The organism is Streptomyces roseolilacinus (genome assembly GCF_014649335.1).
Taxonomy (GTDB): Bacteria; Actinomycetota; Actinomycetes; order Streptomycetales; family Streptomycetaceae; genus Streptomyces; species Streptomyces roseolilacinus.
In genome coordinates, this window is the sequence record NZ_BMSV01000014.1 from 56,834 (window position 1) to 112,797 (window position 55,964).

At 73.3% G+C, this 55,964-nt stretch carries 55 protein-coding genes, 5 tRNA genes and 1 pseudogene (2 of these 61 running past the window's edge); 11 read left to right on the top strand and 50 right to left on the bottom strand.

Going from position 1 to position 55,964, the window contains the following annotated elements:
• The 14 genes and pseudogenes from IE106_RS27305 to IE106_RS27365 form a co-directional block, all read right to left on the bottom strand.
• On the bottom strand, positions 1–541 hold the 5' end (the start) of the coding sequence (locus IE106_RS27305; RefSeq protein WP_189537908.1) for a YifB family Mg chelatase-like AAA ATPase. It extends 1,067 nt beyond the left edge of the window; only the first 541 of its 1,608 coding nucleotides appear in the window; its start codon is at positions 539–541; the stop codon falls past the left edge of the window.
• Positions 541–903: a YraN family protein gene (locus IE106_RS27310; protein ID WP_189537909.1), complete on the bottom strand. Its 363-nt coding sequence runs from the start codon at positions 901–903 to the stop codon at positions 541–543. Before IE106_RS27310 ends, IE106_RS27305 begins: the two co-directional genes overlap by 1 nt.
• Before the next feature lie 106 nt (positions 904–1,009).
• Positions 1,010–1,318 carry a DUF2469 domain-containing protein gene (locus tag IE106_RS27315; RefSeq protein WP_149178923.1) on the bottom strand — a complete coding sequence of 103 codons (309 nt, stop codon included), beginning with the start codon at positions 1,316–1,318 and terminating at the stop codon, positions 1,010–1,012.
• 43 nt (positions 1,319–1,361) lie between these two features.
• Positions 1,362–1,880, bottom strand: coding sequence for an NUDIX hydrolase (locus IE106_RS27320; RefSeq protein WP_189537958.1), 519 nt, complete (start codon positions 1,878–1,880; stop codon positions 1,362–1,364).
• A 91-nt stretch (positions 1,881–1,971) separates the two neighbouring features.
• Positions 1,972–2,727, bottom strand: coding sequence for a signal peptidase I (lepB, locus tag IE106_RS27325; protein ID WP_189537910.1), 756 nt, complete (start codon positions 2,725–2,727; stop codon positions 1,972–1,974).
• An 89-nt stretch (positions 2,728–2,816) separates the two neighbouring features.
• Positions 2,817–3,821 carry a signal peptidase I gene (lepB, locus tag IE106_RS30540; protein ID WP_373295994.1) on the bottom strand — a complete coding sequence of 335 codons (1,005 nt, stop codon included), beginning with the start codon at positions 3,819–3,821 and terminating at the stop codon, positions 2,817–2,819.
• A pseudogene (gene lepB / locus IE106_RS30545) lies at positions 3,727–4,798 on the bottom strand (signal peptidase I); the annotation flags it as partial. The pseudogene lepB (IE106_RS30545) and the gene lepB (IE106_RS30540), both read right to left, overlap by 95 nt.
• Positions 4,791–5,543, bottom strand: coding sequence for a signal peptidase I (gene lepB / locus IE106_RS27335; protein WP_189537911.1), 753 nt, complete (start codon positions 5,541–5,543; stop codon positions 4,791–4,793). The gene lepB (IE106_RS27335) and the pseudogene lepB (IE106_RS30545), both read right to left, overlap by 8 nt.
• A 69-nt stretch (positions 5,544–5,612) precedes the next feature.
• Positions 5,613–5,963, bottom strand: coding sequence for a 50S ribosomal protein L19 (rplS, locus tag IE106_RS27340; RefSeq protein WP_189537912.1), 351 nt, complete (start codon positions 5,961–5,963; stop codon positions 5,613–5,615).
• 132 nt (positions 5,964–6,095) lie between these two features.
• Positions 6,096–6,917 (bottom strand): tRNA (guanosine(37)-N1)-methyltransferase TrmD, encoded by an 822-nt coding sequence (trmD, locus tag IE106_RS27345; protein WP_189537913.1) that lies wholly within the window; start codon positions 6,915–6,917, stop codon positions 6,096–6,098.
• On the bottom strand, positions 6,917–7,540 hold the full coding sequence (rimM, locus tag IE106_RS27350; protein ID WP_189537914.1) for a ribosome maturation factor RimM: 624 nt from the start codon (positions 7,538–7,540) through the stop codon (positions 6,917–6,919). The genes trmD and rimM overlap by 1 nt, the downstream gene beginning before the upstream one ends.
• Positions 7,541–7,622: 82 nt before the next feature.
• Positions 7,623–7,862, bottom strand: a complete 240-nt coding sequence (locus tag IE106_RS27355; RefSeq protein WP_010471025.1) for an RNA-binding protein — start codon at positions 7,860–7,862, stop codon at positions 7,623–7,625.
• A 2-nt stretch (positions 7,863–7,864) separates the two neighbouring features.
• Positions 7,865–8,308, bottom strand: coding sequence for a 30S ribosomal protein S16 (rpsP, locus tag IE106_RS27360; protein WP_023586330.1), 444 nt, complete (start codon positions 8,306–8,308; stop codon positions 7,865–7,867).
• 186 nt (positions 8,309–8,494) lie between these two features.
• A complete protein-coding gene (locus IE106_RS27365) occupies positions 8,495–9,088 on the bottom strand; it encodes a hypothetical protein (protein WP_189537915.1) in 594 nt (197 codons plus the stop codon).
• 523 nt (positions 9,089–9,611) lie between these two features.
• On the opposite strand from IE106_RS27365, the gene IE106_RS27370 reads away from it, so the two are divergent.
• A complete protein-coding gene (locus IE106_RS27370; RefSeq protein WP_189537916.1) occupies positions 9,612–10,484 on the top strand; it encodes a methyltransferase domain-containing protein in 873 nt (290 codons plus the stop codon).
• A 70-nt stretch (positions 10,485–10,554) separates the two neighbouring features.
• On the opposite strand, the gene ftsH is transcribed toward IE106_RS27370, so the two are convergent.
• The 6 genes from ftsH to nsdA all read right to left on the bottom strand — a co-directional run bounded on the left by ftsH (position 10,555) and on the right by nsdA (position 20,295).
• Positions 10,555–12,489, bottom strand: a complete 1,935-nt coding sequence (ftsH, locus tag IE106_RS27375; protein WP_189537917.1) for an ATP-dependent zinc metalloprotease FtsH — start codon at positions 12,487–12,489, stop codon at positions 10,555–10,557.
• 134 nt (positions 12,490–12,623) lie between these two features.
• Positions 12,624–14,174, bottom strand: a complete 1,551-nt coding sequence (gene ffh / locus IE106_RS27380) for a signal recognition particle protein (RefSeq protein ID WP_189537918.1) — start codon at positions 14,172–14,174, stop codon at positions 12,624–12,626.
• A 191-nt stretch (positions 14,175–14,365) separates the two neighbouring features.
• Positions 14,366–16,807: a [protein-PII] uridylyltransferase gene (locus tag IE106_RS27385; RefSeq protein WP_189537919.1), complete on the bottom strand. Its 2,442-nt coding sequence runs from the start codon at positions 16,805–16,807 to the stop codon at positions 14,366–14,368.
• A gap of 12 nt (positions 16,808–16,819) precedes the next feature.
• Positions 16,820–17,158, bottom strand: coding sequence for a P-II family nitrogen regulator (locus tag IE106_RS27390; protein WP_189537920.1), 339 nt, complete (start codon positions 17,156–17,158; stop codon positions 16,820–16,822).
• Complete coding sequence (locus IE106_RS27395; RefSeq protein ID WP_189537921.1) at positions 17,155–18,510, bottom strand: ammonium transporter; 1,356 nt, start codon at positions 18,508–18,510, stop codon at positions 17,155–17,157. Before IE106_RS27395 ends, IE106_RS27390 begins: the two co-directional genes overlap by 4 nt.
• A 315-nt stretch (positions 18,511–18,825) precedes the next feature.
• Positions 18,826–20,295: a transcriptional repressor NsdA gene (gene nsdA / locus IE106_RS27400; RefSeq protein ID WP_189537922.1), complete on the bottom strand. Its 1,470-nt coding sequence runs from the start codon at positions 20,293–20,295 to the stop codon at positions 18,826–18,828.
• Between the two features lie 430 nt (positions 20,296–20,725).
• Here nsdA and IE106_RS27405 point away from each other — a divergent pair, with 430 nt between their 5' ends.
• Complete coding sequence (locus IE106_RS27405; protein ID WP_189537923.1) at positions 20,726–21,430, top strand: bifunctional DNA primase/polymerase; 705 nt, start codon at positions 20,726–20,728, stop codon at positions 21,428–21,430.
• Between the two features lie 231 nt (positions 21,431–21,661).
• Here the strand turns inward: IE106_RS27405 and ftsY are convergent, their stop codons facing one another.
• From ftsY to IE106_RS27430, 5 genes are all read right to left on the bottom strand, one after another.
• On the bottom strand, positions 21,662–22,894 hold the full coding sequence (ftsY, locus tag IE106_RS27410) for a signal recognition particle-docking protein FtsY (protein WP_189537924.1): 1,233 nt from the start codon (positions 22,892–22,894) through the stop codon (positions 21,662–21,664).
• Between the two features lie 346 nt (positions 22,895–23,240).
• Positions 23,241–24,659 carry a sugar porter family MFS transporter gene (locus tag IE106_RS27415; protein WP_189537925.1) on the bottom strand — a complete coding sequence of 473 codons (1,419 nt, stop codon included), beginning with the start codon at positions 24,657–24,659 and terminating at the stop codon, positions 23,241–23,243.
• Between the two features lie 210 nt (positions 24,660–24,869).
• The gene (smc, locus tag IE106_RS27420) at positions 24,870–28,430 is read right to left on the bottom strand and encodes a chromosome segregation protein SMC (RefSeq protein ID WP_189537926.1); all 3,561 of its coding nucleotides are present in this window, start codon (positions 28,428–28,430) and stop codon (positions 24,870–24,872) included.
• Positions 28,431–28,642: 212 nt separating this feature from the next.
• Positions 28,643–28,855, bottom strand: coding sequence for a hypothetical protein (locus IE106_RS27425; protein ID WP_010472387.1), 213 nt, complete (start codon positions 28,853–28,855; stop codon positions 28,643–28,645).
• 403 nt (positions 28,856–29,258) lie between these two features.
• Positions 29,259–29,540: an acylphosphatase gene (locus tag IE106_RS27430; RefSeq protein WP_189537927.1), complete on the bottom strand. Its 282-nt coding sequence runs from the start codon at positions 29,538–29,540 to the stop codon at positions 29,259–29,261.
• A gap of 164 nt (positions 29,541–29,704) precedes the next feature.
• On the opposite strand from IE106_RS27430, the gene IE106_RS27435 reads away from it, so the two are divergent.
• The 3 genes from IE106_RS27435 (at position 29,705) to IE106_RS27445 (ending at position 32,344) form a co-directional block, all read left to right on the top strand.
• Positions 29,705–30,694, top strand: coding sequence for a CAP domain-containing protein (locus IE106_RS27435; protein ID WP_189537928.1), 990 nt, complete (start codon positions 29,705–29,707; stop codon positions 30,692–30,694).
• 419 nt (positions 30,695–31,113) lie between these two features.
• Entirely contained in the window at positions 31,114–31,581 is a 468-nt protein-coding gene (locus tag IE106_RS27440; RefSeq protein WP_189537929.1) for a hypothetical protein, read from the top strand.
• A gap of 349 nt (positions 31,582–31,930) precedes the next feature.
• Complete coding sequence (locus IE106_RS27445; protein WP_189537930.1) at positions 31,931–32,344, top strand: winged helix-turn-helix transcriptional regulator; 414 nt, start codon at positions 31,931–31,933, stop codon at positions 32,342–32,344.
• 87 nt (positions 32,345–32,431) lie between these two features.
• Here the strand turns inward: IE106_RS27445 and mutM are convergent, their stop codons facing one another.
• The 9 genes from mutM to fakA form a co-directional block, all read right to left on the bottom strand.
• Positions 32,432–33,301, bottom strand: a complete 870-nt coding sequence (gene mutM, locus IE106_RS27450; RefSeq protein ID WP_189537931.1) for a bifunctional DNA-formamidopyrimidine glycosylase/DNA-(apurinic or apyrimidinic site) lyase — start codon at positions 33,299–33,301, stop codon at positions 32,432–32,434.
• Between the two features lie 165 nt (positions 33,302–33,466).
• Complete coding sequence (rnc, locus tag IE106_RS27455) at positions 33,467–34,363, bottom strand: ribonuclease III (protein ID WP_229840844.1); 897 nt, start codon at positions 34,361–34,363, stop codon at positions 33,467–33,469.
• A gap of 7 nt (positions 34,364–34,370) precedes the next feature.
• Entirely contained in the window at positions 34,371–34,544 is a 174-nt protein-coding gene (rpmF, locus tag IE106_RS27460; RefSeq protein ID WP_003957604.1) for a 50S ribosomal protein L32, read from the bottom strand.
• 2 nt (positions 34,545–34,546) lie between these two features.
• Positions 34,547–35,149: a YceD family protein gene (locus IE106_RS27465; protein WP_229840846.1), complete on the bottom strand. Its 603-nt coding sequence runs from the start codon at positions 35,147–35,149 to the stop codon at positions 34,547–34,549.
• A 205-nt stretch (positions 35,150–35,354) separates the two neighbouring features.
• A complete protein-coding gene (locus IE106_RS27470; RefSeq protein ID WP_189537933.1) occupies positions 35,355–36,470 on the bottom strand; it encodes a F0F1 ATP synthase subunit B in 1,116 nt (371 codons plus the stop codon).
• A gap of 135 nt (positions 36,471–36,605) precedes the next feature.
• On the bottom strand, positions 36,606–37,115 hold the full coding sequence (gene coaD, locus IE106_RS27475; RefSeq protein WP_189537934.1) for a pantetheine-phosphate adenylyltransferase: 510 nt from the start codon (positions 37,113–37,115) through the stop codon (positions 36,606–36,608).
• Positions 37,112–37,696, bottom strand: a complete 585-nt coding sequence (gene rsmD / locus IE106_RS27480; RefSeq protein WP_189537935.1) for a 16S rRNA (guanine(966)-N(2))-methyltransferase RsmD — start codon at positions 37,694–37,696, stop codon at positions 37,112–37,114. The genes coaD and rsmD overlap by 4 nt, the downstream gene beginning before the upstream one ends.
• A 70-nt stretch (positions 37,697–37,766) precedes the next feature.
• Complete coding sequence (gene recG / locus IE106_RS27485; RefSeq protein WP_189537936.1) at positions 37,767–39,962, bottom strand: ATP-dependent DNA helicase RecG; 2,196 nt, start codon at positions 39,960–39,962, stop codon at positions 37,767–37,769.
• Positions 39,963–40,063: 101 nt separating this feature from the next.
• On the bottom strand, positions 40,064–41,722 hold the full coding sequence (fakA, locus tag IE106_RS27490) for a DAK2 domain-containing protein (RefSeq protein ID WP_373295995.1): 1,659 nt from the start codon (positions 41,720–41,722) through the stop codon (positions 40,064–40,066).
• A 252-nt stretch (positions 41,723–41,974) separates the two neighbouring features.
• Between fakA and rpmB the strand changes: the two genes are divergently transcribed.
• The gene (rpmB, locus tag IE106_RS27495; protein ID WP_003957616.1) at positions 41,975–42,160 is read left to right on the top strand and encodes a 50S ribosomal protein L28; all 186 of its coding nucleotides are present in this window, start codon (positions 41,975–41,977) and stop codon (positions 42,158–42,160) included.
• A 453-nt stretch (positions 42,161–42,613) separates the two neighbouring features.
• Here rpmB and thiD read toward each other — a convergent pair whose 3' ends face one another.
• Together thiD and IE106_RS27505 are read right to left on the bottom strand one after the other, a co-directional pair.
• On the bottom strand, positions 42,614–43,405 hold the full coding sequence (gene thiD, locus IE106_RS27500) for a bifunctional hydroxymethylpyrimidine kinase/phosphomethylpyrimidine kinase (RefSeq protein ID WP_189537938.1): 792 nt from the start codon (positions 43,403–43,405) through the stop codon (positions 42,614–42,616).
• On the bottom strand, positions 43,402–44,376 hold the full coding sequence (locus IE106_RS27505; RefSeq protein WP_189537939.1) for a thiamine-phosphate kinase: 975 nt from the start codon (positions 44,374–44,376) through the stop codon (positions 43,402–43,404). The genes thiD and IE106_RS27505 overlap by 4 nt, the downstream gene beginning before the upstream one ends.
• 262 nt (positions 44,377–44,638) lie before the next feature.
• Between IE106_RS27505 and IE106_RS27510 the strand changes: the two genes are divergently transcribed.
• On the top strand, positions 44,639–44,872 hold the full coding sequence (locus IE106_RS27510; RefSeq protein ID WP_189537940.1) for an Lrp/AsnC family transcriptional regulator: 234 nt from the start codon (positions 44,639–44,641) through the stop codon (positions 44,870–44,872).
• A 20-nt stretch (positions 44,873–44,892) separates the two neighbouring features.
• Positions 44,893–45,384 carry a DUF3515 domain-containing protein gene (locus IE106_RS27515; RefSeq protein WP_189537941.1) on the top strand — a complete coding sequence of 164 codons (492 nt, stop codon included), beginning with the start codon at positions 44,893–44,895 and terminating at the stop codon, positions 45,382–45,384.
• A 64-nt stretch (positions 45,385–45,448) separates the two neighbouring features.
• Here the strand turns inward: IE106_RS27515 and IE106_RS27520 are convergent, their stop codons facing one another.
• Genes IE106_RS27520 through IE106_RS27530 form a run of 3 tightly spaced genes read right to left on the bottom strand, consistent with a single transcriptional unit; the run spans position 45,449 to position 48,391 of the window.
• Positions 45,449–46,597, bottom strand: coding sequence for a D-alanine--D-alanine ligase family protein (locus tag IE106_RS27520; protein WP_189537942.1), 1,149 nt, complete (start codon positions 46,595–46,597; stop codon positions 45,449–45,451).
• A 34-nt stretch (positions 46,598–46,631) separates the two neighbouring features.
• Positions 46,632–47,642, bottom strand: a complete 1,011-nt coding sequence (locus IE106_RS27525) for an NAD(P)H-dependent glycerol-3-phosphate dehydrogenase (protein ID WP_189537943.1) — start codon at positions 47,640–47,642, stop codon at positions 46,632–46,634.
• Positions 47,639–48,391, bottom strand: coding sequence for a lysophospholipid acyltransferase family protein (locus IE106_RS27530; protein WP_189537944.1), 753 nt, complete (start codon positions 48,389–48,391; stop codon positions 47,639–47,641). Before IE106_RS27530 ends, IE106_RS27525 begins: the two co-directional genes overlap by 4 nt.
• Positions 48,392–48,538: 147 nt before the next feature.
• On the opposite strand from IE106_RS27530, the gene cofC reads away from it, so the two are divergent.
• Positions 48,539–49,231 (top strand): 2-phospho-L-lactate guanylyltransferase, encoded by a 693-nt coding sequence (cofC, locus tag IE106_RS27535; RefSeq protein WP_189537945.1) that lies wholly within the window; start codon positions 48,539–48,541, stop codon positions 49,229–49,231.
• 18 nt (positions 49,232–49,249) lie between these two features.
• A complete protein-coding gene (locus IE106_RS27540; protein ID WP_189537946.1) occupies positions 49,250–49,453 on the top strand; it encodes a hypothetical protein in 204 nt (67 codons plus the stop codon).
• A 171-nt stretch (positions 49,454–49,624) separates the two neighbouring features.
• Here IE106_RS27540 and IE106_RS27545 read toward each other — a convergent pair whose 3' ends face one another.
• The 4 genes from IE106_RS27545 to leuC all read right to left on the bottom strand — a co-directional run bounded on the left by IE106_RS27545 (position 49,625) and on the right by leuC (position 53,032).
• The gene (locus IE106_RS27545; protein ID WP_189537947.1) at positions 49,625–50,299 is read right to left on the bottom strand and encodes an HU family DNA-binding protein; all 675 of its coding nucleotides are present in this window, start codon (positions 50,297–50,299) and stop codon (positions 49,625–49,627) included.
• A 143-nt stretch (positions 50,300–50,442) separates the two neighbouring features.
• Positions 50,443–50,670 carry an SCO5555 family protein gene (locus IE106_RS27550; RefSeq protein ID WP_189537948.1) on the bottom strand — a complete coding sequence of 76 codons (228 nt, stop codon included), beginning with the start codon at positions 50,668–50,670 and terminating at the stop codon, positions 50,443–50,445.
• 337 nt (positions 50,671–51,007) lie between these two features.
• Entirely contained in the window at positions 51,008–51,601 is a 594-nt protein-coding gene (gene leuD / locus IE106_RS27555; protein ID WP_189537949.1) for a 3-isopropylmalate dehydratase small subunit, read from the bottom strand.
• A 6-nt stretch (positions 51,602–51,607) separates the two neighbouring features.
• On the bottom strand, positions 51,608–53,032 hold the full coding sequence (gene leuC, locus IE106_RS27560) for a 3-isopropylmalate dehydratase large subunit (protein ID WP_189537950.1): 1,425 nt from the start codon (positions 53,030–53,032) through the stop codon (positions 51,608–51,610).
• Positions 53,033–53,219: 187 nt separating this feature from the next.
• Here leuC and ndgR point away from each other — a divergent pair, with 187 nt between their 5' ends.
• Complete coding sequence (ndgR, locus tag IE106_RS27565) at positions 53,220–53,936, top strand: IclR family transcriptional regulator NdgR (protein WP_046495934.1); 717 nt, start codon at positions 53,220–53,222, stop codon at positions 53,934–53,936.
• Positions 53,937–54,088: 152 nt separating this feature from the next.
• Here ndgR and IE106_RS27570 read toward each other — a convergent pair.
• From IE106_RS27570 to gltX, 7 genes are all read right to left on the bottom strand, one after another.
• A tRNA-Glu gene (locus IE106_RS27570) sits at positions 54,089–54,161 on the bottom strand.
• 22 nt (positions 54,162–54,183) lie between these two features.
• A tRNA-Gln gene (locus IE106_RS27575) sits at positions 54,184–54,255 on the bottom strand.
• Between the two features lie 18 nt (positions 54,256–54,273).
• Positions 54,274–54,349: transfer RNA gene (locus IE106_RS27580), tRNA-Glu, on the bottom strand.
• Positions 54,350–54,410: 61 nt separating this feature from the next.
• A tRNA-Glu gene (locus tag IE106_RS27585) sits at positions 54,411–54,483 on the bottom strand.
• Positions 54,484–54,504: 21 nt separating this feature from the next.
• Positions 54,505–54,576: transfer RNA gene (locus IE106_RS27590), tRNA-Gln, on the bottom strand.
• A gap of 88 nt (positions 54,577–54,664) precedes the next feature.
• Entirely contained in the window at positions 54,665–55,384 is a 720-nt protein-coding gene (locus IE106_RS27595; protein ID WP_189537951.1) for an HAD family hydrolase, read from the bottom strand.
• 121 nt (positions 55,385–55,505) lie between these two features.
• Positions 55,506–55,964, bottom strand: partial view of a glutamate--tRNA ligase gene (gltX, locus tag IE106_RS27600; RefSeq protein ID WP_189537952.1) — the end only. 1,017 nt of this gene lie beyond the right edge of the window; the window shows 459 of its 1,476 coding nt (coding positions 1,018–1,476); the start codon falls outside the window, past its right edge; the stop codon is at positions 55,506–55,508.

Consider the following 55,964-nt stretch of genomic DNA (forward strand, 5'->3'; position numbering starts at 1 on the left):
CCTCGTCGGGCTCCTCCTCGGGCACGGGCCCGTCGGTGAGGACCGCGACCAGCTGGCGCAGGCTGCGCACGCCGAGCACGGACACCCCCGGCACCAGCGACGCCTCCCCCGCGGTCTGCTCGGGGACGACGACGTGCTCGTACCCGGCCTCGGCCGCCGCCAGGACCGCCGGCAGCACGCCCCGCACCGGGCGGACCCGGCCGTCGAGGCCCAGCTCCCCGATGAGGACGAGGTCCGCGATCGTGCGCGGATCGATCAGCTCGGCCGCGGCCATCACCGCGCAGGCGACGGCGATGTCGAAGCCCGACCCGGCCTTGGGCACCGAGGCGGGGCTCAGCCCGACGGTCAGCTTCCTCTGCGGCCACTCCGCCCCGGAGTTGACCATCGCGGCCCGCACCCGGTCGCGGCTCTCCGACAGGCTCTTGTCCGGCAGGCCGACCAGCGTGAACGCCGCGACCCCGGGCTCCAGGTCCGCCTGGACCTCCACCACCACCCCGTCGACGCCGACCAGCGCCACCGAGCACGTCCGGGCGAATCCCATCAGGCCACCCCCCGCACGTGCTGCACGACGGGGGCGCCGCGCCGGGGAAGGACCACGCCGACCAGGTCGATGCGGACCCCTCCCGGGGGCGGTCCGCCGTGCCGGTCGAGCCAGCACGCGGCGAGTCTCCTCAGCCGGTCCGCCTTGGCGGGCGTGACCGCCGCCAGCGGGTGCTGGAAGGCGCCCGCCCGGCGGGTCTTCACCTCGCAGACCACGACCGCGTCGCCGTCGCGGGCGACGATGTCGATCTCGCCGCCGCGCCCGCAGCGCCAGTTCCTGGCGAGGACGGCCATGCCCGCCTCGCCGAGCCGGCGTGCCGCCAGCTTCTCTCCGTACCGTCCGAGTGCCCCCGTCGCGTTCATCGCGGCACCACCTCCGGTACCGACTGTGACGCCTCGGGCGCTCAGTTGTGGATCTTGGTGGACAACCGGTCCCCCTGGGGAAAACCCGGTCACCCGTACGGGCGCGTCAGCTGCCCGGGAGCTCCAGATCCGTCTTGTTCAGCTCCTCGATGTTCACGTCCTTGAACGTGAGTACCCGCACCTGTTTGACGAAGCGGGCCGGTCGGTACATGTCCCAGACCCACGCGTCCGCCATCGACACCTCGAAGAAGACCTCGCCGTGCACGGAGTGCACCTGCATCTCGTAGTCGTTCGTCAGGTAGAAGCGCCGCTCGGTCTCGATGACGTACTTGAACAGCCCGACGACGTCGCGGTACTCCCGGTAGAGCTTCAGCTCCATCTCGGTTTCGTACTTCTCGAGGTCCTCGGCGCTCATGGCATGTTCCCCTTCAGCCGTGCGTGCCCCCATTGTGCGTCAGTCACCCGTACCCCTGGACGATTTCCGGGGACAGGACGACCGGCGCGGGCGGCGGGCCCTCGTCGAGCAGCGTGCGCAGCAGCCCGGCGAGTCGTGTCGGGTACACCGTCTCACGGGCCGCCGACAGTTCGGCGGAGGTCCACCACCTCAGCCCCGTGACACTGCGGGTCTCCAGTTCGGTGAGGCGGTCGCCCAGGGCGGCGACGGTGTGCCGGGTCCGGGCCAGGTAGTACCACTCGTCCTGGTTCCAGCGGCGCCCGTCGAACGGGAACGAGCAGATCCGCCGCCACAGCACCGGCCCGAGCTCGACGTCCGTGATCCCGGTCTCCTCGGCCAGCTCGCGCAGCGCGGCCTCCTCGCGGGTCTCGTCGCCCTCCACGCCGCCGCCGGGGGTGAACCACCAGGTCCGCGCGGGGTCGTCCGGCTCGTAGCCGTGCATGAGCAGGATCCGGTCGTCGGGGTCGAGCAGCACGACCCGCGCGACCCGCCGCAGCTCGCCCGGCGGGAGCCCGGGGGGCAGGTCCCCGGGCGGCTCGTCCGGGCGCCGCCGGTCCTCCGGCGCGCGTCCGCGCCCGTCCGCCCGCCGCGTCTCCCGCCCCGCCCCGCCGGCGTCAGGCACGCGCCGCCCCGCTCCGCGGCCGGGACCGCGACCCCAGCCGCGCCAGCGGCCCGTACGCCGCCCCGCCCAGGATCAGCACCGCGCCGGCCGCCACCGCCCACGCCAGCTGCCGCACGGGGCCGGGCTCCGACACCCCGCCGGGCAGGTCGGCGAAGCCCCGCGGCCGGTCGACCACGCCCAGTCCGTCCGCCGGCCACACGACGGCGTCGAGCCGGGCGGTGACGGCGCTCCGGGGCACCGAGCCCTTCCCGGCGTCCTGGAGGTGCACCCGCGAGTCCTGGGACCCGGCGCGCTGGTCGCCGAGGAGGAAGAGGTGCCCCTCCGGCACGGTCGCGGCGAACTCCGTCGGCGACGCGGCCTCCTTCCCGCCCCAGCCCTGGGAGCGCAGGTACGGCTCCGGGACGGGCGTGCCGTCGACGGTGAGCCGGCCGTCCGCGTCGCAGCAGGCGACCTTGTCGCCGTCGAGGCCGACGACCCGCTTGATCATCGGCAGGTCGCCCCAGGTCCGGTCCGTGAAGACCACGACGTCGCCGCGGCGCACCTCGGAGCCGTCGATCCGCTGGGCCAGGACCCGGTCGCCCGCCGTGACGGTCGGGTTCATCGAGTCGGTGGGCACGGTGTAGGGCCGGTACAAGACGGCTCCCCAGGCGAACCCGCCGAGGAACAGCACACAGCCGACGGCCACGGCCAGCCCCGACAGCGCGCTGCCGAGGCGGCCGTGGCCGCCCGTACGTATCGTTCCGCCCATCCCAGCGCTCCCCACTCAGGAGATCCAGTGCCCTGGGACGGCACCCTACCCGCGCCCGCTACCGGGCGGTACGCCCCACGGCGCTCCGCTCACGCACGGGCGGGCGCCCCTTCGCGCGCGAGGACGCGGCGGCGGCGCCACAGCACCAGCGGCAGCGCGCCGGCGAGCCCCAGGGCACCGGGACCGGCCGCCGCCACGGCGGCGGCGCTCGGTCCGGCCTGGTCGAACACGTCCGGCACCGGCAGGGTCGACCAGCGGCCGAGCGGCCAGGCGACGACGATCGCACGGCCCACGACCTCCTCGTCGGAGACCGTGCCGTTGCCCGGGAGCTCCTGGTGGTAGCGGGAGTCCAGCGAGTTCTGCCGGTTGTCGCCCATCACCCAGATGCGGCCGTCGGGGACCTTGACCGGCCCGAACGGCTCGTCGTCGCACGGCGTGGAGCCCGGGTACAGGTAGGCGGACTCGTCGAGCGCCTTGCCGTTGAGGAGGACCTTGCCGCCCTTCTTGCACTCGACGGTGTCCCCGCCGACCGCGATGACGCGCTTGATCAGGTCCTGCTTCTCCGACGACGGCATCAGGCCGATGAAGCTCAGGAACTTCTGCAGCGGGTTCGGCTCGGGCGCGGGCTCGTTGAGCCAGCCGCCCGGGTCGTGGAAGACGACGACCTCTCCGCGCTCGGGCTCCGAACCGAACCACGGGGTCAGCTTGTCGACCAGCACCCGGTCGCCGCGCTGCAGCGTGTTCATCATCGACTCGGAGGGGATGGAGAAGGCCTGGACCAGGAAGGTCTTGATCAGCAGCGCCAGCAGCAGGGCGATACCGATCAGCAGCGGCAGTTCCTTCCAGAAGGAGCGCTGCTTCCTCTCCTCCGGCTGCCCGCCGTCGCCGTCGTCCACGGTGTCGTCGTTGTCCACGCTGTCGCCCTCGGCGTTCTCGGCGCTCCTCGCGCCGGCCACGTGCGGCGCGTCGCTCCGGACGGCCGCGCTCTCGGTCACGCCCGCGGCGGGCGCCCCGCCCGGGCCGGGGGACGGATCCGCGAGCTGCCCGCGCCCCTTCTCCGGCTCGTCGCGTCCGGATCGTGCGCCGACCGCCAGATCCCCCACATCCACTCCTCAGTCCGTGCTCTCGCCCGCCCCCGGAACAGGGGAAGGCCCACCACTCCCATAACGAGCGGGAGTTCCGCAGGGGTCGGGAGCCGTAGCGATCCATTCGCGTACCAGGGGGACACACTATGCGACGTGCCGAGCGCCGTCGCGGTCCCGGGCGGCGCGTCCGGGACCGAGGCGAACGCACCCTCGTCGTCCAGCCCGCGCCAGTGGCCGAACGGCCAGGCGATCACGAAGGCGCGCCCCACGACCTGCTCCTGCGCGATCGTCCCCTGGAACGCCTCGTCGAGGTGGAAGCGCGAGTCGGCCGAGTTGGAGCGGTGGTCCCCGAGGACGAACAGACGCCCCTCGGGGACCCTGACGTCGAACGGGATCTGCGAGGGCGCGTTGCCCGGATGGAGGTACGGCTCGTCCAGGGGTACGCCGTTGACGGTCACCCGCCCGCCGGGGTCGCAGCACTTGACGGTGTCCCCGCCGACGGCGACGACCCGTTTGATGAGGTCCTGCTCGTCGTCCGACGGCAGCAGGCCGATGAAGGTCAGGGCCTGCTTGATCTGGGCGACGACGACCGGGTCGTCCTTCGGCGGCGTCTGCTCCGCCTGGAGCCAGCCGCCGGGGTCCTTGAAGACGACGACGTCGCCGCGCTCCGGCCGCGACCCGAACCAGGGCGTCAGCTTGTCGACCAGTACGCGGTCGTCGATGCGGATCGTCTGCTCCATGGAGCCGGACGGGATGACGAACGCCTGCACCAGGAAGGTCTTCAGGACGAGCGCGATGACCACGGCGACCGTGATGAGGAGCGGAATCTCCTTGATCGCGGACCGGCGCCTGCGCCGCTTCACCCGGCGGGCGAGCCTGCGCCGCTCGGCGCGGCCGGGCAGCGGGCGCCGACCCTCTGCGGACGGCGGTCCGATGGGCGACCGGGTGTCGGCGCGGTGCCCGCCGCGCCGGCCGCGGCTACCCATGGCCTCCGCCCGGGGCCGGGGCGTCCGGTACGGCGCCGAAGGCGTCCGTCGCGTCGACGCCGGACCAGCGCCGCGCCGGCCAGCCGATCCAGTCGGCCCGGCCGATCACCATGTCGACGGGGACCATCCCGCCGCCCGGTGCGCCCAGGTGGTCGCGGGAGTCGCGGGACTGGCCGCGGTGGTCGCCCATGACCCAGAGGGTGCCGTCCGGCACCACGATGTCGAAGCGCACCTCGGAGGGGGCGTCACCGGGGTGCAGGTACCCCTCGTCGACGGGGACGCCGTTCACCTTGATCCTGCCCTCCTCGTCGCAGCACGTCACCCGGTCGCCCCCGACGCCCACGACGCGCTTGACGAAGTCGGTGTCGGCGGGCTCGGCGAGGCCCAGCGCCGCCGCGGCGCCGTGCAGGAGCCCGGTGACCGGGTTCTCCTCCGGAACGGTACGGAGGAAGGATCCGGTTCCGTCGAAGACGACGACGTCCCCACGCGCGGGGACGGCGCCGAAACGGTACGCCAGCTTGTTGACGACCACCCGGTCGCCCACCTGGAGCGTCGGCTCCATCGATCCGCTGGGGATCCGGAAGGGCTGGATGACGAAGTGGCTGACGAGCAGCATGCCGACGGCCCAGGCGAGGCCGAGCAGGCCGGTGGTGCGCCAGGAAAGCGCGAAGCGCGACCTCCGCTCCGGTCGCCTCTCGGCGTCGGGGGGGAGGTCGCGCTCCGTGTGCTTGGCTTCGGTGTCCATCGGGGGCGAGCCTAACCGGCCACCCTGTGGGGCTCACCCGAAGCGTGGGCCCGCGGGTCGAGCCGGGGCTCAGTTGTCGCGCTTCTCCTTGATCTTCGCGGCCTTGCCGCGCAGCTCACGGAGGTAGTACAGCTTGGCGCGGCGGACGTCACCACGGGTGACGAGCTCGATCTTCTCGAAGATCGGGCTGTGCACCGGGAAGGTGCGCTCGACGCCGACGGAGAAGGAGACCTTGCGGACCGTGAAGGTCTCGGAGACGCCGGAGCCCTGGCGGCGGATGACGACGCCCTTGAACTGCTGGATACGGGAGCGGTTGCCCTCGATGACGCGAACGTGGACGTTCACGGTGTCACCGGGACGGAACGCCGGGACGTCGGTCCGCAGGGACGCGGTGTTGACGATGTCGAGCACGTGAGACATGGTCGTCTGCTTCCTCGCTGATGCCACAGGTCATCAGCGGCAACTAGAAAATCGGGGTTCGGGTGGCCGTGCGGCGGGTGCGGCGTCGTCTCCCCCTGTGGCAGGGGCGCCGGCCGGACGTACGGCAGCGGTCTAGTCTCCCACGGCCTGCGGTCTGCGCCAAAATCGGCCACCGGGCTCGGGCGCCCAGCCGAGGATGGAGAGGGTCTCGCGGTCCTTCTTGTCGAAGGCGGCGGGGTCGCACCGCTCGATGAGGTCGGGGCGGTGCAGCGCGGTACGCCGGAGCGCCTCGTCCCGCCGCCACCGCGCGATCTTCCCGTGGTGGCCGCTGAGGAGCACGTCGGGGATGCCGTGGCCGCGCCAGACGGGCGGCTTGGTGTAGACGGGGCCCTCCAGGAGGTTGGCCATGGCGCCGGGGGCGAACGAGTCGTCCCGGTGGGACTCGGCGTTGCCCAGGACGCCCGGGAGGAGCCGGGCCACGGCCTCGGTGATCACCAGGACGGCGGCCTCCCCGCCGGCCAGGACGTAGTCGCCGATGGACACCTCGTACACGGGCATCCGCGTGGCGTACTCGTCCGTGACGCGGCGGTCGATGCCCTCGTAGCGGGCCGGCGTGAAGATCAGCCAGGGCCGCTGCGACAGCTCGACGGCGAGCTCCTGGGTGAAGGGGCGCCCGCTGGGCGTGGGGACGACGAGCACGGGCCCGTGGGCGCCGGCCTCGTACCCGGCGGCGGTGACCTCGTCGAGGGCGTCGCCCCAGGGCTCGGTCTTCATGACCATGCCGGGGCCGCCGCCGTAGGGCGTGTCGTCGACGGTGTGGTGCCGGTCGTACGTCCAGCGGCGCAGGTCGTGGACGTGGACGTCGAGCCGGCCGCGGGCGCGGGCCTTGCCGACGAGCGAGACGTCCAGCGGGTCGAGGTACTCGGGGAAGATCGTGACGACGTCGAGCCGCATCAGCGACCGTCCCCGTCCTCGCCGGCCGCACCGCCGGAGGCGTCGGCGGCGGTGCCGGTGCCGGTGCCGGTGGCGTCGGTCTCACCCTCCGCGCGGGCGGAGGCGATCACGGCGCGGTCGTCGATGAGGCCGGGCGGCGGGACGATGACCGCCTTCTGCTCGTCGAGGTCGACCTCGGTGACGATCTCCTCGACGAACGGGATCAGCACCTCGGTGCCGTCGGGCCGCTCGACCACGAACAGGTCCTGGTACGGCAGGTGGGAGACCTCGGTGATCCGGCCGACCTCGGTGCCGTCGGCGAGGACCACGTCGAGGTCGATGAGCTGGTGGTCGTAGTACTCGTCCGGCTCCTCGGGCCGCTCGTCCGGGTCGACCTCGGCGATGAGGAGGGTGTTGCGCAGCGCCTCGGCGGCGTTCCGGTCACGCACGCCCGCGAAGCGCAGCAGGAGGCGGCCGCTGTGGACGCGGCCGCTCTCGATGGTGAGGGGCCCGGCGGAGGCCGGGTCGGTGGCGAGTACGGCGCCGGGCCCGAGCCGCAGCTCGGGCTCGTCCGTACGCACCTCGACGGTGACTTCGCCCTTGATGCCGTGGGCGCGGCCGATCCGCGCGACTACGAGCTGCACTTTCTGGACTCTCCTGTCGGACGACGACGGGCCGGGGCGGGCCGCAGCCCGCCCCGGCCCGTGCGCCGGTGTTCAACTTCGCTCAGCGAACCTGGTCCACGTCGACGAGGTCGACCCGGATCCCCCGGCCGCCGATGGCACCCACGACCGTACGCAGGGCGCGCGCGGTGCGGCCGTTGCGGCCGATCACCTTGCCGAGGTCGTCGGGGTGCACCCGGACCTCGAGCGCACGTCCGCGGCGCAGGTCGCGGGAGGCGACCTGCACGTCGTCGGGGTTGTCGACGATGCCCTTCACGAGGTGCTCGAGAGCCTCCTCGAGCATGCTCAGGCCTCGGTCGACTCGGAGGACGCGGCCTCGGCCTCGTCCGCCTTCTTGTCGGCCTTCTTGGCCTTCGGGGTGATGGCCTCACCCTTGGCGTCGTCGCCCTCGATCGACTTGGCGAAGGCCTCGAAGGAAGCGCGCTTGTCTTCCTTCGTGGCCGGGGCCAGCAGCGGCTTCTCGGGAGCGGGCAGGCCCTTGTGCTTCTGCCAGTCGCCGGTCAGCTTGAGGATGGCGAGGACCGGCTCGGTCGGCTGGGCGCCGACGGACAGCCAGTACTGCGCCCGCTCCGAGTCGACCTCGATGCGCGACGGGTTCTGCACCGGGTGGTACAGGCCGATCTCCTCGATCGCCCGGCCGTCACGGCGGGTGCGGGAGTCGGCGACGACGATGCGGTAGTGAGGCGAACGGATCTTGCCCAGACGCTTCAGCTTGATCTTGACTGCCACGGGTGTGGTGTCTCCTGGTCTTGACGTGGTGGGGCACAACGGGATGCCGCGTGGGGTTGCGGTACTCGAGTGCCCGATGGACGCGTCAGCCGTAGGAGAGAGGGGTCCTGTTCGACTGTCGAGTACAGCTAGCCATTGTGCCACACCCCGCGTGGTCGCCGGGTCCCGGGGAGAGCGGTCCGCCGGTCACCTGGCGGCGCCCACCGCTTCCGGGATGCGGAAGGGCTTGCCGCAGCCGCCGCAGACGATCGGCGCCTGGGCCAGGACCGACGGGACCACCCGGACGTTGCGCCCGCAGTCGCAGACCGCCTTGACCCGCACGCCGCCGCCCGACGAGCCGTGCCGCGCGGCGGGCCCGCGGAAGGAGCGCTTGGTGTCGGCGGCCGTGGCGGCCGTGTGCGCCTTGAGGGCGCGCTGCAGCCGCTCGATCGTCGGCCGGTAGCGGCGCTTGGCCTCGGGGCTGAGGGTGACCAACGAGAAACCGCTGCTCGGGTGCGGCTCCTCGGAGTGGTCCAGGCCCATCTCCTCGGCGATCGCCAGGAATCGGCGGTTGTGGTAGCGGCCGGCGCGGGAGGTGTCGCGGACCCCTCGGGCGGCGGCGATGCCGTGGACTGCCTCGTGGAGCAGTCGCTCGAAGGAGAGCTCGGCGCCGCAGGCGGACGACGACTCTCCGATCAGGGACTCGGGCGCGGCGAGATCGGGCAGTTCGGGGTGGTGCCGCTGGATGTCGGCCCACGCCTGTGCCAGTTCTGCGGCGAGGACAGGTGGTGTCGTGCTCACGTCGTGAACAACGAGCCGGGGAGCCGTCGGGTTCCATTCCGGGGCATCCCAAATATTTTGCACGTACCCGTCAGTTGCCATTGATGTGTCCTCACGAGGGCCAGTGCGTTGATCTGCGGAGAAGCCACACAGCTCGCATCAAGGTGGTACGTAGTGGCGCGGCCGCGGGCGTCTTCCGGGACGCGTGCCCCGGCGCTCGCCCATGGCCGTGCGCCGGTCCTGCCCACCGTGTGGCGTTCGGTGACGGCGCATCACCGAGGGCGACGTTACCCCGGCCGCCGGGGCCCCGCGCCACCGGCCCCGGTTGCCATGGCGGGATTCGCGCGGCGGCCCCACTATGGGAGGTGGTTCGTGCCGGGCCAGGGGGCGCACGACCGGGGCACGCGCGCATTGCGGCCCGACCCCCTGGACGCGGGGGCGGAAGCGGAGTTCTCTGGCTACGGACCGTGCGAGCGCACGTACACGGGGGCTGTCGGTCAGGCACGGACGCACAGATGACTCTCGGCTGATTGGGGCGCTTTCGATGACACCCATGCTCGTCCAGCACCACCCCCACCCGGCCTCGGCCCCCCCGGCCGCCGACGCGCCGAGGCGCGCCCGTGACTGGGCGGAGATCCAGGAGCGGATGCTGGTGCCGCTCTACGAAGCGGTGTACGAGCACCTGGAGGTCGGCACCGGGACACGGCTCCTCGGTCTCGGCTGCGGCTCGGGGCTCGCCCTGCTCATGGCCGCCACGCGCGGGGCCCGGGTCACCGGTGTGGACACCGACCGCGCGCGCGTGGAGCTGGCCAGGGAGCGGCTGCTCCCCGACCCCGAGCCCGGCCCCCACGGGTCCCCGGGCGGCCCCCGCCCGGAGCCCAGACTCCTCTGCGGCACCCCCGACACGGCGGCCGACCCGGCGGGTTCCGCGTACAACCTCGTCACCGCCTTCCAGCCCGTCGGCTGCACCGCCGGCGACTCCGACGGCCTCGTCCCCGCCCTCACCGCCGCCGTCCCGACGGCGGAGCGCGGCAGCGCCGTCGTCCTCGCCGGCTGGGGCCCGCCCGAGCGGTGCGCCACCACCGCGGTGTTCCGCGTCGCCGGCCGGCTCGCCGAGCGGCTGCGCGGCCACGGCGCCTGGCGCCCCGCCCGCCGCGACGACCTGGAGGAGGTGGCCGCGCGGGCCGGGCTCCGGCCCGACGGCTCCGGCCGGGTCTCCTGCCCCTTCGGCTACGCGGACACCGACAGCGCCGTGCGCGGGCTGCTCTCCACGGGCCTGTTCGACGCGGCCGTGGCCGCCTGCGACCAGGCGACCGTGGAGAAGGAGATCGCCGAGGCGCTCCACCCGCACGTCCTGTCCGACGGCACGGTGTGGATGCCGAACGTCTTCCGGTACCTCGTCGCCCGGATCCCGTAGCCCGCCTCCGTCCCCGCCCCCCCCGTCCCCGCACGCGGCACGCGCCGCGCGGACCGCGGCGGCCGTCCCGCTACGGCCGCCGGTCGCCCTCCTTCCCGAAGCGCGCGATGCCGGCGGCCCGGTAGGCGGCGTCCTCGTCGAGCGTCTCGTTCTCCAGCAGCGCCGACGCCAGGGCGTCCAGCCGGTCCCGGTTCTCCCGCAGCCGCCGGCACGCGCTCGCGTAGCACTCGTCGACGATGCGCCGCATCTCGTCGTCCACCGCGTCCAGCGTCGCCGGCGCCGCCGACAGCCCGTACGCCTGCTGCGCGTCCGAGGGGATCGCCGTGAGCCGCCCCACCCGGTCGCTCATCCCCCACCGCCCCACCATGCCCCGCACCAGGTTGGTCACCTGCTCCAGGTCGCTCTCCGAGCCCGTCGTGACCACCCCGAACACCACCTCCTCGGCCGCCATCCCGCCCAGCGCCCCGATGACGCGGCCCCGCAGGTACTCCTCCGTGTACGCGTACTTCTCCGTGTCCGGCGCCGACAGCGTCACCCCCAGCGCCCGTCCGCGCGGCACGATCGTCACCTTCCGCACCGGGTCGGCACCCGGCTGGAGCATCCCCAGCAGCGCGTGCCCGCTCTCGTGGTACGCCGTACGGCGCCGCTCCTCGTCCGGCATGACCAGCTGCCGCTCCGCCCCCAGTTGCACCTTCTCCAACGCGTCCGACAGGTCCGAACGGGTGACGTGCGCCTGCTTGCGCTTGACGGCCAGCAGCGCCGCCTCGTTCGCGAGGTTGGCCAGTTCCGCCCCCGTCATGCCCGGCGTCGTCCGCGCCACCTGCGCCAGGTCGACGTCCTCGGCGAGCGGGATGCCCCTGGTGTGGATCCGCAGGATCGCCTCCCTCCCGCCCCGGTCCGGCGGGCTCACGCTCACGACCCGGTCGAACCGGCCCGGCCGCGTCAGCGCCGGGTCCAGCACGTCGGCCCGGTTCGTCGCCGCGATCACGATGACCCCCTCCGAACCGGAGAAGCCGTCCATCTCGGTGAGGATCTGGTTCAGGGTCTGCTCGCGCTCGTCGTGCCCGCCCATGCCCGCGCCGCCGCCGCGCGCCCGGCCGATCGTGTCGATCTCGTCGATGAAGACGATCGCCGGGGCGACCTTGCGCGCCTCGTTGAACAGCTCGCGCACCCGCGAGGCGCCCACGCCGACGATCATCTCGATGAACTCGGACGCCGACGCCGAGAAGAACGGCACGCCCGCCTCCCCCGCCACGGCCCGCGCCAGGAGCGTCTTGCCCGTGCCCGGCGGTCCCGACAGCAGCACGCCGCGCGGCATCTTGGCCCCCATCCGCCAGTACGCCTCCGGGTTCCTGAGGAAGTCGACGACGTCGTTGAGCTCGCCCTCGACCTCGTCGATCCCCGCCACGTCGGCGAACGTCGTGCGCCGCCCCGCCTCCACCTCCACCGGCTTCGGCGGCGTCTTGCGCCCCAGCAGCCCGCCCGCCCCGCCGAGCCCCGCGCCCGCCCGCCGCGCCATGAACAGCCACAGCACCACCAGCAGCACGATCGGCGCGAGCGAGAACAGCAGGTTCGCCAGGAAGCTCGGCCGTTCCACCACCGGCTCGGCGGTCACCGTCACGTCGCGCTCGGCCAGCCGCCGCCACAGCTGGTCCTCGGCGAACGCCGGCCGCTGCGTCGTGAACTTCGTGTAGTCGCCGCCACCGCCCGGGACCGGCCGCTTCCGGCGCAACTCGCCCTCGATGGCGTCGCCCTTGGAGTAGACCTTCGCGACGTTCCCCGCCTCGACCTGCTTGCTGAACTCCGTGTACGAGACGGTCGGCTCGTCGCCCTCCCCGTTCACCAGGGACAGCACCAGGTTCGTCAGCAGGAACAGCGCCAGCGCCGCCAGGACCAGCCCCACCCAGCCGCCGGGCATCCGCCGCTTCGGCGGCGGCTCCGGAGGAGCGCCCTCCGAGCGCCACGGCTGGTCGGTGCGATCACGCGGGGGCACGGGACTGGTCACGCCGCGATTATCAGCAGAACACCGCAGAAGCGGCATCACGGATACGTACGCGTGGCCCAGCCCCGCACGCGTGAGGGGCACCCGCCACGGGCGGGTGCCCCTCGATCACGTCCGCGGGCCGCGGCCGGCCGGTGTCAGCCCATGAACTTCTTGAACTCGTCCGGGAGCTCGAAGTCCTGGCCCGGCTGCCCCGCCGGGAGGCCGAACGCCCCGCCCTGCTGCGCCTGCTGCTCCCGGCGCTCCGCGGCGGCCTGCTCCTCGGCCTTGCGCTTCATCGGGTTGCCGCTGCGCCGCTTGCCCTTCGCCTGCTTCTGCTGCTTCTTCTGCCGGCCGGCGCCGCCCATGCCCGGGAGGCCCGGCATGCCCGGCAGGCCGCCGCCCTGCGCCATGCGCGACATCATCTTGCGGGCCTCGAAGAACCGCTCCACCAGCGACTTCACCGCGCTGACGTCCACACCGGAACCCCGTGCGATGCGCGCCCGGCGCGAACCGTTGATGATCGTCGGGTCCTGGCGCTCGGTCGGGGTCATCGACTTGATGATCGCGGCCGTGCGGTCCACGTCCCGCTCGTCGATGTTGTTGATCTGGTCCCGCATCTGCGCCATGCCGGGCAGCATGCCGAGCAGCTTCGAGATGGAGCCCATCTTGCGGACCTGCTCCATCTGGGCCAGGAAGTCGTCGAGCGTGAAGTCCTTGCCCTTGCTGCTCGCCAGCTTGGAGGCCATCTTGGCGGCCTCTTCCTGGCTGAAGGTCTGCTCGGCCTTCTCGATCAGCGAGAGCACGTCGCCCATGCCGAGGATGCGGGACGCCATGCGGTCCGGGTGGAACGCGTCGAAGTCGTCCAGCTTCTCGCCGTTGGAGGCGAACATGATCTGGCGGCCGGTGACGTGCGCGATCGACAGGGCCGCACCACCGCGGGCGTCACCGTCGAGCTTGGACAGGACCACGCCGTCGAAGCCGACGCCGTCGCGGAAGGCCTCCGCGGTGTTGACGGCGTCCTGGCCGATCATCGCGTCGACGACGAAGAGGATCTCGTCCGGGGAGACGGCGTCGCGGATGTCCGCGGCCTGCTGCATCATCTCCTGGTCGATGCCCAGGCGGCCGGCGGTGTCGACGATGACGATGTCGAACTGCTTGGTCCGCGCGTACTCGAGGGAGTCCTTCGCGACCTGGACCGGGTCGCCGACGCCGTTGCCCGGCTCCGGCGCGTAGACGCCCACGCCGGCGCGCTCGGCGACGACCGCGAGCTGGTTGACGGCGTTCGGCCGCTGGAGGTCGCAGGCGACGAGCAGCGGCGAGTGCCCCTGGCCCTTGAGCCACCGGCCGAGCTTCCCGGCGAGCGTGGTCTTGCCGGCGCCCTGGAGACCGGCCAGCATGATCACGGTCGGGGGCTGCTTGGCGAAGCGCAGCCGGCGGGTCTCGCCACCGAGGATCGTGACCAGTTCCTCGTTGACGATCTTGATGACCTGCTGGGCGGGGTTCAGCGCCTGCGAGACCTCGGCGCCGGCCGCCCTCTCCTTGACCTGCTTGATGAAGGCCCGGACGACCGGGAGCGCGACGTCCGCCTCGAGCAGGGCGATGCGGATCTCGCGGGCGGTGGCGTCGATGTCCGCCTCGCTGAGCCTTCCCTTGCCCCGGAGGCTTTTGAAGGTCGCTGCAAGGCGGTCGGAGAGGGTATCGAACACGGCGGTCGCGGATCCTCGGGTGTAGGGAGCGGGCGGACAGTCGGAGTCCAGGGTATCCGGCCGCGCGGGAAAGACGCCCTCGCCCGCCGTACCGGTGGAAGGGGGCCCCCGCGCCGGCGCGGGGAGGCGCGCCCCGCGGGGGTGCCCGCCGCCCCCGTGCCCCTCGCCGCGCCGGGGCGGCCGGGCCGCGCTCACGTCAGCGCCCGCTCCACCCCCCGCGCCACGTCCGCGGCCTCGGCGGCCGACAGCGGCGCCCCGTCCAGGCCCGTCACGTACACCGTGTCCACCGCGTTCGCGCCCAGGGTGCTGACGTGGGCGCTGCGCACCCGTACCTCCGCGCCCTCCAGGGCGTGGCCGATGCGGTGCAGGAGCCCCGGGGCGTCCTGGGCGCGGACCTCCAGGACCGTGGCGCGGGCGGCCGAGCCCGCCGGGGCGACCGTGACCCGCGGGGGCGGGGCCTGGACGCCGCGGCGCCTGGGGTACGCGGCGTCGCGCTCGGCGAGCCTGGCGGCCACGTCCAGGGACCCGTCGAGGGCGCGGACGAGGTCGGCGCGCAGGCGGCCGGCCTGCGGGAGGGACCCGTACTCGGCGGCGACGCGCCAGTTCAGGACCAGGACCGGGCCCGTGGCGCCCAGCTCCGCGGGCGGCTCGACGGCCCGCAGGTCGGCGGAGCGGACGGTGAGCCGGTGCAGGGCGAGGACCCCGGCGACGGCGGGGAGGACGCCGGGCCGGTCGGGCAGGGCGATCAGGAGTTCCACGCCGACCGGTTCGGGGTCGCCGTCCTCCTCGGCGGGCTCCTGCTGGGCGTGGAGGGCCAGGACCGGCTCCCCGGTACGGAGCGCCTCGACGGCGAGGCGCTCCTCCTGGGCGCCGGGCGCGGCGGGTTCGGGGGCGGGCGGGGTGTCGCCCGCGAGGGCGGCCGCGACGCGTCCGGCGAGGTCGGCGACGAGCGAGGCGCGCCAGGCGGACCAGGCGGCGGGCCCGGTGGCGAGCGCGTCGGCCTCCGTCAGGGCGTGCAGCAGCTCCAGGGTGGAGGCGCTGCCGACGGCCCGGGCGACGGACTCGACGGTGGCGGGGTCGTCGAGGTCGCGCCGGGTGGCGGTCTCGACGAGGAGGAGGTGGTGGCGGACGAGGGTGGCGAGGACGGCGGCGTCGGCCCGGTCGAAGCCGATGCGGGCGGCCACGTCGCGGGCGATGGCCTCGCCGGCGACGGAGTGGTCGCCGGGCCCGCCCTTGCCGATGTCGTGCAGGAGCGCGGCGACGAGCAGCAGGTCGGGCCGGCCGACGCGGCGGGTGAGGGAGGAGGCGCGTACGGCGGTTTCGACGAGGTGCCGGTCGACGGTCCAGGTGTGGACGGGGTTGCGCTGCGGCCGGCACCGCACGCGTTCCCAGTCGGGGAGGAGGCGGGTGACGAGCCCCTCGGCCTCGAGGGCCTCCCAGACGGCGACGGCGGGCTCGCCCGCGCCGAGGAGGGTGACGAGCTGTTCGCGGGCCTCGGCGGGCCAGGGCACGGGCAGGGGCCGGGCGGTGGCGGCGAGGTGGCGTACGGCGTGCCGGGAGAGGGGCAGGCCGGCCTGGGCGGCCGCCGCGGCGGCGCGCAGGGGGAGGACGGGGTCGCGTTCGGGGCGGGCGGTGCGGGCGAGGACGGCCTCGCCGTCCATCTCGACGACGCCCTCGGCGAGGGGGGTGCGCGCGGGCTGGGGCCGGCCGCCGAGGAGGGTGCGCAGGCGGGGCCGGGTGGAGCGGGCGCGCAGGACGCGGTGGACCTCGCGCCAGGTGACGTCGGAGGCGTACGCGACGGTGCGGGCGGCCTCGTAGACCTCGCGGAGCAGGGTGTCGGCGTCGGGCAGGCCGAGGGCGCGGGCGACCTGGTCCTGTTCCTGGAGGGCGAGGCGGTCGGTGGCGCGGCCGGTGGCGAGGTGGAGGGCGTCGCGTACGTCGAGGAGGGTTCGGCGGGCCTCGGTGAGGCCGTCGCGGGGGGCGTCGGCGAGCCAGGAGGCGGCGACGGCGCGCAGGGCGGTGGCGTCGCGCAGGCCGCCGCGGGCCTCCTTGAGGTCGGGTTCGAGGAGGTGGGGCAGCTCGCCCTGGCGTCCGGCGCGCTCCCGGCACAGCTCGTGGAGTTCGGGGAGGCGACGGGGGGCCTGGTTGCGCCAGTCGGCGAGGACGGCGGCGCGCAGGGCGGCGACGAGGCCCCGGTCGCCGGCGACGGGGCGGGCGTCGAGGAGGCCGAGGTGGACCTTGAGGTCCTCGCCGGCCGTCCTGCGGGCTTCGCCGGGGGTGCGTACGGAGTGGTCGAGGGCGAGACCGAGGTCCCACACGGGGTACCAGACGCGGTCGGCGAGGGCGGCGAGGGCGGCGGGGTCGGCGCTGCCGTCGTGGAGGAGGAGCAGGTCGAGGTCGCTGCGCGGGGAGAGTTCGCCGCGCCCGTAGCCGCCGACGGCGACGAGGGCGGTGCCGCGGGGCGGGGAGGCGTCCGCGTAGAGCGCGGTGAGCCAGTCGTCGGTGAGCCGGGCGAGTGCGGCGCGGCGCGGCGGCCCCGGCCGCGCCTCCTGCCGCAGGAGGCGCAGCCGGGCCGCCGCGTAGCCGCCGGGCCCCGAGTCTTCCGTCGTCTCGTCCGCTTCGGTGCTCGTCACCCGGCAGCTCCCTTACAGTGCGTCGGGTCCGCGTTCGCCGGTGCGGACGCGTACGGCCGTGTCGACGGGGACGCTCCACACCTTGCCGTCGCCGATCTTGCCGGTGCGGGCGGCCTTGACGACCACGTCGATGAGCTGTTCGGCGTCGTCGTCCTCGACGAGGACCTCGATGCGGATCTTGGGGACGAGGTCGACGGTGTACTCGGCACCGCGGTAGACCTCGGTGTGGCCGCGCTGGCGTCCGTAGCCGCTGGCCTCGGTGACGGTCAGTCCCTGGACTCCGAAGGCCTGGAGGGCCTCCTTGATCTCGTCGAGCCGGTGCGGCTTGACGATCGCGGTGATGAGCTTCATGCGTCCACCTTCCTCTGCTGCGCCGCCGCGGTCTGGGCGGAGGCGGGTACGGCCTTGCGGGGCGCGGTGCCGCCGCCGGCCCCGCTGAAGTCGTACGCGGTCTCGGCGTGCTCGACCTGGTCGATGCCGGAGACCTCGTCGTCCTCGTCGACGCGCATGCCGATCGTCTTGTGGAGGGCCAGGGCGAGGACGGCGGAGACGACCAGGGAGTAGGCGAGGACCGCGGTGACGCCGACGACCTGCTTGACCAGCTGCTCGGCGCCGCCTCCGTAGAAGAGGCCCTTGGCTTCGGACTGGACGCCGCCGGTGGCGAAGAAGCCGACGAGGACGGAGCCGACGATGCCGCCGACGAGGTGGACGCCGACCACGTCGAGGGAGTCGTCGTAGCCGAACCGGTACTTCAGGCCGACGGCCATGGCGCACAGGAGGCCGGCGACGGCGCCGATCGCGAGGGCGCCGAGCGGGGAGCAGGAACCGCCGGCCGGGGTGATGGCGACGAGGCCGGCGACGGCGCCGGAGGCGGCGCCGAGGGTGGTGCAGGCGCCGTGGCGGATCTTCTCGTACGCGAGCCAGGCGAGCATGGCGGCGGCGGTGGCGGCCTGGGTGTTGACGAACATCACCGCGCCGACGCCGTCGTCGTTGCCGAGCCAGGAGCCGGCGTTGAAGCCGAACCAGCCGAACCAGAGCAGGGCGGCGCCGAGCATGACGAGGGGGAGGCTGTGGGGGCGCATCGGGTCCTTCCTGAAGCCGACGCGCCTGCCGATGACGAGGATGACGCCGAGGGCGGCGGCGCCGGCGTTGATGTGGACGGCGGTGCCGCCGGCGAAGTCGATGACGCCCATCTCGAAGAGCCACCCGCCCGAGCCCCAGACCCAGTGGGCGACGGGGAAGTAGACGACCGTGGCCCACAGGGCGACGAACAGGGCCCAGGAGCCGAACTTCACGCGGTCCGCGAGGGCGCCGCTGATCAGGGCGGGCGTGATGACCGCGAACATCAGCTGGAAGACCGCGAAGACGAAGACCGGGATCGTGTACCCGTCCCAGAGCTGGTCGCGGCCGATGCCGCTCAGTCCGACGAAGTCCGGGGACCAGCCGACGACCGATCCGGAGTCGGTGCCGAAGGCGATGCTGAAGCCGTAGAGGACCCACAGGACCGTGACGATCCCGAGGCTGATGAAGCTCATCATCAGCATGTTGAGGGTGCTCTTGACGCGGACCATGCCTCCGTAGAAGAAGGCCAGGCCGGGCGTCATCAGCATCACGAGGGCGGAGCAGATGAGCATGAAACCGGTGTTGGCGGCAGAGAGCGTGGGTGCTTCCTCTGCGGCGAGCGTCAGGATGCCTGGGGGCATCGGCGTCTCCTCGTCGTCGGTCGGCCTGTGCGGGGCGCGGAGCCGGGGCTGCGCGGCTGTGAGGGATGGCCGGTTATGACGCAGGAGGTTGGCGCAGCGCCGTTTCCGTCGATGCCGCTGGGTGTTTCGGCGCAGTGACGAAGGGGCGGGGCGTGTTACGTCGCCGTGAACCCCCGGGTCACGGATCGGTCACGGCGATACCCTCCGCCCGGTCGTGGACCGGCCGCGGCGGCCCCGCCCGTCGACCTGGCGGTGGGGGAACCGATTCGGACGGTACGGGGGCGGCCGCCGCGGCCGGGGCGGGCGGTGTGGGGGTCAGACCGCTTCGGCGGTCTCGGGGAGGGCCTTGGCGAGGAGCTCGGTGATGTCGACGACCTCGGGGACGTCACCGAAGTCGCGCACGGCGGTGTCGACGGTCTTGCGCAGGCGGGTGTTCACCCGTTCGGAGCGGACGCGCCGGGCGACGTCCAGGGCCTGCTTCGCCCGGGCCACGGCCTGCTCGGGCTCGCGCTTCAGCAGGTGGACGGTGGCCATGCCGACGAGGTTGAGGGCGTAGGAGCGCTGGTGCTCCTCGTCCTCGGCGAACAGGGCGACGGCGCGCTCCATGACGGGCTCGGCGAGGGAGGCGTAGGTGGGGCTGCGGCCGGCGAAGTAGGCGAGGTCGCGGAAGGAGTGGGAGTTCTCGCCGTTGAGTTCGGCCTCGTTGAAGAAGCGGATCCAGTCGGGGTCCGGCTCGCCGTCGAGGGCGGCGTCGGCGAAGGTGTCCTCGGCCATCCGCACGGCCCGCTTGCACTTGCTGGGCTGGCCCATGTTGGCGTACGCGCGGGCCTCCATCGCATACAGCATGGCCTGGGTGCGGGCGGTGGCGCAGTCGCGGCTGCCGTACTGCGCGAGGTGGACGAGTTCAAGGGCGTCGTCCGGCCGTCCCAGGTGGATCATCTGACGGCTCATCGAGGAGAGGATGTACGAGCCGAGGGGCTTGTCGCCGGCCTCCTTGGCGGCGTGCAGGGCGAGGACGAAGTACTTCTGGGCGGTGGGCTGGAGGCCCACGTCGTAGCTCATCCACCCGGCGAGCTCGGCCAGTTCGGCGGCGCAGCGGAAGAGGCGCCGGGAGACGGCGGCCGGCTGCGGCTCCTGGAGGAGGTCGGTGACCTCGTGGAGCTGCCCGACGACGGCCTTGCGGCGCAGGCCGCCGCCGGACTGGGCGTCCCACGTGCGGAACATGGCGGTGGTGGACTCCAGCATCTCCAGTTCGGCCTTGGACAGCCGGTGGGGGCGCCGGGACGCCGGGGGCGGGTCGGTGCGGTCGGCGGGGGGGGTGGGGACGAGCCAGCGCTGCATCGGCTCGATGAGGGAGGGGCCGGCGGCGAGGGTGAGCGACGTGCCGAGGAAGCCGCGCCGGGCGAGCATGAGGTCGCTGCGGGAGAACTCGCTGAGCAGGGAGACCGTCTGCGGGCCCGCCCAGGGCAGGTCGACGCCGGACACCGAGGGTGACTGGTGGGCGGCGCGCAGGCCGAGGTCCTCGACCGCGACGACGGTGCCGAAGCGCTCGGAGAACAGCTCGGAGAGGATGCGGGGGATGGGCTCGCGGGGCTGCTCGCCGTCGAGCCAGCGCCGTACGCGGGAGGTGTCGGTGCTGATGTGGTGGGCGCCCATCTGGCGCGCCCGGCGGTTCACCTGGCGCGCGAGCTCGCCCTTGGACCAGCCGCTGCGCACGAACCACGAGCCGAGCTGTTCGTTCGGGCGCTTCCCGGCATTCGTACCGTCCGTGCCGCTGCCGCCCACTGGAAGGCCCCCATCCGCCGAATCTCCGTGTTGCCGAACCCTGGCCGGAATGCCGTGGATCGCGCCCTGGTGTCCGGGGTTCGCACGCTCCGGACGGGGTACCGCGTTGCCTCCGGCATACCCACGAGCGCGGACGCTACCCGAGGTTCGCGCACCGAAAGTAACCTTACGCTCACCCACCTTGCGAGGCAGATTGCAGAAACGCCACCATTCGCCACCCCTTCGAATGAACTCCCGTACCGCCAGGCGCGATTCACTTGACACATGACGACCGGGGGCCCGGCGCACCGAGGCCCGAGGCGGCGCGCAGGTAGCGCGCGTACCCCTGCATTGGCTTCCGCGCGCCACCCGAACGAGGGACGACGTGACGGAGTGTTATCAATAGGCTCCGGATCGTAACCACCGGCGAGTTCGACCCGTTGGAGGAGGCATGGGCTTCACGATCGGCGGCACGCGCATCCGCGAAATGCGGTCCGGATGGACGGGTTTCACCGGGCTGACCGGGTTGACGTTGTCGGGGTCCCGCCGCCGCGCGACGCGGGCGGCGGAGTGCACCGTGGTGGCGGAGTACACCGGCCTGTGGGGGTGGGACGTGGTGCCCGGGGCCCGGGCCGCGTCCGGGGAGTGCTCCTGCGGGGACACGGCGTGCACGGCACCGGGGGCGCACCCGCTGGGGTTCGCGCCCGAGGTGCCGGCGGGCGCGTCGCTGGACGAGGTGGCCGAGGCGTGGTCGCGGTTCCCGGGCGCGTCGCTGCTCCTGCCGGCCGGGCGCGCGTTCGACGTCCTGGAGGTCGCGGAGGCGGCGGGGCGGCGGGCGCTGGTGCGGTTGGAGCGCATGGGGCTGCCGCTGGGACCGGTGTGCGTGACGCCGACGGGGCGCGCGCAGTTCCTCGTGGCGCCGGGAGCGGCGGAGGAGCTGCCGCGGCTGCTGTACCGGATGGGGTGGGACGACGCGGACCTGGACCTGCGGTGCCTGGGCCCCGGCTCCTGGATCACGGCCCCGCCGTCCGACCTCGGCGGCCTGGGCCCGGTCCGCTGGCTGCGCCCCCCGTCCCCGGACGGCCACACGGCCCCGCAGGCCCGTCTCCTGCTGGGCACCCTGGCCTACATCAGCCACCGCTCGGCCGCGGCCTGACCCCCGCCCGCCGGCCGACCGGGGCGCCGGCACGCCCGCGTCCGCGGGCCGCCGCGCCACGGTCAGGCCGGCCTGCCAGGGCGAGTGGCCGGTCAGGGCGGGCGGCCGGGGCAGGAGACCGGACGGGATGGGCAGCCGGCCGGACGGGAACGGCGGCGCGAACGACAGCGGCGGGGCGGTCCGCCGGGCGCTGGTGCGCGTTCCGGCCGGCCGCCCCGCCTGCGGGATGGTTCAGGCTCCCTCGCCGATCAGGGCGTCGACGAAGGCCTCCGGCTCGAAGGGGGCCAGGTCGTCCGGGCCCTCGCCGAGGCCGACCAGCTTCACCGGGACGCCCAGCTCGCGCTGGACGGCGATGACGATGCCGCCCTTCGCCGTACCGTCCAGCTTGGTGAGGACGATGCCGGTGATGTCGACGACCTCCGCGAAGACGCGCGCCTGGACCAGGCCGTTCTGGCCGGTCGTGGCGTCCAGGACGAGGAGGACCTCGTCGAGCGGGCCGTGCTTCTCGACGACCCGCTTGACCTTGCCGAGCTCGTCCATGAGTCCGGTCTTGGTGTGCAGGCGGCCCGCGGTGTCGATGAGCACCACGTCGGCGCCCTCCGCGATGCCCTCCTTCACCGCGTCGTACGCGATGGACGCCGGGTCGCCGCCCTCCGGGCCGCGCACGGTACGGGCGCCGACGCGCTCGCCCCAGGTCTGGAGCTGGTCGGCGGCGGCCGCGCGGAAGGTGTCCGCGGCGCCGAGCACGACGGAGCGGCCGTCCGCGACGAGGACGCGCGCGAGCTTGCCGGTCGTCGTGGTCTTGCCGGTGCCGTTGACGCCGACGACCATGACGACGCCCGGCGTCTCCAGGCCGCCCTCCGTCTTCACGGAGCGGTCGAAGTCGGTGCCGAGGAGGGCGAGCAGCTCCTCGCGGAGCAGGACGCGCAGCTCGTCCGGCGTGCGCGTGCCGAGCACCCGGACGCGCTCCCTCAGGCGCTCCACGAGCTCCTGGGTGGGCGCGACGCCGACGTCGGCGGTGAGGAGGGTGTCCTCGATCTCCTCCCACGTGTCCTCGTCGAGGTTGTCGCGCGAGAGCAGCGTGAGCAGGCCCTTGCCGAGGGAGTTCTGGGAGCGGGCGAGCCGGGCGCGCAGCCGGACGAGCCGGCCGGCGGTCGGCGCGGGGATCTCGACCTCGCGTACGGGGGCTTCCGCGACGACCGGGTCCTCGACGGCGGCCGGCGTCTCGACGGCCTCCTCGGCCGTCGGGAGGTCGACTTCCTCAATGGTCCGGCGCGGTTCCGCACGGGGTGTCTCCGCCTCCTCGCCGACGCGCGGTTCGGCGGGCGGAGCGGTGATGGTCGGCGTGGTCGACGGGGCCTCGGGCGGCGGCAGCTGCTTCTTCCGGCGTCCGCCGACAACGAGGCCGCTGATCACTCCGACCGCGACCAGGGCGATGACTACAGCAAGGATGACGAATTCCATGGTCCGACCAGTATGCGCGACGCCGCTGCCGCATCCCCTTGTCGGGATGTCCGGTTTCGTCGATGGTGCGGCGAACGCATGAGGGCCGGGTCCCCCGGGGCCCGTACCGTCGCCGAGCGTGTCGGCGGTCCCGCGCGCCGTCCCCGGCGTGAGCGCGGCGGCGGGCCCCGTCCGTCCCCCTCGCGGGGGTCCGTGGGGCCCGGCGGCACCGCGAGGGGACGGCCTTCCGCGCGGCCCCGCGGCCGGGGTGGCGACGGGGTGCGGGGCGCCACGACGGCGGACCGCCCCGGCGCGCGGAAGGGGCGGGCCGGGGCGGTCGGAAGGTCGAGGAGAGGGGCAGCGGGGATTAGCCCATCTCCTCCAACGCCTTGCCCTTGGTCTCCTTCACGTACTTGAGCACGAAGGGGATGGAGAGCACGGCGAAGACCGTGTAGATGACGTAGGTGCCGGAGAGGTTCCAGTCGGCGAGCGACGGGAAGCTGGCGGTGATGAGCCAGTTGGCCAGCCACTGGGCGGAGGCGGCGACGCCGAGGGCGGCGGCGCGGATCCGGTTGGGGAACATCTCGCCGAGGAAGACCCAGACGACCACGCCCCACGAGAGGGCGAAGAAGAGGACGAAGGCGTGGGCGGCGATCAGGGCGACGACGCCCTGGGTCTCGGGGAGCTTGCCGTCCACGAGGTCGGCGGAGAAGGCCCAGGCCTCGAAGGCGAGGGAGACGGCCATACCGGCGGAGCCGACGAGGGCGAGCGGCTTGCGGCCGACCCGGTCGACCAGGACCATCGCGATCACGGTGCCGATGATGTTGATGATCGACGTGGTGAACGAGTAGAAGAACGAGCCGGACGGGTCGACGCCGACCGACTGCCACAGGGTGGCGGAGTAGTAGAAGGCGACGTTGATGCCGACGAGCTGCTGGAAGACCGACAGGCCGATGCCGACCCAGACGATCGGCAGGAGCTTGAAGCGGCCGCCGAACAGGTCCTTGAAGGTGGACTTGTGCTCGCGCCGCATGGCGGTCTCGATCTCGGCCACGCGCGCGTCGAGGTCGACGCCGTGGCCCTCCACCTCGGCGAGGACCTCGCGGGCGCGGTCCTTGCGGCCGACGGAGATCAGGAAGCGGGGCGACTCGGGGATGGCGAAGGACAGCAGGCCGTAGAGGACGGCGGGGACGACCATCACGCCGAGCATCCACTGCCAGGCCTCCAGCCCGGCGATCTCGCCGCGCTGGTCGCCGTCGGCGAGGTTGAGGATGGCCCAGTTGACCAGCTGGGAGACGGCGATGCCGATGACGATGGCGGCCTGCTGGAAGGCGCCGAGCCGGCCGCGGTACGCGGCGGGGGCGACCTCCGCGATGTAGGCGGGGCCGATGACGGAGGCCATGCCGATGGCGAAGCCGCCGACGACGCGCCAGAAGGCGAGGTCCCACAGCGCGAACGGCAGGGCGGAGCCGACGGCGCTGACCGTGAAGAGGGCGGCGGCGATCTGCATGCAGCGGATGCGGCCGATGCGGTCGGCGATCCGGCCGGCGGTGGCGGCGCCGATGGCGCAGCCGATCAGGGCGACGGCGATGACCTGGGCGAGAGTACCGGAGCCGATGTCGTAGCGGCCCCGGATGGCCTCGACGGCGCCGTTGATGACGGAGCTGTCGTAGCCGAAGAGGAAGCCACCCATCGCGGCGGCGGCCGTGATGAAGATGACGTGGCTGAGGTGGTCGGGATGGGCCTGCCTGGCTCCCGACGCAGAGGGCTGCGTGGTGCTGGTCAACGTGTACTCCTGGGCCCGGCACCGTCGCCGGGCATGGGGGGCGAGCCCTTCCAGTGGCGCACAACCTCACGCCGCCCACCACTTGAAGGTAAAAACAACGTTGCCGAGACTATGCCTTCAAGTTTCGAAGTCAATAGTTCGTGTGATGTGACTTGAAGCGCAGAGTCCGGATGCTTGCATTCAAAGGTTGAAGTTGATCATGTGTTGGTCTCAGCGGAGCCTCTGGCTCACGACCTTCGATACCCCGTCGCCCTGCATCGACACCCCGTAAAGCGCGTCCGCGACCTCCATGGTCCGCTTCTGGTGGGTGATGACGATCAGCTGCGAGCTCTCCCGGAGCTCCCGCATGATCCCGATGAGCCGCTGGAGGTTGGTGTCGTCGAGCGCCGCCTCCACCTCGTCCATCACGTAGAAGGGGCTGGGCCGCGCCTTGAAGATGGACACGAGCAGGGCCACGGCCGTCAGCGACCGCTCACCGCCGGACAGCAGCGACAGTCGCTTGACCCTCTTGCCGGGCGGCCGCGCCTCGACGTCCACGCCGGTGGTCAGCATGTCGTCCGGGTCGGTCGGCACCAGCCGTCCCTCGCCGCCCGGGAACAGCCGCGCGAAGACGCCCTCGAACTCGCGCGCCGTGTCCCGGAACGCCTCGGCGAAGACCTGCTCGACCCGTTCGTCGACCTCCCTCACCACCTGCAGGAGGTCCGCGCGGGTCTTCCTCAGGTCGTCCAGCTGCTCGGAGAGGAACTTGTGCCGCTCCTCCAGTGCCGCGAACTCCTCCAGGGCGAGCGGGTTCACCTTTCCGAGCTGCTGGTACGCCCGTTCGGCCGCCCTGAGTCGCCTCTCCTGCTCGGCGCGCACGAAGGGCCGGCCCGGCGTGCCGTCCGGCTCCCCGGCCGGCTGCCCGCCGTCGGCGGGCGGCGGCGGTACGGGCTGGTCGGGGCCGTACTCGGCGACGAGCGTCGCGGGCTCCACGCCCAGCTCCTCCAGGGCGCGGCCCTCCAGCTGCTCGATGCGCAGCCGCTTCTCGGCGCCGAGGACCTCCCCGCGGTGCACCGAGTCCGTCAGCCCGTCCAGCTCGTCCTTGAGCTCGCGGCCCCGCGCGCGGGCGGCGGCCAGGTCCTGTTCGCGGGCGGCCCTGGCGGTCTCGGCGGCGGACCGCTCCCGTTCGGCGCGGACGAGGGACACCTCGATGTGCGCGAGCAGCTGCCGGGCGCCGGAGGCGACGGCCGCGGCGACCTCCGCCTCGTGGCGCAGCCGGGCGCGGTGCCGTTCGGCGCGGACGCGGGCCTCGCGTTCGGCGCGGGCGGCGCGGTCGAGGGAGTCGGCCCGGCCGGCGAGCGCCTTGACGCGCTCCTCGTGGGTGCGGAGCTGGAGGCGGGCCTCCATCTCGGTCTGGCGGGCGTTGGCCCCGTCGGCGGCGAGCCGGTCCCGTACGGAGGTGTCGGGCTCCTCCTCGGCGGGGGCCTCCTGTGCGACGAGCAGCCGTTCGGCCAGTTCCTCGGCCTCCTCGGCGGCCCGGTCGAGGGCTTCCTGGGCGCGGGCCACGGCGGCGGCGGCCCGTTCGGCCTCTCCGGCGGCGCCCCTGGCCTGCCCGGCGAGCCGCCCGAGCCGCTGGGCGACGGCCGACTTCCCCCGGTCGGCGGCCCGGCGCCGCTCCCCCAGCTCCTCGACGCGGGCGGCGCACGCCCGGCGGTGTCCGGCGGCCCGCTCCTGCCGGTCGGCGAGCTCCTCGCACCGTACGGCCAGCTCGGCCAGCTCGGCGGCGGCCTCGTCGACGGACGCCCGGACCTCCAGGAGGCTGGGCGCCCCGGCGGAGCCGCCGTGCGCGAAGTGCGCGGCCAGCAGGTCGCCGTCGGCGGTGACGGCGGTGAGCCCGGGCCGGGCGCGCACCAGGCTCTCGGCGTCCTCCAGGGTGGCGACGACCACGACGTCCCGCAGCAGGCGCCGCGCGGCGGGCGCCAGGTCGTCGGGACCGCCCACCAGGTCGGCGGCGTACAGGGCGCCGTCCGGCAGGGCGGGACGCTCCTCGCCGAACGGATCGGGCGGACCGGGCGGACCGGCGACGAGGAGGGCGGCGCGGCCGGCGTCCTGCTTGCGCAGCAGCCGGATCGCCTCGGCGGCGGTCGCCGGGCCGTCCACCGCGAGGGCGTCGGCGGCGGCGCCGAGGGCGGCGGCGAGCGGGGCCTCGTGACCGGGGGTGACGGTGAGGAGTCCGGCGGCGGGGCCGAGGAGCCCGGCGAGCCGGTCGGCCGCGTCGAGGAGGGCGCCGGTGCCGTCCTTGCGGCGCAGGCCGAGGGCGAGGGCGTCGTGCCGGGCGCGGGTCGCGGCGCGGCGGCGTTCGGCGTCGGTGGCGGCCTCACGGGTCGCGGCGAGCGCGGTCTCGGCGTCGGCCAGTTCGCGCCTGGCGGTCTCGTGGGCGGCGGCGAGTTCGGCGTCGTCGGCGTCGAGGTCGTCGACCTCGGCCCGGACCCGCTCGTACTCCTCCTGGGAGGAGGCGGCGCGCTCCCGTGCCTCGTCGCGGGCGGCGGCGAGCCGGTCGATCTCGGCCTGGGCGGCGGCGGCGCGGGAGCGGGCGGCGCCCACCCGGCCGGTGAGCCGGGCGAGGCCCTCGCGGCGGTCGGCGAGGGCGCGGGCGGCGTCCCTGAGGCGGCGCTCCTCGGCGGCGAGCGCCTGTTCCAGTCCGGCGCGGTGGGCGACGGTGTCCTCCAGGGCCTGTTCGGCGGCCTCCCGCGCGGCCTCCAGCTCCGCCTCCTGCTCCCGCACGCGGGCGGCCTCCCGCTCCAGGTCCTCGGGGTCGCGGCCGCGGCGCTCCTCGACGGGCGGGGCGGTGGCGCTCTTGACGCGGGCCTCGGCCAGGGAGACGGTGCCGCGCACCCGCTCGGCGAGCCGCGACAGCTCGTACCAGGTGTGCTGGGCCCGCTGGAGGCGGGGCGCGAGGCGCCGCACCTCCTCCTCCAGGGCGGTCTCGCGGGCCAGGGCGGCCCTCAGTCCGGCCTCGGCCTGCTCCTTGCGTTCCCTGAGCGCGGCCTCGTCGGCGAGTTCGGCGTCCAGGGCCTCGCGGAGGCGTACGAGGTCGTCGGCGAGGAGCCGCAGCCGCGTGTCCCGCAGCTCTGCCTGGATGACCGCGGCGCGGCGGGCGACGGCGGCCTGCCGCCCCAGGGGCTTGAGCTGGCGGCGCAGCTCGTCGGCGAGGTCCTGGACGCGGGCGAGATTGGCCTGCATGGCGTCGAGCTTCCGCAGCGCCTTCTCCTTGCGCTTGCGGTGCTTGAGGACGCCGGCGGCCTCCTCGATGAAGGCGCGGCGGCCCATGGGGTCGGCGTGGAGGACGGAGTCGAGCTGGCCCTGGCCGACGATGACGTGCATCTCGCGGCCGATTCCGGAGTCGCTGAGGAGTTCCTGGATGTCCAGGAGGCGGCAGGTGTCGCCGTTGATCTGGTATTCGCTGCCGCCGTTGCGGAACATGATCCGCGTAATGGTGACTTCCGCGTAGTCGATCGGAAGGGCCCCGTCGGAGTTGTCGATCGTGAGGGAGACCTCGGCGCGGCCGAGGGGCGGGCGGCCGGTCGTCCCGGCGAAGATCACGTCTTCCATCTTGCCGCCGCGCAGGGATTTCGCCCCCTGTTCGCCCATCACCCAGGAGAGCGCGTCGACGACATTGGACTTTCCGGAGCCGTTGGGGCCGACGACGCAGGTGATGCCCGGTTCGAACCGCAGGGTGGTGGCGGAGGCGAACGATTTGAATCCGCGGAGGGTCAGGGCCTTGAGGTGCACGCTCCGGGACTCTACCGGGCGCGTTTCGTTTGGCCCGTGAACGAGGAGGGCAGATCAGTCGGTAAGCGTGGCGCGTACGCGGAAGAACGCGCAGGTGAACACGGGGGGCGGAAAAGAAAGAAGGGACGCCGGAGCGTCCCTTGCATATCTGTTCGCGAGAGTGTTTCTCACCGTCCCGCAGGGCCAGGCGCTACGGGGTTCCCTGGCGGGAGTCAGGTGAGCGCAGGCTCGCCCTTGGGTACATCGATGTCGATGCCGTCGAGCAGCGGCTCGCGGTGAGCGGCGGCAGCGGCGAGCGCGTCCTTCTCGGACTGGATCCGGACCAGCTCGGACTCCAGGTCCTGGACGCGCTGCTGAAGCCGTCGCATCTCGGCGAGCAGTCGCGGGTCGGTACCGCCGACATAACCGAGAAGCGCCTTTGCCATGATGGATGGTCCTCCACAATGAGTGACCGACCGAAGCGGTGTGGGTCGTGAGGGATTTGCACCCGCGGTGCCCGGCGGCGGTGGTGCCGCTGCGGTTCTTGCCGCCGAACAGCTAAGGTGCGCGGGGCTTCCAGAGTCTCACCAAAAAGTTTGACGGTCAACACGATCACGCCCCGGATCAACAGGCGGCCGGGGGCGCCACTGCCGCTGAACGTGCGGCGGCGCCTCGCGCGCGGTGCCCGGAAGGGCGTAGAGATCATCCTCGCGCGCCGGGGCCGCCGCCACAACCCCTTCTCGGCAATCACCTGGTCATTTCTGTCCCAACAGGTGGCGCGAACGCCTACCGGGGGGCGCTCACGAATGCCCCGTGCGCCCCCGGAATAGGGGGTACGCGCGTGTCCTTTCAGCGGACCTCGAATCCCTCGTATCCCCCGCGCGGCGTGTCCCAGATCTCAGTGACACCGTCGACGCGCCCGGGTGTGTCGTCGGAGCGCAGCCAGTCCAGAAGACGGTGGCAATTCTCACGTCGGCCTTCGGCGACGACCTGGACGCGGCCGTCGTCGAGATTCAGGGCGAATCCGGTGAGACCACCGATCTCCAGGGCGTTCGCCCTGGTGAACCAGCGGAAGCCCACTCCCTGTACTCGTCCGCGTACCCATGCCGTGAGCCGTGCTTCGTCGTTCATGGCTGCACGCTAACCGGCCGATCATTCCGGCGGCACTTCGCCCTGGCATGTCATGGCGTACAGTCCCCACCCAATGAGCCTCACCCGTTCGGGCGCATTCCGGCGGCCCTGGGCTCACGACCGACAGACCGCAGTGCAGGACGCAGCAGCAGGAGGCAGAGCAGATGGGACGCCACCGACGCTCCGGCGCCGCACCCGCCGCCGACGAGTACGCGGCCGGTGCCGCCGGTACGCCCCGTGGGGACCGGACCGCCCGGCGGAGGAAGCGGGCGCTGCCCCTCCGCGGAGGGCTGCTCGGCGCTTCGGCCGCCATGGCGGTGGGCGCCGTCGCGGTGACGTCGGGGATCCTGCCCGGCGGCAAGACGTTCACGATCGGCAGCGGTGCGCCGCAGGAGCAGATACGTTCCAGCGGCATACCGCAGCTGGACGCGCAGGGCCGCGCCGGCGCCGTACCGGGCACCGGGACGCCGTCCGCGTCGACCGTGCCGTCCGCGCCGCGCACCTCGGCCACGCCGAGCGCGTCGCCGTCCCTGGCGGCTCCGTCCAAGACCCCCTCCCCCAGGCCGTACGCCCCCTCGTCCTCACCGGCGCGTACGAAGACGGCGCCGGCGAAGTCGAGGACGCCCGCGGCCCCGACGCCCGTGAGGACGAGGACGCCCGCCGCTCCGGCGCCCGTGAGGACGAAGGAGCCCGCGGCCCCGTCCCGTACGGAGGTGCCCGCGCCGAGGAGGACCGCCCCGGCGCCGGTCCCCTCGCGGACGGCGACGACGAGCCGGGCCGTCGCGGCGGAGGCCGCCGTCCTCGACCTGGTCAACCAGGAGCGCGCCAAGGTGGGCTGCAGCCCGGTCCGCGCCTCGACGGAGCTGGGCGACCTGGCGCGGGCGTTCAGCCAGGACATGGCGGTGCGGGGCTTCTTCTCCCACACGGACCCGGACGGCGACGGCCCCTGGGAGCGCGCCTCGCAGGCGGGCGTGGAGGGCCTGGGCGGCGAGAACATCGCCCGCGGCCAGGCCGACGCGGCGGCCGTGATGGAGTCGTGGATGAACAGCGACGGCCACCGCGCGAACATCCTGAACTGCGACTTCACGCGCCTGGGCGTCGGTGTCCACATCGCCGGCGGCGGCCCGTGGTGGACCCAGAACTTCGGCTTCTGAGGCTGCCGCGGGCCAGCGGCCCGTGACCCTTCAGCGGAAGATCCGGCCCTGGACTCCATCACTGCTACGGGCGCCGGGGCTTCGTCCTCGTCAGGCTCGTCGGCCTGGAGCGCCGGAAACCGGGCGCCCTGTTCCAGCGCTCCATCCGGTCCTGCTCACGGGTTCCTCCACCTCGTCGAGCACCCGTCGGCGCTTCGCCCCTCCGGGCGGTCGGCTCCACGGCCTCGGGCAGCCGCCTCGGGGCGAGCCCCCAAGGGGATGGCCCCGGCGCCGTGCCTCGGCGGGCGGGTCCACGGGCTGCCCGACCCGCCGTCGGCTCACGGGGCCATGACCACTCTCCCCACGGCGGTGCCGGCCCGGAGCCGCTCCGCCGACCGCGCGGTATCGTGCCGCCGTCGCGAGGGGACGAGGGGCACACCATGAGCGGGGACACCCGGGACGAGCGGTTCAAGGTCGGCGACGTCTTGCTGGTCAGCTGCCCTTCGGCACGTGCGCGAGTCGTCCACGTGACCTCGTGTGAAGTCTCGGTCGAGTGGCCGTGGGCGCACGTCGATCCGGACTCCGAGATCCAGTGGAACGGACACAGGGCGATCCCTCGCACCACGACCGCCGACGAGTGGGGCGGGCTCTTTCGGGTCAGCCCACCCGCAGGAGACCTGAAGGCAGGCGACTCTTGCCTGGTGGGCATCCCCGAGACCCTCGTGCGGATCATCGACATCGGCCGCTTCGATCCGCCGGCGGACGTGGGGTGGCTTCCGAGACCCCACACCATGGTGATCGTGTTGCCGGTCGATCATCCGCACGACCCGCACTCGGAGGAGGAGGGCGACACGATCGACCTCGAGGCTGCGGCTCCCCTCAGGATCGATCTGGTCTCACGCGGCTGACGACTGACACGTACGGCTCGGCCCCGCGTGCCCGGGAGGGCGCCGGGCCGAGCCGTGCTGGTGGACGGGCCGGGGGGCAGGCCTCGGCGGTGGCGATGTCCGCCTCGTGCACCGCTTCGGGGCCTTCGTCGCTGTCGGACCGGACGGCTTCGGCGAGGACGGTGGTGCGGCCGTAGCCGGAGTGGTGGGCGATCGAAACGGGGGGGGCAGGCGTGCCCTCCTGGTTCGGGGTCGTACTCCGCCGCACACCGGCTACCGTGGCGCGGGGGCGGCGGCGCCCCGCCCCTGTGGACTAACTTCCCGAAAGCGCAACCGAACAGTTAGCGCTGCGGGGAGTATGGTGAGTTTCATGACGGAAGTGGCAGCGGCGGATGTGACGTGCGACGGGGAGCCCTCCTTCGACGCGTTCGCGAGGTACTGCCCGTCCCGCGGCACGCTGGAGCACGTGACCGGCCGCTGGGGCGGCCTCACCCTGGGCGCGCTGTACGAGGGCAGCCTCCGCTTCAACGAGTTGCGCAGGCGGGTGGACGGCGTCAGCGAGAAGATGCTCTCGCAGACGCTGCACGCACTGGAGCGCGACGGGCTGGTGCACCGGGAGGCGCAGCCGACGAACCCCCCGCGCGTCGACTACGAGCTGACGCCGCTCGGCCGGGAGGTCGCGGAGCGGCTGCTGGGCCTCATCCACCTGCTGGAGGGCCGGATGCCGCAGGTCCTCGCGGCGCGCGAGCGGTACGACGCGGCGCGCGGCGGCGCCTCCGCGTGACGGGGGCGGCGCCGCCCGGGGCACGCGCCGCGGGGCGGCGGGCCCGTGCCGTGCAGCGGCGGGAACGCCCCGCGGGACGGCGGGTGCTCAGGCGCGGGGCACCGTCGGGCGGGGCGGGCGCTGGCAGCGGGGGCAGAAGTAGCTGGACCGGTTCATCCACGGACGGCGGCGCACCGGGGTGCCGCAGCGCCGGCAGGGCTCGCCCTCGCGTCCGTACGCGTCGAGCGACCGGTCGAAGTAGCCGGACTCGCCGTTCACGTTGACGTACAGGCTGTCGAAGCTGGTCCCGCCGACCGCGAGGGCCGCGTTCATCACGTCCCGGACGTGGCCGAGCAGCTCGTACGAGCGGGGCCGGGTGAACAGGGCGGTCGGGCGGTCGTAGTGGAGGCGGGAGCGCCACAGCGCCTCGTCCGCGTAGATGTTGCCGACGCCGCTGATCAGGCTCTGGTCGAGCAGGGCGCGCTTGATGGTGGTGCGGCGCAGCCGCAGTGCCGCGTGGAAGGCGGCGTCGTCGAACTCCGGGTCCAGCGGGTCGCGGGCGATGTGCGCGATGACGTCGGGCAGTCCGTCGGGGGTGTTGTCGTGGAGGGACAGCCCGCCGAAGGTGCGCTGGTCGACGAAGCGCAGCTCGGTGCCGAGGGCGTCGTCGAAGCGTATGCGGATGCGCAGGTGCTTCTCGTCGGGGGCGCTCTCGGGCTGGACGAGGAGCTGGCCGCTCATGCCGAGGTGCCCGAGGACGGAGGCGTCGGTGTCGTCGAGCGGCAGCCACAGGTACTTGCCGCGCCGCCGCGCGACGCCGACGCGGTGCCCGGTGAGGCGCGCCGCGAAGTCGGGTCCGCCTCCGAGGTGCCGCCGTACGGCACGCGGGTGCAGCACCTCGACGGCGGCGACGGTACGCCCGCTCACCCAGCGTTCGAGACCCCGCCGGACGACTTCGACCTCGGGCAACTCGGGCACGGCACTCCTCGTGTCGGGGAACGGTGGGGCGACGGGGCGGGAACGTGGGCGCGCCCCCGGCGGCCGCCCGGGCGGGGCGGCCGCCGGGGGCGCGGCGGAACACGGGTCCGGGCTGCGGGCCGGGCCCGGCGGGTGACCCCGCCCGGCCCTGCCCGGTCCCGGGCGTCAGACCGACGTCGAGTCGGCCGTCGCCGATTCGGCCGGCGCCGATTCGACCGGCGCTGAGTCGACCGCCGTCGGGGAGGTCGGGGCCTTCGTGACCGCGGTCTCCGTGACCGCGGCCGTCGCGGCCTCCTTCGCCGCCGCCTCGCGTTCGTCGGCGGCCGCGCGGATGGCGCGCCACGCGGACTCCGCCGCCTGCTGCTCCGCCTCCTTCTTGCTGCGGCCGGTGCCGGTGCCGTACGAGACACCACCGACGCGGGCAGCAGCAGTGAAGGTCTTCTCGTGGTCCGGGCCCGTCTCGGTGACGAGGTACTCCGGCACACCGAGACCCTCGGCCGCGGTCAGTTCCTGGAGGCTGGTCTTCCAGTCCAGGCCCGCACCGAGGTTCGAGGACTTCTCGATCAACGGGTCGAAGAGCCGGTGGACCAGCTCGGACGCCGCCTCGAGTCCCCGGTCGAGGTAGACCGCGCCGATCACCGCTTCGAGGGTGTCGGCGAGGATGGATGCCTTGTCCCGGCCGCCCGTGCCCTCTTCACCGCGGCCGAGCCGGATGAAGGAGCCCAGGTCGAGCCCACGGCCGACCTCCGCCAGCGCACGCGAGTTGACCACCGCGGCCCGCAACTTGGCCAGCTGGCCTTCGGGCAGGTCGGGGTGGGTGCGGTACAGCGTGTCCGTGACCACCAGGCCGAGCACGGAGTCCCCGAGGAACTCCAGCCGCTCGTTGGTGGGCAGACCGCCGTTCTCGTACGCGTACGAACGGTGGGTCAGCGCACGCACCAGAAGGGCGGACTCGACCTGGTAGCCGAGCCGCCCTTCCAGAAGCGTGTGGGACGAGGCCGTGTTCTCCGCCTGCTTCCTGGCGTCATCCGCCGTTTTGTGGCTAGACACGGTGCCTCTCACCAGCCGCTCAGACCGCGAGGACCTGGCGCTTGTTGTACGTGCCGCAGCTGGGGCACGCGATGTGCTGCTGCTTCGGCTCCTGGCAACGCTCGCACGAAACCAGGGTGGGGACCGCAGCCTTCCACTGCGACCGGCGGTGGCGCGTGTTGCTGCGCGACATCTTCCGCTTCGGAACAGCCACGGCTACTTCTCCTGCTTCTCGTCGACGCCCGGTTCGGCGCCGCTCATGTCGTCCTTCTCGTCGGTCCCGAGTGAACCGGCGAGTCCCTGCAGTGCCGCCCAACGAATGTCGACGGCGTCATGGTGGTGGTCCGGGTCGTCGTTCAGGTTGACCCCGCACTCGGGGCACAGTCCCGCACAGTCCTCCCGGCACACCGGCTGCATCGGCAGTGCGAGCACCACCGCGTCACGCAGCACGGGTTCGAGGTCGAACATGCCGTCCTCGAGGGGAATGACGTCCTCGTCGTCCTCGGCATCGTCGCCCGATGCCGCGTGGCGGCCCCGGTCGTCGGTGTCGGGGTACGAGAACATCTCCTGGAAGTCCGCCGCGACCTCTCGGCGCAGCGGCTCCAGACACCTTACGCACTCCCCCTCGGCCGACGCACGGGCGGTGCCCGTGACGAGCACCCCTTCCATGACCGACTCGAGACGGAGTTCGAGCTCGACGGGCGAGCCCTCCGGTACGCCGATGACCCCGTCGAGACCGAGGTCGGCGGGGGCCGCCACCTCGCGGGTGAGCCGCTGGAGGGCACCGGGACGCCGCCCCAGCTCGTGCGTGTCGAACACGAGGGGGTTGCGGTGGTCGAGGCGCGTACTCAGGGCTCTTCCTGCTTTCGGGATCGAGAGGGGGCCGCACCGTCCGTGCCGTAGGGCGAAGCGGGCAGCCAGGATCGCGGACGTACTCGCGACCGAACAGCCAGGATACTGGACGCTTCGCCCAAGGCCCAATCGGGCCGGTCGCGACCCCGCGCCGACCGGCCGCGGGCCGGGGTCAGTGGCCGTGGCCCTGCTCGTAGCGGCGCAGCTGCTCCAGGTCGATCATGCTCGTGTCGAAGAAGCTGGTCTCGTCGAGCGCCGCCGCCTGCTGGTGCGGCACCTGCGGGGCCTGGGGCGCGGCCTGCGGCTGCTGGTAGGCGTACGGGTCGGGCTGGGCGCCGTAGCCCTGACCGTAGCCGCCCTGGTCGTAGCCGCCCTGGTCGTAGCCGCCCTGGTCGTAGGCCTGCTGGTGGTACGCGTAGGGGTCCTGCTGGTAGGCGTAGGCGTCCTGGGGCTGCTGCGCCGGGTAGCCGTACGGGTCCGGCTGCTGCGCGGGCGGCGGCGGGGCCTGCCGGGGCGCCGGCGGGGCCTGCTGCGGGACGGCGGGGGCCGGCTGGGGGTCGGCGAGCTCGGCGAGGCCCGCCAGGTAGTCGGCGTCGCTCGTGTGCAGCTGCTGCGGGCCCGCGGCGTCCTGCGCGGCCATGTGCTCGCCGAGGGCGTCCGTGGCGGTCCGCCCGTGGAGCTTCTGGCGGCCGCGGCCGACGGCCTCCAGCGTCTTGCTGAGGACCGCCTCGAAGGCGCTCAGCTTGGCGTCCACGTACGCGTCGGCGCGCTGGACGAGGGTCTGCGGGTCGGAGCTGTACTCGGGGGCGTCCTCGTCGGCGTACCCCTGCTCGTCGAGGCCCGGGCCGCGGCCGAGGAGCTTCTCGCGGCCCCGGTCGACGGAGCCGATGGTCTTGGTGAGGACGACCTCGAAGTTGGCGAGCTTGGAGTCGACGTAGTCGTCGGCCTCGGCCCGGATCTCCTCGGCCTCCCGGCGGGCCTCCCCGAGGATCCGGTCGGCCTCCTCCTGGGCCTGGCGGGCGACCTGGCTGTCGGAGATCAGGGAGCCGCGCTCGGTGTGGGCGGCCTCGATGATCCGCTCGGCCTCCCGGCGGGCCTCCTCGACCAGTTGCTCGCGGCCGCCGATCAGCTCCTGGGCCTGGGCGAGGGAGCCGGGGAGGGCCTGGCGGACCTCTTCCAGCATCGCGAGCAGGGCGGCGCGGTTCACCACGCAGGAGGCCGACATGGGCATGGAACGGGCGTTGCCGACCGCCTCGACGATGTCGTCGAGCTTCTTCTGCACGTCCACCGTGTGCTCGCCACTCTCTACAGCCGGATGGGAAGACGGACGGAACGACTGTACGGCCAGTCGGGCCCCGTCCGACACCGATCCCCCGGGCCCGGCCTCCCCCGTTCGGGGCACTTCCGACGAACCGTCAGGAGGTCACTTCTCGCGGAGCCGTGCGGCCAGCGCCTCGTGCACGATCGGCGGCAGCAGGTGCGAGACGTCGCCGCCCCACGCGGCGACCTCCTTGACCAGCGAGGAGGAGAGGAAGCTGTACGTGGGGTTGGTCGGCACGAACAGCGTCTCGACGCCCGTGAGGCCGTTGTTCATCTGGGCCATCTGGAGCTCGTAGTCGAAGTCGCTGACCGCGCGCAGGCCCTTCACGATGGCCGGGATGCCGCGCTCCTTGCAGAAGTCGACGAGGAGGCCGTGGTGCGACTCGACCACGACGTTGTCGTACTCGGCGGTGACCCGGCGGATGAGGTCCATCCGCTCCTCGACGGTGAACAGGCCCTGCTTGGATTTGTTGATCATCACGGCCACGTGCACGACGTCGTACAGCTTGGAGGCGCGGGCGATGATGTCGAGGTGTCCGTTGGTGATGGGGTCGAACGACCCCGGACAGACTGCTCGGCGCAACTGAAGTCCCTCGCTCTCCGGTCCGGTCATGGTGCGTCTTCGCACGTAGAGGCGGCGCGACCGTACCAAAACGTTCCCTCGCCGTAGCGACGGGCCCGCAACGGCTCGAACCCCTCCGGCCAACCGAATTCCCCGCCTCTGGTGCTGCGCTCCACGGTGACGAGGGCGTCCGCCGCGAGCCAGCCCTGGAGGCGGAGTGTGAGGAGTATCTCGCGAAGATCGTCGTCGGAGACGGCGTACGGCGGGTCGAGGAAGACCGCGTCGTACGGCTCGGCGGGCGCGGGTCCCGCGACGACCTGCTCGGCCCGGCCGGCGCGGACCTCGGCGCCGGGCAGGCCGAGCGCGCGGACGTTCTCGCGGACCGTGCGGGCGGCGCGGGCGTCGGCCTCGACGAGGAGGGCGTGCACGGCGCCCCGCGACAGGGCCTCCAGGCCGACCGCGCCGGACCCGGCGTACAGGTCGGCGACGCGGATGCCGTCGAGCGTGCCCAGGAGCGACTGCCAGGTGGAGAACAGGCCCTCGCGCGCCCGGTCCGAGGTGGGGCGGGTGCCGTTGCCCGGCGGCACGGCCAGGCGGCGTCCACCGGCCGCTCCGGCGATCACGCGGGTCATGTCAGTCCTTGTCGGTCGTTCGCGGGTTTGCCTCGACTCCACGATATGGGCCGGTGGGGCCGGTGGGGCGTCACCCCTTCTCCAGGTACTGCTCGCGTTCCGCGTCGAGCAGCGCGTCGAGTGCCGTGCGCAGCTCCGGCAGGTGCTCCAGGTCGGGGTCGGCGGCGACCACCGCGGTGGCCTCGGCGCGGGCGGCGGCGATGACCTCCTCGTCCTCGATGACGGTGAGCACGCGCAGGGAGGAGCGGGCGCCGGACTGGGCCTGGCCGAGGACGTCGCCCTCGCGGCGCTGTTCGAGGTCGATGCGGGAGAGTTCGAAGCCGTCCAGGGTGGCGGCGACGGCGGCCAGCCGCTGCCGGGCGGGGGCGGCCTCGGGCATCTCGGTGACCAGGAGGCACAGTCCGGGCGCGGAGCCGCGGCCGACCCGGCCGCGCAGCTGGTGCAGCTGGGACACGCCGAACCGGTCCGCGTCCATGATCACCATGGCGGTGGCGTTGGGGACGTTGACGCCGACCTCGATGACGGTGGTCGCGACCAGCACGTCGACCTCGCCGGCGGCGAAGCGGCGCATGACGGCGTCCTTGTCGTCGGGGTGCATCCTGCCGTGCAGGATCTCCACGCGCAGGCCCGCGAGGGGACCCCGCGCGAGCTGCCCGGCCACGTCGGTGACGGCCAGGGGCGGCCGCTTCTCGGCGGCGTCCTCGGCGCTCGGGGCCTTCCTCGCCGCGGACCCGCCGTCCCCGGGCTCGTCCTCGTCGTCGCCGATGCGGGGGCACACGACGTACGCCTGGTGCCCGCCCTCGACCTCCTCGCGGACGCGCTCCCAGGCGCGGGCGAGGAAGTGCGGCTTGTCCTGGGCGGGAACGACGTGGGTGGCGATCGGCGAGCGCCCGGCGGGGAGTTGGTCGAGGACGGAGGTCTCCAGGTCGCCGAAGACGGTCATCGCGACCGTGCGCGGGATGGGCGTGGCGGTCATGACCAGCAGGTGGGGCGGCTGCTTGCCCTTGCCCCGCAGGGCGTCGCGCTGCTCGACGCCGAAGCGGTGCTGCTCGTCGACGACGACGAGGCCGAGGTCGTGGAACCTCACCTTGTCCTCGATCAGGGCGTGCGTGCCGACGACGACGCCCGCCTCGCCCGTGACCAGGTCGAGGAGGGCCTGGCGGCGGGCGGAGGCGCCCATGGAGCCGGTGAGCAGGACGACCTTGGTGGCGTGTTCGGCGCCGCCGAGCATGCCGCCCTGGGCCAGGTCGCCCATCATCTCGGTGATGGACCGGTGGTGCTGCTGGGCGAGCACTTCGGTCGGGGCGAGCAGGGCGGCCTGCCCTCCGGCGTCGACGACGGCGAGCATGGCGCGCAGGGCCACCATCGTCTTCCCGCTGCCGACCTCGCCCTGCAGGAGGCGGTGCATGGGGTGGTCGGTGGCGAGGTCGGCGAAGATCTCCTTGGAGACCGCGCGCTGGCCGTCGGTGAGGGTGAAGGGCAGGCGGGCGTCGAAGGCGTCGAGGAGGCCGCCGGGGACGGGTTCGCGGGGGACGGCGGGCAGTTGCGTGTCGGCGTACCGGCGGCGGGCGAGGGCGACCTGGAGGACGAACGCCTCGTCCCACTTGAGCCGTTCGCGGGCGTCGGCGATGTCGGCCTTGGTGCGCGGGCGGTGGATCTTGTGGAGGGCGTCGGGCAGGTCGGTGAGGCCGCGGCCCTCGCGCAGGGCGGGGGGCAGCGGGTCGACGGCGTCGTGGACGCGCGGCAGGACCGCGTCGACGGCCTTGGCGATCTTCCAGGACTCGAGCTTGGTGGTGGCCGGGTAGATCGGGATGAGGGCGCCGGCCCAGGTGTCCACCGCCGCGTCGCCGTCGCCGCGCAGCAGTTCGTAGGCGGGGTGGGCGAGCTGGAGCTGCCGGTTGAAGAGGGACACCTTGCCGGCGAACATGGCGCGCGTGCCCGGCAGGAGGTCCTTGTGCGGCTTGTGGACGCCCTTGCCGAAGAAGACCAGCCGCAGCCGGCCGCTGCCGTCGGTGATGGTCACCTCCAGCCGCTGGCCGCGGCCCCGCGAGCCGCTGTACGTGTGCAGCCGCGCGTCCGCGACCTGCGCCACGACCGTGACGTGCTCGTCCAGCGGCAGGTCGGCCAGGGCGGTCAGCTCGCCCCGCTCGGCGTACCGGCGCGGGTAGTGGTGCAGGAGGTCGCCCGCGGTGTGCAGGTCGAGGGCTTCGGCCATCACCTTGGCCGTGGCCGGTCCGAGGACCTTCTTCAGGGGTTCGCTCAGCACGGCAGCCTCCTCCTCCGTACCCCGTCCTGGTCAGAGGTCCATTCCACACCACGCCGCTGACAGCGGGCGGCAACCCGGGCCCCGGCGGCGCCGGGCGCGGGTCACTCGACGCCGATGAGCAGGGGGGCCTGCTGGCGGCCGCCGTGGTGGACGCAGGTGTCGACGGCGAGGTACCGGCCGCGCACGTGGCGCTCCAGGTGGTCGGCGAGGGCCGGCGGGGCGTCGGCGGCAAGGACCAGGGTGACCAGTTCGCCACCGCCCGACAGCATCCGGTCGAGGACGGTCCGGGCCGTCTCGGCGAGGTCGTGGCCGATCACGGCGACGTCGCCGTCGATGAGCCCCAGGACGTCGCCGGCCTGGCAGACGCCGGCCGACGTGAACGACCGGTGCTCGGCGACGGTCAGTTCGCCGTAGCGGGTGGCGCCGGCGGCGGCCGTCATGGCGACCACGTCCTCGTCGAAGCGGCGCCCCGGTTCGTGGACGGCGAGCGCGGCGATGCCCTGGACGGCGGCCCTGGTGGGGACGAGGGCGACGCGGACGCCTTCGGCGCGGGCCTGCTCGGCGGCGGCCGCGGCGGTGTGGCGCAGTTCGGTGGAGTTGGGCAGGAGGACCACCTCGCGCGCGTGGGCGCGGCGGATCGCGTCGAGCAGGTCGCCGCTGGCCGGCGGGCGGCCGGGCAGCGCCAGGACGGTCGTGGCGCCCGCCTCGGCGCACAGCTCGGCCAGCCCCTCGCCGGGCACGACGGCGACGACCGCGCGCTGGGTGGGTTCGGCGGCCTCGGCCTTCGCGGTGCCGGCGGCGAAGTGGGTGACGCGGATCCGGTACGGGCGGCCCGCCTCGACGCCGGCCTCCACGGCGGCGCCCGCGTCGTCGACGTGCACGTGGACGTTCCACAGGCCGTCGCCGCCGACGACGACCAGGGAGTCCCCGAGCCCGTCGAGGCGGGCGCGCAGCCGGGCGACGGCCTCGTCGTCGGCCTCCAGCAGGTAGATCACCTCGTACGCGGGCCCGCCCGGCGCGCAGGGCTCCTCCGGCGCCCCGGCGGCGTGCGGGGCGGGCGCGGTCCACCGGGTGCGCGGCCTTCGCGGTGGCGCCTCGCCCGACAGGGCCTCGACGAGCGCGCCGAGCACGGTGACGAGCCCGCGTCCGCCCGCGTCGACGACACCCGCCCGGGCCAGGACGTCCAGCTGCCCGGGGGTCTCCTCCAGCGCGGCGCGGGCGCCCTCGTACGCGGCCCTGGCCACCGCCGGGAGGGCGGGGCCGGCCGCGGCGGCGGCCTCCGCGGCGGCGGAGGCGACGCTGAGGATAGTGCCCTCGACGGGGTGGGCGACGGCCTGCCGGGCTGCGGCGGAGGCGGCGCCCAGGGCTTCCGCGAGGTGGGGTCCGTCACATCCCCGGGCCAGGACCCCGGCCATGCCGCGCAGGAGCTGCGCCAGGATGGTGCCGGAGTTGCCGCGGGCGCCGATCAGCGCGCCGTGCGCCAGGGCCCGCACGGTGTCGGCGGAGTCGGGGAGGGTGCCGTCCGCGTCGTGCGCCGTGAAGACGGCCTCCACGGCCTGGCGGGCGGCTTCCACGGTCAGGTAGAGGTTGGTGCCGGTGTCCCCGTCCGCGACCGGGTAGACGTTGATCGCGTCGATCTCCTCGCGCTCCCGCCCGAGGGCGTCCAGCGCCAGCGTGCACCAGGCACGGACCGCTGCGGGGTCGAGGTCCCGCCCCAACTTCTCCGGCACCTGGTGATCCTCCTCGTGGGGGTCCCGCACGCCGCCGGGGCGTCGGGGCGTGGGCTGCACCGCAGGGTAGACCCAGGGAGGAGGGGTGGGCCGGGGCGGGGGCCCGGCGGTCCGTGGTAGTTTCGTTCTACCGAAGTGGCCGTTGTATGCTGCTCCGGTTGCCCGATGAAAGTCGGGCCGTTCCCCGGCAAAGCCACTTCAGTCACCGACCTGTACGTCACCGATCTGATTCCGGCTCGCCGGATTTCACTGTAAGTGCATCTGAAGTCTTTGGAGTGACCCGTGGCTGCCAACTGCGACGTCTGCGGCAAGGGGCCGGGCTTCGGCAACAACATTTCGCACTCGCACCGCCGTACGTCCCGTCGCTGGAACCCGAACATCCAGCGCGTGCGTGCCGTGGTCGGTCGGACGCCGAAGCGGCTCAACGTCTGCACCTCGTGCATCAAGGCCGGCAAGGTCTCGCGCTAAAGTCGACGTTTCGTCGTAGCGCAGCCTCTGCGGTTGCCTTGAAAGCCGGTCCACCCTCGGGTGGGCCGGCTTTTCGCCGTGTCCAGCGAGGGGACGGGGCACGCCCCTGCCGCCCCACCCGCTGACGAGCGAGCCCGCCGGGCCACCCGCCCACGGCCCCCGCACACCCCCACGCCCCGGCCCCCGGCGCCTGAGGCGAAGGGGCGCGCCCGCGCCGAAAGGGAGAACGCGCCCAGCCCCCGCCCCGGCCGAACAAACCGGCGGCCCGCCCGACTGCAGGCCCCCGCACGCCCCCACCCTGTACCCGGTGCCTGAGGTGAAGGGGCGCGCCTGTGCCGAAAGGGAGAGCGGGCGCAGCCCCCGACGAAGGAGGGGGCGAGCACGGTCGACCGTCGGCACAGGCTCCCAGCGCCCCGGAGCCGAAGGCGCCCCAAAAAAGGGAGCGCCCCAAAATCAAAACCGCCACCCGTGGTCGACCGGCCCGATCCCGCCGCCGAGCGCGAACCCCGCGGCGATGGCCCCGGTGACGTACTCCTTGGCGCCCCGTACGGCGTCCGGCACGGTCAGGCCCTTCGCCAGGCCCGCGGCGACCGCGGAGGCGAGCGTGCAGCCGGTGCCGTGCGTGTGGCGGTTGTCGAGGCGGGGCGCCCGCAGCCAGTGCTCCTCGCGGCCGTCCGTCAGCAGGTCGACCGCCTCGCCGGTCAGGTGCCCGCCCTTGATCAGCGCCCAGCGCGGTCCGAACGCCAGTACCGCGTCGGCGGCCCGGCGCAGGTCGTCCTCGCTCTCCACCCGTACGTCGGTGAGCTGCGCCACCTCGTCGAGGTTCGGGGTCGCGACGGTCGCCACGGGCAGCAGCCGTTTGCGCACCGAGTCGAGGGCGGAGGCGGCGAGGAGCGGGTCGCCGTGCTTGGAGACGCCGACCGGGTCGACGACGACGGGGGCGTCGGTCGCCGCGAGCAGTTCCGCGACGGTCTCGACGAGCGGCGCGGAGGCGAGCATCCCGGTCTTCACGGCCTGTACGCCGATGTCGCCGACGACGCTGCGGTACTGGGCGCGTACGGCCTCCTCCGGCAGTTCCCAGGCGCCCTGCACGCCCAGGGAGTTCTGCGCGGTGACGGCCGTGAGGACGCTCATGCCGTGGACGCCGAGGGCGAGCATGGTCTTCAGGTCGGCCTGGATGCCGGCGCCGCCGCCGGAGTCGGATCCGGCGACGGTGAGGACCCGCGGCGGGGCCTGGCGGGTCATTCGGCGTCCCCGTACGGGCTGCCGAAGTGGTCCCAGCCGCCGGTGGTGTGCCAGGGCGCGCCGTCGACGGTGACCTGGGGCAGGGCGGAGGGGTTGAGGACCTCGCCGATCACCTTCCAGCGGGCGGGCAGCTTCACGTCGGGCGGGAAGGTGGCGACGATCGCGTGGTCCTCTCCCCCGGTGAGCACCCACTGGATCGGGTCGACGCCGACCGCCTGGCCGATGTCGTTCATCTGCGTGGGGACGTCGATGGCGCCGGAGCGCAGGTCGATGCGGACCTTGCTGGCCTCCGCGATGTGCCCGAGGTCCGCGATGAGGCCGTCGCTGACGTCGCACATGGCGGTCGCGCCGAGGTTCGCGGCGGCGGGGCCGGCGTGGTACGGCGGTTCGGGCCGGCGGTGGGCCTCGACGAACGCGCGCGGGGAGCGGAAGCCGCGGGAGAGGACCGCGTATCCGGCGGCCGACCAGCCGAGCCAGCCGGTGTAGGCGACGACGTCGCCGGGCTGGGCGCCGCCGCGGGTGACGGGCTCGTGGTTGCGCAGGTCCCCGAGGGCGGTGATGGACACGGTGATCGTGTCGCCGCGTACGACGTCGCCGCCGACGACGGCGGCGCCGGCGACCTGGCACTCGTCGCGCAGCCCGTCCATGAGCTCGGTGGGCCAGGTGGCGGGGAGTTCGGCGGGGACGACCAGGCCGAGGAGGAGCGCGGTGGGGACGGCGCCCATGGCGGCGATGTCCGCGAGGTTCTGGGCGGCGGCCTTGCGTCCCACGTCGTACGCGGTGGACCAGTCGCGGCGGAAGTGGCGGCCCTCCAGCAGGATGTCCGTGCTGGCGACGACGCGCCGGTCGGGCGCGGCCACGACGGCGGCGTCGTCCCCCGGGCCGACCCGTACCGCCGGGGTGGTGGTGAGCCGGGAGGTGAGCTCCCTGATGAGCCCGAACTCCCCGAGCTCGCCGACAGTGCCCTTCACCGAGGTCCACCTCTCCATGTCGTCGTGGGCTCGCCGTACGACCGACTGGTCCTCGTGCGGTTGCGGTCGCGAGCCGTCACTGTTGTAGGTACGGTCATCGAGACGGACGAAGCCGTCAACTTCTGTCTTCCGTGCACCACGCTCCGGGCACCTCCGGCCCCGTGGTCTCCCCGCCGCACGCGGCGACGCGATACCGTGGCGTCCCTTTCTCCCCTGGGTCCTCCCAACCCAGGATGATCCTCGCGGCCGCCCTGGAGGTTTCGTGGTACAGGCGTACATCCTGATTCAGACCGAGGTGGGGAAGGCGTCGTTGGTCGCCGAAACCATCGCGAAGATCCCCGGCGTGCTCCAGGCCGAGGACGTGACGGGTCCGTACGACGTGATCGTGCGCGCCCAGGCGGACACGGTCGACGAACTGGGTCGCATGGTCGTCGCCAAGGTCCAGCAGGTGGAAGGCATCACCCGCACCCTGACCTGCCCGGTCGTCCACCTGTAGCCCCCGTCTACGCTGAGCCGGTGAAGTCCTCCCACCGGTTTTCCCGCCTGCCCGCCGCGACCGGCGCCGTCGCCACGGCCGTGCTGCTGGCGACGGCCCCGGGCTGCGCCACGACGGACGCGAAGGCGCCGGTCCCGGTCCCGAGCCCGGCCGCGGAGGAGGCCTCGTACTGCCGGGCACTGCACCAGGAGCTTCCGGACACGGTCGCGGGTCTGCGCCGGAGCGCGACGGAGCCGCGTTCCGAGCTGACCGCCGCGTGGGGGGACGGGGCGATCGTACTGCGCTGCGGGGTGTTCCGGCCCGCCGGGATGAGCGATCCGCAGGCGCAGGCGATCGAGGTGGACGGCGTCAACTGGCTGGTGGAGCAGCGGGAGGGAACCGGCCCGCGCTTCACCACCACGTACCGGAAGGCGTACGTGGAGCTGTCGCTCGACGAGCGGTTCGCGCACGACACCGGTCCGCTGGTGGCGTTCGCCGGTCCGGTGGGCAGGACCGTCCCGTCGAGCGTCTGAGGCGGGCCCGTGCGGCGGGGTCCCGGGCGGCACACGCCCGCGGCCCCGCCGTCCTCCGCAGGTCCTAGCGCAGTCCGGTGGGGCGGCGCAGCGCGGCCTGGACGAGGCGGTCGACCAGCTCGGGGTAGTCGATCCCGCTCGCCTCCCACATGCGCGGGTACATCGAGATCGGGGTGAAGCCCGGCATGGTGTTGATCTCGTTGATGACGAACTCGCCGTCGTCGGTGAGGAAGAAGTCGGCGCGGACCAGTCCCTCGCAGGACGCGGCCTCGAACGCGGCGATCGCGAGCCGCTGCACCTCGGCGGTCTGCTCCGGGGTGATCGGGGCGGGGACGACGCCGGACGCCGAGTCGATGTACTTCGCCTCGAAGTCGTAGAAGTCGTGGTCGCCGACGGGCGGGATCCAGGCGGGGGCGCTGGCGCGCGGGCCGTCCTCGAACTCCAGGACGCCGCACTCGATCTCGCGGCCGGTGAGCAGCGACTCGACGAGGACCTTCGGGTCGTGGCGGCGGGCCTCGGCGAGGGCGGCGTCGAGGCCGGACTCGTCGTCGACCTTGGTGATGCCGATGGAGGAGCCGGCGCGGGCGGGCTTCACGAACAGCGGCCAGCCGTGCCGGGCGGCGAAGTCGGTGACCTTCCGGCGGGCGGCCGCGGGGTCCCGGTCCCACTCGCGGGGGCGGATGACCTCGTACGGGCCGACGGGCAGGCCGAAGGAGGTGAAGACGCGCTTCATGTACTCCTTGTCCTGGCCGACGGCGGAGGCGAGGACGCCCGCGCCGACGTAGGGCACCCCGGCGAGCTCCAGCAGGCCCTGGAGGGTGCCGTCCTCGCCGTACGGGCCGTGGAGCACGGGGAAGACGACGTCGACCTCGCCCAGGGCCTTCGGGACGGAGCTGGGCTCCGTGTAGACGATCTCCCGGCTGGTGGGGTCGGCGGACAGCACGACGCTTCCCTCGCCGGACTCGGCGAGGTCGTCGACGCTGGGCAGCGCGCGGTCGGCGATGGCCATCCGCTCCGGGTCGTCGGCGGTCAGCGCCCAGCGGCCGTCCGTGGTGATGCCGATGGGCAGCACGTCGTACTTCGTCCGGTCGATGGCGCGCAGGACGGCGCCGGCCGTGACGACGGAGATGGCGTGCTCGGAGCTGCGTCCGCCGAAGACGACGGCCACGCGCGGCTTACGCCCGGGGCTGGTGGGGAGGTTCTCGCTGCTCATATCGGGTTGAGAGTACCTGCTCACCGGGGCTCCGTCAGCGCCGCTCGGGCTTGGCGCTCCGCGACATCAGCTCCTTGAGGGCCACCATCGGCGGCTTTCCCTCGTGGACGATGTCGACGACGGTCTCGGTGATCGGCATGTCGACGCCGTGTCGGCGGGCCAGGTCGAGGACGGACCGGCAGGACTTGACGCCTTCGGCGGTCTGCCGGGTGACGGCGATGGTCTCCTCCAGCGTCATGCCCTTGCCGAGGTTGAAGCCGAACGTGTGGTTGCGGGACAGCGGCGAGGAGCAGGTGGCGACCAGGTCGCCGAGGCCGGCGAGGCCGGCGAAGGTGAGCGGGTCGGCTCCCATGGCGAGGCCGAGGCGGGTGGTCTCGGCGAGGCCGCGGGTGATGAGGGAGCCCTTGGCGTTGTCGCCGAGGCCCATGCCGTCGGCGATGCCGACGGCGAGGCCGATGACGTTCTTGACGGCGCCGCCCAGTTCGCAGCCGACCACGTCGGTGTTGGTGTAGGGGCGGAAGTAGGGGGTGTGGCAGGCGGCCTGGAGGCGCCGGGCGACGGCCTCGTCCCGGCAGGCGACGACGGCGGCGGCCGGCATGCGGGCCACGATCTCCTTGGCGAGGTTGGGCCCGGTGACGACGGCGACGCGGTCGGCGGGGACCCCGGCGACCTCCTGGATCACCTCGCTCATCCGCTCGCAGGTGCCGAGTTCGATGCCCTTCATCAGGGAGACGAGGACGGTGTCGGGGGCGAGCTTCGGCGCCCAGGCGGCGAGGTTGCCGCGGAGGGTCTGGGAGGGGATGGCGAGCACCGTGAAGTCGGCGCCGGCGGCGGCTTCGACGGGGTCGCAGGTCGCGCGGAGGTTCGCGGGCAGTTCGACGCCGGGGAAGTAGTCGGGGTTGGTGCGCGTGGCGTTGACGGCGTCGGCGACCTCGGGGCGGCGGCCCCAGAGGGTGACGTCGCAGCCGGCGTCGGCGAGGACCACGCCGAAGGCCGTGCCCCACGAACCGGTTCCGAAGACGGCTGCCTTGACGGGACGTGTCACTTGGCTTCCTCCCCTGCGGCCCTGCGGCGCTGTTCCAGCCGGGCCCTGCGGTGGTCGTACGGCTCGTCGGGGGCCTTCTCGCCCCGGATGTCCTCCAGGAGCGCGGTGATGGCCCGCATGATCTCCTCGGTGGCCTCGCGCAGCACCTCGTTGGTGGGCTCCACGTCGTGGAACCGGGAGAGGTCGACGGGCGGACCGGCGACGACGGTCAGCGTCTTGCGGGGGAGGAGGCGGATCTTGCCTTCCTTGGCGTAGGGCGGCATCGCCAGGTTGGCGCCCCACTGGGCGACGGGGATGACGGGCACCTTGGTGAGGAGGGCGACGCGGGCGGCACCGGTCTTGCCGGCCATGGGCCACATGTCGGGGTCGCGGGTGAGGGTGCCCTCGGGGTAGAAGGCGACGCACTCGCCCCGCTCGATGGCGGCGACGGCGGCGCGGAAGGCGTCCAGGGCGTTGGTCGTCTCGCGGTAGACGGGGATCTGCCCGGTGCCGCGGAGCATCATCCCGACGAAGGCGCCCTTGAAGAGGTCGGCCTTCGCCAGGAAGCGCGGTACGCGTCCGGTGTTGTACTGGAAGTGCGCGTACGACAGCGGGTCGAGATACGAGTTGTGGTTCACGACCGTGATGAATCCGCCGTCGCCCGGAATGTGCTCCGTTCCACGCCAGTCCCGCTTGAACAGAACCACCAGCGGCGGTTTTACGATGACCGCCGCCAGGCGGTACCAGAAGCCGATTCTGCGGCGGGACACGCGGACACCTTCCTGTGGCACTGCTGTGGTACTCGTCTTGCCGGGGGTCAAGTGTCGCCCCATGCCCCTGGTCTGTCGAGAACACCGTACGCCCCGCCTTCCGGACCGGCTCTCCGGGTCGTGACCGGCCGCGCCACAATGGCCCGGATGGAGACGGACGGAGAGCGGGCCGCGGGTGCCGTCGGGTCGGGCCGGGCGACCGCGCCCTGGTCGCTGGTGGTGCCGCTGAAACCCCTCGCCCTGGCCAAGAGCAGGCTCGCGGGGGCGGTCGGCCCGCCGGAGCGGCCGCGGCTGGCGCTGGCGTTCGCGCAGGACACGGTGGTGGCGGCGCTGGCCTGCGCGGCGGTACGGGATGTGGTGGTCGTCACGGACGACCCGGTGGCCGCGCCGCGGCTGGCCGCGCTGGGCGCCCGGGTGGTCCCGGACCGGCCGGCGGCGGGGCTCAACGCGGCGCTGGCGCACGGGGCGGAGGTCGTGCGGGCGCTGCGCCCGGGGGCCGCGGTGGCGACGCTGAACGCGGACCTCCCGGCGCTGCGCCCGGCGGAGCTGGAGCGGGTCCTGGCGGTCGCGGGCCGTTTTCCGCGGGCCTTTCTGGCGGATGCCGCCGATATCGGTACGACTTTCCTGTCGGCGGCGCCGGGAATTGAATTGCGCCCGGCTTTCGGAGGCGCCTCGCGACTGCGGCATTTGTCGTCGGGCGCGGTGGAAATCCGGCTCGGCGGTGTGGCGTCGGTGCGGCGGGACGTGGACACGGGGGCGGATCTGCGGGCGGCGTTGGAACTGGGCGTGGGGCGGTGCACGGCGGAGCGGTGCCGGGCCGGGGCCCTGCGGGCGGGGTAGCGGGATAGGCTGCGGTGCATGCAGGCGACCGCGTACACGTACGACCCCGAGACCCGCAGCGGCAGCGTGCTGCTCGACGACGGCACGCCGGTGGACTTCGGCGCGGAGGCGTTCGACGCGGGCGGCCTGCGGCTGCTGCGGCCCGGTCAGCGGGTGCGGATCGAGACGGAGGGCGAGGGCGGGGCCCTGCGGATCACGCTGGTGACGCTGCAGACGTTCTGAACGGCCCCCGGCGGCGCCCGCCCGCGCCGACCGCGCCCGCGCCGATCACGCCCTGACGACACCGCGTCCTGACGACACCGCGGGCCGGGCTTCCCCGGAGGGAAGCCCGGCCCCGCGTGTGAGTGGCCCGGCGGGCGGTCGCCGGTGAGTGTCTCCTCGCCGCCCCGCCGCTTACTTGTTCCTTGCCGGGGTGGTCTTCTTGGCCGCGCTGGTCTTGCGCGCCGTGGTCTTCTTGGCGGGCGCCTTCTTGGCGGTGGCCTTCTTGGCGGGCGCGGTCTTCTTCGCCGCGGCCTTCTTGGTCGTCGCGGTGGCGGCCTTCTTCGCGGGGGCCGCCTTCTTGGCGGTGGCGGCCTTCTTCGTCGCCGCCGCGGTGGTGGTCTTCTTGGCGGCCGCCGCGGTGGTCTTCTTGGCCGCGGCCGTCGTCGCCTTCCTGGCGGGGGTGGCCTTCTTCGCGGCGGCCTTCTTCGCCGCGGCCTTCTTGGTGGCGGCCTTGGCGATGGTGGGCGGCGCGCCCGAGAGGCTGCCCTTGGGGGCCTTCTTGACGGCGACCTCGCCGCCCTTGGGGAGCTTCTTGGTGCCGCTGACCAGGTCCTTGAAGCCCTGGCCGGCACGGAAGCGCGGAACGGAGGTCTTCTTGACCCGTACGCGCTCGCCGGTCTGCGGGTTGCGGGCGTAGCGGGCCGGCCGCTCGACCTTCTCGAACGAGCCGAAACCGGTGACCGAGACCCGGTCGCCGGCGACCACCGCACGGACGATCGCGTCGAGTACCGCGTCGACGGCGTCGGCGGCCTGCTGCCGGCCGCCCATCTTGTCGGCAATCGCTTCTACGAGCTGCGCCTTGTTCACGTCTTCCCCTTCGGAGACATTGCCGGAACGAAAGTGTTCAAGCGATTTCGCACGTTAGGCAGATATATACCGCAAATCAAACACGAAACGGGCTAATCACCCTTGTGCCGCAACGCAGTAGCCGTCTGCGGACTTCCGGGCGGTCAGTCCCCTTCAGGGAATCGGCCCTCGTCGAGGTCCTTCATCAACCGGTCGAGACGCCGTGCCGCGTCCGCGAGATCGTGCTTCGCCGAGGCCGTGATGACCAGCAGCTTCCGGGACAGCGCCATCCTTACGCCCTCCGGGACTTGCAGTGCGCGCACTCGGGAGTGCGCTTCTTTCAGCCGGGCTGCGACCGCCTCGTAGAGCTCGAGTTGGCTGTCGCGTTCCATGCACCGATTGTGCCATCTGGGGCGAGTTGTCGCCTGCGTAGGGGGTAACTGACGTGCTCCAGCGGCGTTTCGGGGTTCGCCCGGGTGCCTTCCGTTCGATACCCCTCGCTTGCCCAAAGCCCCAGGTCATAAACCGAGTTGGAGCGGATTCGGCTGCTTCCGGGTCGTCGTCGAAACGGTTTCGGCCCAGGGCGCGCGGCGTCAGCCGGATGGCGGCGCGACACTCCCCGGGAGTGTCGCCAGGGGCGTTTTCACGCCAGTTGGATACGGCGGTGCCCCCGGCCGCTGGACGGCCGGGGGCACCGGGGTGTCGCGCGGGGCCGGGGCCCCTGGTGGGTCAGAGCGGGAGGGTGCGCGGCTTGTACGAGGGGCGCTCGGCCTCGTACGCGGCGATGTCCGCCTCGTTCCGGAGGGTGATGCTGATGTCGTCGAGGCCGTTGAGCAGCCGCCAGCGGGCGTTCTCGTCGAGTTCGAAGTCGGCGGTGACGCCTTCGGCGCGGACCTGGCGGGTGACGAGGTCGACGGTGACCTCGGCCTGCGGGTCGGTCTCGACCAGCTCCCACAGGGCGTCCACGGTCTTCTGGTCGAGGACCACCGTGAGCAGGCCGTTCTTCAGCGAGTTGCCCCGGAAGATGTCGGCGAAGCGGGAGGAGATCACCGTCTTGAAGCCGTAGTTCTGCAGGGCCCAGACGGCGTGCTCGCGGGAGGAGCCGGTGCCGAAGTCGGGGCCGGCGACGAGGACGGTGGCCCCCTGCCGCTCGGGGCGGTTGAGGACGAACTCGGGGTCCTTGCGCCAGGCCTCGAAGAGGCCGTCCTCGAACCCGTCGCGGGTGACCTTCTTGAGCCAGTGCGCGGGGATGATCTGGTCGGTGTCGACGTTGCTGCGGCGCAGCGGGACGGCACGGCCGGTGTGGGTGGTGAATGCTTCCATGGTTCTTCAGACCCCCGCGGGAGTGGTGGCGTCGGACAGGTCGGCCGGGGAGGCCAGGTGGCCGAGGACCGCGGTGGCGGCGGCGACCTGCGGCGAGACGAGGTGGGTGCGGCCGCCCTTGCCCTGCCGTCCCTCGAAGTTGCGGTTGGAGGTGGACGCGGAGCGCTCGCCGGGGGCGAGTTGGTCGGGGTTCATGCCCAGGCACATGGAGCAGCCGGCGTGCCGCCATTCGGCGCCGGCCTCCTTGAAGACCCGGTCCAGGCCCTCGTCGACGGCCTGGAGGCCGACGCGGGCGGAGCCGGGGACGACCAGCATCCGCACGCCGTCGGCGATCTTCCGGCCCTCGAGGATCGCGGCCGCGGCGCGCAGGTCCTCGATGCGGCCGTTGGTGCAGGAGCCGACGAAGACGGTGTCGACCCGGATGTCGCGCAGGGGCTGCCCGGCGGTGAGGCCCATGTACTCCAGGGCCTTCTCCGCGGCGAACCGCTCCGAGGCGTCCTCGTACGAGGCGGGGTCGGGGACGGACGCCGAAAGGGGTGCCCCCTGGCCGGGGTTGGTGCCCCAGGTGACGAACGGGGACAGCTCGGCGGCGTCGATGACGACCTCGGCGTCGAAGACGGCGTCGTCGTCGGTGCGCAGGGTCTTCCAGTACGCGACGGCGTCGTCCCAGTCGGCGCCCTCGGGGGCGTGGGCGCGGCCCCGGAGGTACGCGAAGGTGGTCTCGTCGGGGGCGATCATGCCCGCGCGGGCGCCGGCCTCGATGGACATGTTGCAGATGGTCATGCGGGCCTCCATCGAGAGCTTCTCGATGGCGGAGCCGCGGTACTCCAGGACGTAGCCCTGGCCGCCGCCGGTGCCGATCTTCGCGATGATCGCCAGGATGAGGTCCTTGGCGGTGACGCCGTCGGGCAGCTCGCCGTCGACGGTGATGGCCATGGTCCGGGGACGGGCCATGGGCAGCGTCTGGGTGGCCAGGACGTGCTCGACCTGGGAGGTGCCGATGCCGAAGGCGAGCGCGCCGAAGGCGCCGTGCGTGGAGGTGTGGGAGTCGCCGCAGACCACGGTCGTGCCGGGCTGGGTCAGGCCCAGCTGGGGGCCGACGACGTGGACGACGCCCTGCTCGACGTCGCCGAGCGGGTGCAGGCGCACGCCGAACTCCGCGCAGTTCCTGCGCAGGGTCTCCAGCTGGGCGCGGGAGACGGGGTCGGCGATGGGCTTGTCGATGTCGAGGGTCGGGGTGTTGTGGTCCTCGGTGGCGATGGTCAGGTCGAGCCGCCGCACCCGCCGGCCGCTCTTGCGGAGGCCGTCGAAGGCCTGGGGGCTGGTCACCTCGTGCAGCAGGTGCAGATCGATGAAGAGGAGGTCGGGCTCGCCCTCGGCGCGCCGGACGACGTGGTCGTCCCAGACCTTCTCCGCGAGTGTCCTACCCATCGCTTTCCCTCCGGCCGGCGGGTGAGCCGGCGATCTAGAGACATCTGCGCCGGCGCCCGGGTCTCCCCGTGATTCCACGTTCTGGACGACGGCAGCGGACCGTGGATCCCGGGCCGCCCCTCCAGGTTGGCAAGTTCCCGGGAAAATTGAACTTGCGTTTCACAGAGTGAGACATGAGTATCGTTGCATGGACAACTCTAGCGGCGTCGGCGTTCTCGACAAGGCAGCTCTGGTTCTGAGCGCTCTGGAGTCCGGTCCGGCCACCCTCGCCGGGCTGGTCGCGGCGACCGGGCTCGCACGGCCCACGGCCCACCGGCTGGCCGTGGCACTGGAACACCACCGGATGGTGGCGAGGGACATGCAGGGCCGGTTCATCCTGGGTCCGCGGCTGGCCGAGCTGGCCGCCGCGGCCGGCGAGGACCGCCTGCTGGCCACGGCGGGCCCGGTGCTCACGCACCTGCGCGACGTGACGGGCGAGAGCGCGCAGCTCTACCGGCGCCAGGGCGACATGCGCATCTGCGTCGCGGCGGCGGAGCGGCTGTCGGGCCTGCGGGACACGGTCCCGGTGGGTTCGACGCTCACGATGAAGGCCGGCTCCTCGGCGCAGATCCTCATGGCCTGGGAGGAGCCGGAGCGGCTGCACCGGGGCCTGCAGGGCGCCCGCTTCACGGCGACGGCCCTGTCGGGCGTACGGCGCCGCGGCTGGGCCCAGTCGATCGGCGAGCGGGAGCCGGGCGTCGCGTCCGTCTCGGCGCCCGTGCGGGGCCCCTCGAACCGGGTGGTGGCCGCGGTGTCGGTGTCGGGCCCGATCGAGCGCCTGACGCGCCACCCGGGCCGGATGCACGCCCAGGCCGTCATCGACGCGGCCTCCCGCCTGTCGGAGGCGCTGCGCCGCTCGGGCTGAGCACCCGCTCACATGTGTCCATGATCCTTCTGCCGACTCCGGCCCACCGCTTCAACGCCGCAGCGGTGGGCCGGAGTTGTGTGTGACGCTGATCGTTTCGCGACGACAACGCGAGGAAGCCCTCCCCTGCTGGGGAGGGCTTCCTCTTCTTGTACCCCCGACCGGATTCGAACCGGCGCTACCGCCTTGAGAGGGCGGCGTGCTAGGCCGCTACACAACGGGGGCGTGGATCACTTGCGTGAACCCGCTGGCCTACCTGGACTCGAACCAAGACTAACTGAACCAGAATCAGTCGTGCTGCCAATTACACCATAGGCCACTGGTGGTCTAGACCAGTTGGTACCCCCGACCGGATTCGAACCGGCGCTACCGCCTTGAGAGGGCGGCGTGCTAGGCCGCTACACAACGGGGGCCCTAGCGATCCTGCATCGTGACCATCGGGTGCGACCCTGATGATCCCGCGGGAAGGATCTGTACCCCCGACCGGATTCGAACCGGCGCTACTGCCTTGAGAGGGCAGCGTGCTAGGCCGCTACACAACGGGGGCTTTGCAGATGAGCTCTGCGAGCTGGCCTACCTGGACTCGAACCAAGACTAACTGAACCAGAATCAGTCGTGCTGCCAATTACACCATAGGCCACCGGGACGCGATCCCTGAAGGGATCTTGTTCGGTTCGCGCTCCGGGCTTCCGGCCTTTCGGCCCGCTTCCCTCGGCGCAGGAAGAACATTACCCGAAGGTGTCCGGCGCTCCAAAACGGGTATCGCCGCGGAGCAGCGCGGGGAGCTGGTGGAGGTCCGTGATCCGGGTCAGCTCGGGGCGGCCGCCGAGGCCCGTGCGGTCCAGCCAGACCCCGAGGAGGCCCGCCTCGACGGCTCCCCGGGCGTCGATGTCGGGCTGGTCCCCGACGTACGCCACCTCGTCCGGGGCCAGGCCGAGGGCGTCGCACGCGGCGTGGAAGGCGGCGGCGTGGGGCTTGGACACGCCGATGTCCGCGGCGCAGAGCACCGCCTCGAACCGGTCCCGCACGCCGAGGACGCGGAGCTTGCGGTCCTGGTTGAGGAGGGAGGAGTTCGACAGGACGGCGTGCCGGTACTCGGCGGCGAGGACGTCCAGCACGGGGACGGTGTCCGGGAACAGCTCCCAGGCGGCCTCGTAGTGCGCCAGGTACCGCGCGAACCAGGCGTCCGCCTCGTCGTCGCCCAGTGGGGTGCCGACGAAGGTCCGGACCCGGTCCCGCCGCTGCTCCTCCCAGGAGGCCTCCCCCGCGGCGAACCGCGCCCAGTGCAGCGCGGTCGTCTCCCGCCAGCGCCGCAGGGCGTCCTCGGTGCCGCCGAACGCCCCGTCCAGCCCCTCGTCCCGCAGGTGCCGGCGCATCCCGGCCCGGTCGGCGGCGGCGTAGTCGAAGATCGTGTCGTCGATGTCCCACAGGACGGCGCGGATGGCCATGGGACGACGGTACCGCCGCGGACCGCCCCGGCCGGGGGGATCGCGCGCGTCCGGGGCGGGCGGAACGCCGTGGGGGCGGCGGCCGTCACGGCCGCCGCCCCCACGGAGCGTGTCCGGGCGCCTACGACGCCAGCTTCGCCAGGGCCGCGTCGATGCGGGCGAGGGTGCGCTCCTCGCCGAGGATCTCCAGCGACTCGAAGAGCGGCAGGCCGACCGTGCGGCCGGTGACGGCGACGCGGACGGGCGCCTGGGCCTTGCCGAGCTTCAGGCCGTGCTCCTCGCCCGCCTTCAGGACGGCGTCCTTCAGGGACTCGGGGCTCGTCCAGTCCGCGGCCGCCAGCTTGGCGCGGGCCGTGGTGAGCAGGGCCGCCGGGTCACCCTTCATGGCCTTCTGCCAGGACGCCTCGTCCTCGACCGGCTCCTTCAGGAACAGGAAGTCGACGTTCTGGGTGATCTCGGAGAGGACCGTCAGGCGCGTCTGGGCGTGCGGGGCGATCCGCTCCCACGCCTCCCGGTCGAAGTCCTCGGGCGCCCAGGGGGCGTGCGGGGCCCGGAGCCAGGGCTCGCAGGCGGCGACGAA

Excerpts from the sequence above, each read along its gene's own strand:
- cofC (WP_189537945.1), top strand. The coding sequence starts at position 48,539 with ATGGAGACGGACGGAGAGCGGGCCGCGGGTGCCGTCGGGTCGGGCCGG.
- IE106_RS27595 (WP_189537951.1), bottom strand. The coding sequence starts at position 55,384 with ATGGCCATCCGCGCCGTCCTGTGGGACATCGACGACACGATCTTCGAC.
- IE106_RS27435 (WP_189537928.1), top strand. The coding sequence starts at position 29,705 with ATGGGACGCCACCGACGCTCCGGCGCCGCACCCGCCGCCGACGAGTAC.
- IE106_RS27520 (WP_189537942.1), bottom strand. The coding sequence starts at position 46,597 with ATGAGCAGCGAGAACCTCCCCACCAGCCCCGGGCGTAAGCCGCGCGTG.
- leuD (WP_189537949.1), bottom strand. The coding sequence starts at position 51,601 with ATGGAAGCATTCACCACCCACACCGGCCGTGCCGTCCCGCTGCGCCGC.
- IE106_RS27355 (WP_010471025.1), bottom strand. The coding sequence starts at position 7,862 with ATGCTCGAGGAGGCTCTCGAGCACCTCGTGAAGGGCATCGTCGACAAC.
- thiD (WP_189537938.1), bottom strand. The coding sequence starts at position 43,405 with ATGACCCGCCAGGCCCCGCCGCGGGTCCTCACCGTCGCCGGATCCGAC.
- IE106_RS27390 (WP_189537920.1), bottom strand. The coding sequence starts at position 17,158 with ATGAAGCTCATCACCGCGATCGTCAAGCCGCACCGGCTCGACGAGATC.
- lepB (WP_189537911.1), bottom strand. The coding sequence starts at position 5,543 with ATGGACACCGAAGCCAAGCACACGGAGCGCGACCTCCCCCCCGACGCC.
- lepB (WP_189537910.1), bottom strand. The coding sequence starts at position 2,727 with ATGGGCGGAACGATACGTACGGGCGGCCACGGCCGCCTCGGCAGCGCG.
- ndgR (WP_046495934.1), top strand. The coding sequence starts at position 53,220 with ATGGACAACTCTAGCGGCGTCGGCGTTCTCGACAAGGCAGCTCTGGTT.
- IE106_RS27315 (WP_149178923.1), bottom strand. The coding sequence starts at position 1,318 with ATGAGCGCCGAGGACCTCGAGAAGTACGAAACCGAGATGGAGCTGAAG.
- IE106_RS27440 (WP_189537929.1), top strand. The coding sequence starts at position 31,114 with ATGAGCGGGGACACCCGGGACGAGCGGTTCAAGGTCGGCGACGTCTTG.
- IE106_RS27310 (WP_189537909.1), bottom strand. The coding sequence starts at position 903 with ATGAACGCGACGGGGGCACTCGGACGGTACGGAGAGAAGCTGGCGGCA.
- trmD (WP_189537913.1), bottom strand. The coding sequence starts at position 6,917 with ATGCGGCTCGACGTCGTCACGATCTTCCCCGAGTACCTCGACCCGCTG.
- IE106_RS27370 (WP_189537916.1), top strand. The coding sequence starts at position 9,612 with ATGACACCCATGCTCGTCCAGCACCACCCCCACCCGGCCTCGGCCCCC.
- IE106_RS27430 (WP_189537927.1), bottom strand. The coding sequence starts at position 29,540 with ATGAACGACGAAGCACGGCTCACGGCATGGGTACGCGGACGAGTACAG.
- ftsY (WP_189537924.1), bottom strand. The coding sequence starts at position 22,894 with ATGGAATTCGTCATCCTTGCTGTAGTCATCGCCCTGGTCGCGGTCGGA.
- coaD (WP_189537934.1), bottom strand. The coding sequence starts at position 37,115 with ATGACCGGACCGGAGAGCGAGGGACTTCAGTTGCGCCGAGCAGTCTGT.
- IE106_RS27405 (WP_189537923.1), top strand. The coding sequence starts at position 20,726 with ATGGGCTTCACGATCGGCGGCACGCGCATCCGCGAAATGCGGTCCGGA.
- rsmD (WP_189537935.1), bottom strand. The coding sequence starts at position 37,696 with ATGACCCGCGTGATCGCCGGAGCGGCCGGTGGACGCCGCCTGGCCGTG.
- IE106_RS27445 (WP_189537930.1), top strand. The coding sequence starts at position 31,931 with ATGACGGAAGTGGCAGCGGCGGATGTGACGTGCGACGGGGAGCCCTCC.
- IE106_RS27425 (WP_010472387.1), bottom strand. The coding sequence starts at position 28,855 with ATGGCAAAGGCGCTTCTCGGTTATGTCGGCGGTACCGACCCGCGACTG.
- IE106_RS27540 (WP_189537946.1), top strand. The coding sequence starts at position 49,250 with ATGCAGGCGACCGCGTACACGTACGACCCCGAGACCCGCAGCGGCAGC.
- IE106_RS27395 (WP_189537921.1), bottom strand. The coding sequence starts at position 18,510 with ATGCCCCCAGGCATCCTGACGCTCGCCGCAGAGGAAGCACCCACGCTC.
- leuC (WP_189537950.1), bottom strand. The coding sequence starts at position 53,032 with ATGGGTAGGACACTCGCGGAGAAGGTCTGGGACGACCACGTCGTCCGG.
- rplS (WP_189537912.1), bottom strand. The coding sequence starts at position 5,963 with ATGTCTCACGTGCTCGACATCGTCAACACCGCGTCCCTGCGGACCGAC.
- IE106_RS27550 (WP_189537948.1), bottom strand. The coding sequence starts at position 50,670 with ATGGAACGCGACAGCCAACTCGAGCTCTACGAGGCGGTCGCAGCCCGG.